The 55,195-nt window shown below is 44.7% G+C and carries 71 protein-coding genes, 1 rRNA gene, 1 pseudogene and 2 other annotated features (1 of these 75 cut by a window edge); of the genes and pseudogenes, 72 read left to right on the forward strand and 1 reads right to left on the reverse strand.

Annotated elements, in window-relative coordinates; all coding sequences use genetic code 11:
* Positions 1-21: 21 nt before the first annotated feature.
* From rrf to ACWJJ5_RS18720, 71 genes and pseudogenes are all read left to right on the forward strand, one after another.
* A 5S ribosomal RNA gene (gene rrf / locus ACWJJ5_RS18370) occupies positions 22-137 on the forward strand.
* 227 nt (positions 138-364) lie between these two features.
* Positions 365-829 carry a transcriptional regulator CtsR gene (gene ctsR / locus ACWJJ5_RS18375; protein WP_003156396.1) on the forward strand — a complete coding sequence of 155 codons (465 nt, stop codon included), beginning with the start codon at positions 365-367 and terminating at the stop codon, positions 827-829.
* A gap of 13 nt (positions 830-842) precedes the next feature.
* Positions 843-1,400, forward strand: coding sequence for a UvrB/UvrC motif-containing protein (locus tag ACWJJ5_RS18380; protein WP_003156397.1), 558 nt, complete (start codon positions 843-845; stop codon positions 1,398-1,400).
* Positions 1,400-2,491 (forward strand): protein arginine kinase, encoded by a 1,092-nt coding sequence (locus ACWJJ5_RS18385; RefSeq protein WP_003156398.1) that lies wholly within the window; start codon positions 1,400-1,402, stop codon positions 2,489-2,491. Before ACWJJ5_RS18380 ends, ACWJJ5_RS18385 begins: the two co-directional genes overlap by 1 nt.
* On the forward strand, positions 2,488-4,920 hold the full coding sequence (gene clpC, locus ACWJJ5_RS18390; RefSeq protein WP_007410388.1) for an ATP-dependent protease ATP-binding subunit ClpC: 2,433 nt from the start codon (positions 2,488-2,490) through the stop codon (positions 4,918-4,920). Before ACWJJ5_RS18385 ends, clpC begins: the two co-directional genes overlap by 4 nt.
* A 93-nt stretch (positions 4,921-5,013) precedes the next feature.
* On the forward strand, positions 5,014-6,393 hold the full coding sequence (radA, locus tag ACWJJ5_RS18395; protein ID WP_014416742.1) for a DNA repair protein RadA: 1,380 nt from the start codon (positions 5,014-5,016) through the stop codon (positions 6,391-6,393).
* A 3-nt stretch (positions 6,394-6,396) separates the two neighbouring features.
* Positions 6,397-7,479, forward strand: a complete 1,083-nt coding sequence (gene disA, locus ACWJJ5_RS18400) for a DNA integrity scanning diadenylate cyclase DisA (protein ID WP_003156401.1) — start codon at positions 6,397-6,399, stop codon at positions 7,477-7,479.
* Between the two features lie 113 nt (positions 7,480-7,592).
* A complete protein-coding gene (locus ACWJJ5_RS18405; protein ID WP_003156403.1) occupies positions 7,593-8,693 on the forward strand; it encodes a PIN/TRAM domain-containing protein in 1,101 nt (366 codons plus the stop codon).
* Between the two features lie 12 nt (positions 8,694-8,705).
* Positions 8,706-9,404 carry a 2-C-methyl-D-erythritol 4-phosphate cytidylyltransferase gene (gene ispD / locus ACWJJ5_RS18410; RefSeq protein ID WP_025650291.1) on the forward strand — a complete coding sequence of 233 codons (699 nt, stop codon included), beginning with the start codon at positions 8,706-8,708 and terminating at the stop codon, positions 9,402-9,404.
* Entirely contained in the window at positions 9,397-9,873 is a 477-nt protein-coding gene (ispF, locus tag ACWJJ5_RS18415) for a 2-C-methyl-D-erythritol 2,4-cyclodiphosphate synthase (RefSeq protein ID WP_003156407.1), read from the forward strand. The genes ispD and ispF overlap by 8 nt, the downstream gene beginning before the upstream one ends.
* Positions 9,874-9,964: 91 nt before the next feature.
* Positions 9,965-11,416, forward strand: coding sequence for a glutamate--tRNA ligase (gene gltX, locus ACWJJ5_RS18420; protein WP_015388783.1), 1,452 nt, complete (start codon positions 9,965-9,967; stop codon positions 11,414-11,416).
* A 2-nt stretch (positions 11,417-11,418) separates the two neighbouring features.
* Positions 11,419-11,652, forward strand: a binding site (T-box leader).
* Between the two features lie 74 nt (positions 11,653-11,726).
* Entirely contained in the window at positions 11,727-12,380 is a 654-nt protein-coding gene (gene cysE / locus ACWJJ5_RS18425) for a serine O-acetyltransferase (RefSeq protein WP_003156410.1), read from the forward strand.
* On the forward strand, positions 12,377-13,777 hold the full coding sequence (gene cysS / locus ACWJJ5_RS18430) for a cysteine--tRNA ligase (protein ID WP_454022608.1): 1,401 nt from the start codon (positions 12,377-12,379) through the stop codon (positions 13,775-13,777). Before cysE ends, cysS begins: the two co-directional genes overlap by 4 nt.
* Positions 13,778-13,781: 4 nt before the next feature.
* Positions 13,782-14,213 carry a Mini-ribonuclease 3 gene (locus ACWJJ5_RS18435; protein WP_003156412.1) on the forward strand — a complete coding sequence of 144 codons (432 nt, stop codon included), beginning with the start codon at positions 13,782-13,784 and terminating at the stop codon, positions 14,211-14,213.
* The gene (gene rlmB, locus ACWJJ5_RS18440) at positions 14,197-14,946 is read left to right on the forward strand and encodes a 23S rRNA (guanosine(2251)-2'-O)-methyltransferase RlmB (protein ID WP_003156413.1); all 750 of its coding nucleotides are present in this window, start codon (positions 14,197-14,199) and stop codon (positions 14,944-14,946) included. The genes ACWJJ5_RS18435 and rlmB overlap by 17 nt, the downstream gene beginning before the upstream one ends.
* Positions 14,947-14,952: 6 nt before the next feature.
* Positions 14,953-15,465 carry a ribosome-dependent mRNA decay endonuclease Rae1/YacP gene (gene rae1, locus ACWJJ5_RS18445; protein ID WP_003156414.1) on the forward strand — a complete coding sequence of 171 codons (513 nt, stop codon included), beginning with the start codon at positions 14,953-14,955 and terminating at the stop codon, positions 15,463-15,465.
* Between the two features lie 62 nt (positions 15,466-15,527).
* Positions 15,528-16,184: an RNA polymerase sporulation sigma factor SigH gene (gene sigH, locus ACWJJ5_RS18450; RefSeq protein WP_003156415.1), complete on the forward strand. Its 657-nt coding sequence runs from the start codon at positions 15,528-15,530 to the stop codon at positions 16,182-16,184.
* Positions 16,185-16,269: 85 nt separating this feature from the next.
* Positions 16,270-16,419: a 50S ribosomal protein L33 gene (gene rpmG, locus ACWJJ5_RS18455; RefSeq protein WP_003156421.1), complete on the forward strand. Its 150-nt coding sequence runs from the start codon at positions 16,270-16,272 to the stop codon at positions 16,417-16,419.
* Between the two features lie 32 nt (positions 16,420-16,451).
* Positions 16,452-16,631 (forward strand): preprotein translocase subunit SecE, encoded by a 180-nt coding sequence (gene secE, locus ACWJJ5_RS18460; protein WP_003156422.1) that lies wholly within the window; start codon positions 16,452-16,454, stop codon positions 16,629-16,631.
* A gap of 164 nt (positions 16,632-16,795) precedes the next feature.
* Complete coding sequence (nusG, locus tag ACWJJ5_RS18465; protein WP_003156423.1) at positions 16,796-17,329, forward strand: transcription termination/antitermination protein NusG; 534 nt, start codon at positions 16,796-16,798, stop codon at positions 17,327-17,329.
* Positions 17,330-17,496: 167 nt separating this feature from the next.
* Positions 17,497-17,922 (forward strand): 50S ribosomal protein L11, encoded by a 426-nt coding sequence (gene rplK / locus ACWJJ5_RS18470; protein WP_003156430.1) that lies wholly within the window; start codon positions 17,497-17,499, stop codon positions 17,920-17,922.
* Positions 17,923-18,016: 94 nt separating this feature from the next.
* Positions 18,017-18,715, forward strand: a complete 699-nt coding sequence (rplA, locus tag ACWJJ5_RS18475) for a 50S ribosomal protein L1 (protein WP_003156431.1) — start codon at positions 18,017-18,019, stop codon at positions 18,713-18,715.
* A gap of 48 nt (positions 18,716-18,763) precedes the next feature.
* Positions 18,764-18,906 (forward strand) — a sequence feature (ribosomal protein L10 leader region).
* A 63-nt stretch (positions 18,907-18,969) separates the two neighbouring features.
* On the forward strand, positions 18,970-19,470 hold the full coding sequence (gene rplJ, locus ACWJJ5_RS18480) for a 50S ribosomal protein L10 (protein ID WP_003156433.1): 501 nt from the start codon (positions 18,970-18,972) through the stop codon (positions 19,468-19,470).
* 41 nt (positions 19,471-19,511) lie between these two features.
* Positions 19,512-19,883 carry a 50S ribosomal protein L7/L12 gene (gene rplL / locus ACWJJ5_RS18485; protein ID WP_003156436.1) on the forward strand — a complete coding sequence of 124 codons (372 nt, stop codon included), beginning with the start codon at positions 19,512-19,514 and terminating at the stop codon, positions 19,881-19,883.
* A 91-nt stretch (positions 19,884-19,974) separates the two neighbouring features.
* The gene (locus tag ACWJJ5_RS18490; RefSeq protein WP_015388780.1) at positions 19,975-20,580 is read left to right on the forward strand and encodes a class I SAM-dependent methyltransferase; all 606 of its coding nucleotides are present in this window, start codon (positions 19,975-19,977) and stop codon (positions 20,578-20,580) included.
* Between the two features lie 244 nt (positions 20,581-20,824).
* Positions 20,825-24,406 (forward strand): DNA-directed RNA polymerase subunit beta, encoded by a 3,582-nt coding sequence (gene rpoB / locus ACWJJ5_RS18495; RefSeq protein WP_003156440.1) that lies wholly within the window; start codon positions 20,825-20,827, stop codon positions 24,404-24,406.
* 62 nt (positions 24,407-24,468) lie between these two features.
* A complete protein-coding gene (gene rpoC, locus ACWJJ5_RS18500) occupies positions 24,469-28,068 on the forward strand; it encodes a DNA-directed RNA polymerase subunit beta' (RefSeq protein WP_007410398.1) in 3,600 nt (1,199 codons plus the stop codon).
* Between the two features lie 168 nt (positions 28,069-28,236).
* The gene (locus ACWJJ5_RS18505) at positions 28,237-28,485 is read left to right on the forward strand and encodes a 50S ribosomal protein L7ae-like protein (RefSeq protein WP_003156443.1); all 249 of its coding nucleotides are present in this window, start codon (positions 28,237-28,239) and stop codon (positions 28,483-28,485) included.
* A gap of 115 nt (positions 28,486-28,600) precedes the next feature.
* Positions 28,601-29,017 (forward strand): 30S ribosomal protein S12, encoded by a 417-nt coding sequence (rpsL, locus tag ACWJJ5_RS18510; RefSeq protein ID WP_003156445.1) that lies wholly within the window; start codon positions 28,601-28,603, stop codon positions 29,015-29,017.
* Positions 29,018-29,057: 40 nt separating this feature from the next.
* Positions 29,058-29,528 carry a 30S ribosomal protein S7 gene (rpsG, locus tag ACWJJ5_RS18515; protein ID WP_003156447.1) on the forward strand — a complete coding sequence of 157 codons (471 nt, stop codon included), beginning with the start codon at positions 29,058-29,060 and terminating at the stop codon, positions 29,526-29,528.
* A gap of 52 nt (positions 29,529-29,580) precedes the next feature.
* Complete coding sequence (fusA, locus tag ACWJJ5_RS18520; RefSeq protein WP_007410399.1) at positions 29,581-31,659, forward strand: elongation factor G; 2,079 nt, start codon at positions 29,581-29,583, stop codon at positions 31,657-31,659.
* A 119-nt stretch (positions 31,660-31,778) separates the two neighbouring features.
* The gene (gene tuf, locus ACWJJ5_RS18525; RefSeq protein WP_003156451.1) at positions 31,779-32,969 is read left to right on the forward strand and encodes an elongation factor Tu; all 1,191 of its coding nucleotides are present in this window, start codon (positions 31,779-31,781) and stop codon (positions 32,967-32,969) included.
* Between the two features lie 103 nt (positions 32,970-33,072).
* Positions 33,073-34,038, forward strand: coding sequence for an alpha/beta fold hydrolase (locus ACWJJ5_RS18530; RefSeq protein WP_454022609.1), 966 nt, complete (start codon positions 33,073-33,075; stop codon positions 34,036-34,038).
* Between the two features lie 248 nt (positions 34,039-34,286).
* On the forward strand, positions 34,287-34,595 hold the full coding sequence (gene rpsJ, locus ACWJJ5_RS18535; protein WP_003156464.1) for a 30S ribosomal protein S10: 309 nt from the start codon (positions 34,287-34,289) through the stop codon (positions 34,593-34,595).
* A gap of 39 nt (positions 34,596-34,634) precedes the next feature.
* The gene (gene rplC / locus ACWJJ5_RS18540; RefSeq protein WP_003156465.1) at positions 34,635-35,264 is read left to right on the forward strand and encodes a 50S ribosomal protein L3; all 630 of its coding nucleotides are present in this window, start codon (positions 34,635-34,637) and stop codon (positions 35,262-35,264) included.
* A gap of 27 nt (positions 35,265-35,291) precedes the next feature.
* Positions 35,292-35,915, forward strand: coding sequence for a 50S ribosomal protein L4 (gene rplD / locus ACWJJ5_RS18545; protein WP_003156466.1), 624 nt, complete (start codon positions 35,292-35,294; stop codon positions 35,913-35,915).
* Complete coding sequence (gene rplW / locus ACWJJ5_RS18550; RefSeq protein WP_003156467.1) at positions 35,915-36,202, forward strand: 50S ribosomal protein L23; 288 nt, start codon at positions 35,915-35,917, stop codon at positions 36,200-36,202. The genes rplD and rplW overlap by 1 nt, the downstream gene beginning before the upstream one ends.
* Before the next feature lie 31 nt (positions 36,203-36,233).
* Complete coding sequence (rplB, locus tag ACWJJ5_RS18555; protein WP_003156470.1) at positions 36,234-37,067, forward strand: 50S ribosomal protein L2; 834 nt, start codon at positions 36,234-36,236, stop codon at positions 37,065-37,067.
* A 57-nt stretch (positions 37,068-37,124) separates the two neighbouring features.
* Complete coding sequence (gene rpsS, locus ACWJJ5_RS18560; RefSeq protein ID WP_003156472.1) at positions 37,125-37,403, forward strand: 30S ribosomal protein S19; 279 nt, start codon at positions 37,125-37,127, stop codon at positions 37,401-37,403.
* Between the two features lie 16 nt (positions 37,404-37,419).
* On the forward strand, positions 37,420-37,761 hold the full coding sequence (gene rplV, locus ACWJJ5_RS18565; RefSeq protein ID WP_003156475.1) for a 50S ribosomal protein L22: 342 nt from the start codon (positions 37,420-37,422) through the stop codon (positions 37,759-37,761).
* A 3-nt stretch (positions 37,762-37,764) separates the two neighbouring features.
* Entirely contained in the window at positions 37,765-38,421 is a 657-nt protein-coding gene (rpsC, locus tag ACWJJ5_RS18570; RefSeq protein WP_003156476.1) for a 30S ribosomal protein S3, read from the forward strand.
* Position 38,422: 1 nt separating this feature from the next.
* Complete coding sequence (gene rplP / locus ACWJJ5_RS18575; RefSeq protein WP_003156478.1) at positions 38,423-38,857, forward strand: 50S ribosomal protein L16; 435 nt, start codon at positions 38,423-38,425, stop codon at positions 38,855-38,857.
* Positions 38,847-39,047: a 50S ribosomal protein L29 gene (gene rpmC / locus ACWJJ5_RS18580; protein WP_003156482.1), complete on the forward strand. Its 201-nt coding sequence runs from the start codon at positions 38,847-38,849 to the stop codon at positions 39,045-39,047. The genes rplP and rpmC overlap by 11 nt, the downstream gene beginning before the upstream one ends.
* A gap of 22 nt (positions 39,048-39,069) precedes the next feature.
* Positions 39,070-39,333 (forward strand): 30S ribosomal protein S17, encoded by a 264-nt coding sequence (rpsQ, locus tag ACWJJ5_RS18585; protein ID WP_003156484.1) that lies wholly within the window; start codon positions 39,070-39,072, stop codon positions 39,331-39,333.
* A gap of 40 nt (positions 39,334-39,373) precedes the next feature.
* Positions 39,374-39,742 carry a 50S ribosomal protein L14 gene (rplN, locus tag ACWJJ5_RS18590; protein ID WP_007410404.1) on the forward strand — a complete coding sequence of 123 codons (369 nt, stop codon included), beginning with the start codon at positions 39,374-39,376 and terminating at the stop codon, positions 39,740-39,742.
* A gap of 36 nt (positions 39,743-39,778) precedes the next feature.
* Positions 39,779-40,090, forward strand: coding sequence for a 50S ribosomal protein L24 (rplX, locus tag ACWJJ5_RS18595; protein WP_003156486.1), 312 nt, complete (start codon positions 39,779-39,781; stop codon positions 40,088-40,090).
* A 26-nt stretch (positions 40,091-40,116) separates the two neighbouring features.
* The gene (rplE, locus tag ACWJJ5_RS18600; RefSeq protein WP_003156487.1) at positions 40,117-40,656 is read left to right on the forward strand and encodes a 50S ribosomal protein L5; all 540 of its coding nucleotides are present in this window, start codon (positions 40,117-40,119) and stop codon (positions 40,654-40,656) included.
* 22 nt (positions 40,657-40,678) lie between these two features.
* On the forward strand, positions 40,679-40,864 hold the full coding sequence (rpsN, locus tag ACWJJ5_RS18605) for a 30S ribosomal protein S14 (protein ID WP_003156488.1): 186 nt from the start codon (positions 40,679-40,681) through the stop codon (positions 40,862-40,864).
* Between the two features lie 31 nt (positions 40,865-40,895).
* A complete protein-coding gene (rpsH, locus tag ACWJJ5_RS18610) occupies positions 40,896-41,294 on the forward strand; it encodes a 30S ribosomal protein S8 (RefSeq protein WP_003156489.1) in 399 nt (132 codons plus the stop codon).
* A 30-nt stretch (positions 41,295-41,324) separates the two neighbouring features.
* On the forward strand, positions 41,325-41,864 hold the full coding sequence (gene rplF, locus ACWJJ5_RS18615; protein ID WP_003156490.1) for a 50S ribosomal protein L6: 540 nt from the start codon (positions 41,325-41,327) through the stop codon (positions 41,862-41,864).
* A 34-nt stretch (positions 41,865-41,898) separates the two neighbouring features.
* Positions 41,899-42,261, forward strand: a complete 363-nt coding sequence (rplR, locus tag ACWJJ5_RS18620; RefSeq protein ID WP_003156492.1) for a 50S ribosomal protein L18 — start codon at positions 41,899-41,901, stop codon at positions 42,259-42,261.
* 24 nt (positions 42,262-42,285) lie between these two features.
* A complete protein-coding gene (rpsE, locus tag ACWJJ5_RS18625) occupies positions 42,286-42,786 on the forward strand; it encodes a 30S ribosomal protein S5 (protein ID WP_003328273.1) in 501 nt (166 codons plus the stop codon).
* Between the two features lie 13 nt (positions 42,787-42,799).
* Positions 42,800-42,979, forward strand: a complete 180-nt coding sequence (gene rpmD / locus ACWJJ5_RS18630; protein ID WP_003156497.1) for a 50S ribosomal protein L30 — start codon at positions 42,800-42,802, stop codon at positions 42,977-42,979.
* A gap of 30 nt (positions 42,980-43,009) precedes the next feature.
* Positions 43,010-43,450 carry a 50S ribosomal protein L15 gene (rplO, locus tag ACWJJ5_RS18635; RefSeq protein ID WP_003156499.1) on the forward strand — a complete coding sequence of 147 codons (441 nt, stop codon included), beginning with the start codon at positions 43,010-43,012 and terminating at the stop codon, positions 43,448-43,450.
* A 1-nt stretch (position 43,451) separates the two neighbouring features.
* On the forward strand, positions 43,452-44,747 hold the full coding sequence (gene secY / locus ACWJJ5_RS18640; protein ID WP_003156501.1) for a preprotein translocase subunit SecY: 1,296 nt from the start codon (positions 43,452-43,454) through the stop codon (positions 44,745-44,747).
* A 51-nt stretch (positions 44,748-44,798) separates the two neighbouring features.
* Complete coding sequence (locus tag ACWJJ5_RS18645) at positions 44,799-45,452, forward strand: adenylate kinase (protein WP_007410407.1); 654 nt, start codon at positions 44,799-44,801, stop codon at positions 45,450-45,452.
* A complete protein-coding gene (gene map, locus ACWJJ5_RS18650) occupies positions 45,449-46,195 on the forward strand; it encodes a type I methionyl aminopeptidase (protein ID WP_003156505.1) in 747 nt (248 codons plus the stop codon). The genes ACWJJ5_RS18645 and map overlap by 4 nt, the downstream gene beginning before the upstream one ends.
* Before the next feature lie 64 nt (positions 46,196-46,259).
* A pseudogene (locus ACWJJ5_RS18655) lies at positions 46,260-46,542 on the forward strand (KOW domain-containing RNA-binding protein).
* Positions 46,520-46,738: a translation initiation factor IF-1 gene (gene infA, locus ACWJJ5_RS18660; protein ID WP_003156508.1), complete on the forward strand. Its 219-nt coding sequence runs from the start codon at positions 46,520-46,522 to the stop codon at positions 46,736-46,738. The pseudogene ACWJJ5_RS18655 and the gene infA overlap by 23 nt, the downstream one beginning before the upstream one ends.
* Before the next feature lie 33 nt (positions 46,739-46,771).
* Entirely contained in the window at positions 46,772-46,885 is a 114-nt protein-coding gene (rpmJ, locus tag ACWJJ5_RS18665; protein WP_003156543.1) for a 50S ribosomal protein L36, read from the forward strand.
* A gap of 22 nt (positions 46,886-46,907) precedes the next feature.
* The gene (rpsM, locus tag ACWJJ5_RS18670) at positions 46,908-47,273 is read left to right on the forward strand and encodes a 30S ribosomal protein S13 (protein ID WP_003156545.1); all 366 of its coding nucleotides are present in this window, start codon (positions 46,908-46,910) and stop codon (positions 47,271-47,273) included.
* A gap of 20 nt (positions 47,274-47,293) precedes the next feature.
* On the forward strand, positions 47,294-47,689 hold the full coding sequence (rpsK, locus tag ACWJJ5_RS18675; protein ID WP_007410409.1) for a 30S ribosomal protein S11: 396 nt from the start codon (positions 47,294-47,296) through the stop codon (positions 47,687-47,689).
* A gap of 176 nt (positions 47,690-47,865) precedes the next feature.
* A complete protein-coding gene (locus tag ACWJJ5_RS18680) occupies positions 47,866-48,810 on the forward strand; it encodes a DNA-directed RNA polymerase subunit alpha (RefSeq protein WP_003156549.1) in 945 nt (314 codons plus the stop codon).
* A gap of 77 nt (positions 48,811-48,887) precedes the next feature.
* Positions 48,888-49,250, forward strand: coding sequence for a 50S ribosomal protein L17 (gene rplQ, locus ACWJJ5_RS18685; RefSeq protein ID WP_003156550.1), 363 nt, complete (start codon positions 48,888-48,890; stop codon positions 49,248-49,250).
* Positions 49,251-49,381: 131 nt separating this feature from the next.
* A complete protein-coding gene (locus ACWJJ5_RS18690; protein ID WP_007615256.1) occupies positions 49,382-50,227 on the forward strand; it encodes an energy-coupling factor ABC transporter ATP-binding protein in 846 nt (281 codons plus the stop codon).
* Positions 50,203-51,072, forward strand: a complete 870-nt coding sequence (locus tag ACWJJ5_RS18695; RefSeq protein WP_014416754.1) for an energy-coupling factor ABC transporter ATP-binding protein — start codon at positions 50,203-50,205, stop codon at positions 51,070-51,072. Before ACWJJ5_RS18690 ends, ACWJJ5_RS18695 begins: the two co-directional genes overlap by 25 nt.
* A complete protein-coding gene (locus tag ACWJJ5_RS18700) occupies positions 51,069-51,866 on the forward strand; it encodes an energy-coupling factor transporter transmembrane component T family protein (RefSeq protein WP_014304219.1) in 798 nt (265 codons plus the stop codon). Before ACWJJ5_RS18695 ends, ACWJJ5_RS18700 begins: the two co-directional genes overlap by 4 nt.
* Before the next feature lie 12 nt (positions 51,867-51,878).
* The gene (gene truA / locus ACWJJ5_RS18705; RefSeq protein WP_454022610.1) at positions 51,879-52,622 is read left to right on the forward strand and encodes a tRNA pseudouridine(38-40) synthase TruA; all 744 of its coding nucleotides are present in this window, start codon (positions 51,879-51,881) and stop codon (positions 52,620-52,622) included.
* A 159-nt stretch (positions 52,623-52,781) separates the two neighbouring features.
* The gene (rplM, locus tag ACWJJ5_RS18710; protein ID WP_003156556.1) at positions 52,782-53,219 is read left to right on the forward strand and encodes a 50S ribosomal protein L13; all 438 of its coding nucleotides are present in this window, start codon (positions 52,782-52,784) and stop codon (positions 53,217-53,219) included.
* 20 nt (positions 53,220-53,239) lie between these two features.
* On the forward strand, positions 53,240-53,632 hold the full coding sequence (rpsI, locus tag ACWJJ5_RS18715) for a 30S ribosomal protein S9 (protein ID WP_003225846.1): 393 nt from the start codon (positions 53,240-53,242) through the stop codon (positions 53,630-53,632).
* A 137-nt stretch (positions 53,633-53,769) separates the two neighbouring features.
* A complete protein-coding gene (locus ACWJJ5_RS18720) occupies positions 53,770-54,537 on the forward strand; it encodes a class I SAM-dependent methyltransferase (protein ID WP_070081275.1) in 768 nt (255 codons plus the stop codon).
* A 13-nt stretch (positions 54,538-54,550) separates the two neighbouring features.
* Here the strand turns inward: ACWJJ5_RS18720 and ACWJJ5_RS18725 are convergent, their stop codons facing one another.
* Positions 54,551-55,024 (reverse strand): DinB family protein, encoded by a 474-nt coding sequence (locus ACWJJ5_RS18725; protein WP_014304222.1) that lies wholly within the window; start codon positions 55,022-55,024, stop codon positions 54,551-54,553.
* Between the two features lie 130 nt (positions 55,025-55,154).
* Between ACWJJ5_RS18725 and ACWJJ5_RS18730 the strand changes: the two genes are divergently transcribed.
* Positions 55,155-55,195: the start of a DUF2521 family protein gene (locus tag ACWJJ5_RS18730; RefSeq protein ID WP_165409940.1), read on the forward strand. The gene runs 403 nt beyond the window's last position; 41 of the gene's 444 nt are visible here — the first part of the coding sequence; the start codon lies at positions 55,155-55,157; its stop codon lies beyond the right edge, outside the window.

Here is a 55,195-nt window from a genome sequence, read left to right on the forward strand (position 1 = left end):
TTGAGAGAACACTCTCAATGGTTTGGTGGCGATAGCGAAGAGGTCACACCCGTTCCCATGCCGAACACGGAAGTTAAGCTCTTCAGCGCCGATGGTAGTCGGGGGTTTCCCCCTGTGAGAGTAGGACGCCGCCAAGCTATCATTTCGGTAAAGGCAGCTCATCATGAGCTGCCTTTTTTGTGTTTTTCTGCATACGTTATATAATATGAGAAACGTAACGATATGCCTTTTTGCAAAAGCAGGTTTTATGCTTGTGCAAAGTGGAAATAATAGAGATAGAGCGATACAGTTGAAAAATTTTGCGAAACACCTTATAGTAAGATTAAAGTCAAATATAGTCAAAGTCAATAAAGGAGGGGGTTGAGTGGGACATAATATTTCTGACATCATTGAACAGTACTTGAAACAAGTATTAGATCAAAATGGCAAAGAAATTTTAGAGATCAAACGCAGTGAAATCGCTGATAAATTTCAATGTGTTCCTTCCCAAATAAATTATGTCATCAACACCAGATTTACAAGTGAAAGAGGATATATTGTTGAAAGTAAACGGGGAGGCGGCGGTTATATTCGTATTATCAAAATTAAAATGAATAACGAAGTCGTCCTCATCAATAATATTATTTCGCAGATTCATACCCACTTGTCCCAGGCAGCCTCTGATGACATTATTCTCAGACTGTTAGAGGACGGAGTTATTTCGGAAAGAGAAGCTAAAATGATGGTGAGTGTAATGGATCGTTCAGTTCTATATATTGATTTGCCCGAACGGGATGAACTAAGAGCCAGAATGATGAAAGCAATGCTCACATCTTTAAAACTAAAGTAAGCGGGTGAAAAGATTGATTTGTCAAGAATGCAATGAGAGACCGGCCACTTTTCACTTTACGAAAGTTGTTAATGGAGAAAAGCAAGAAGTTCATATTTGTGAACAATGTGCAAAAGAAAATAGCGATTCATACAGTATAAGTGGAAACCAAGGGTTCTCGATTCATAATTTATTATCAGGGCTGCTGAATATGGAGTCCTCATTTCAAAACACCGGTTCTCAAATGTTCGGCTACTCAGAGCAAGGGACAGCTTGTAAGAAATGCGGTATGACGTTTCAGCAGCTGAGAAAAACAGGGCGTTTCGGCTGTGCGGAATGTTACGATACGTTCTACAGCCAAATTACGCCGATCTTGCGAAAAGTTCACAGCGGGAATACGGTGCATGCCGGGAAAATTCCAAAACGAATAGGCGGAAACCTGCATGTAAGACGGCAAATGGAAATGTTAAAAAAAGAACTTGAATCTTTAATACACCACGAGGAGTTTGAAAGAGCAGCGGAGGTCAGGGATCAGATCCGATCGTTAGAGCAGGAATTAAAAAGTACAGACAGTGAGGGGGAACAAGGGTAATGTCGCTCAAGCATTTTATTCAGGACGCACTAAGCAATTGGATGAAGCAAAAGGGACCTGAAAGTGACATTGTACTCAGCAGCCGTATACGGTTGGCCCGAAACTTTGAAAATATAAAGTTTCCCGCCCGGTATACGAATGAAGAAGCCTCATCCATCATTCAGCAATTCGAAGATCATTTTTCAGGTAAGGAACTGCCTGATATCGGTCAATTTCATTTAATCAGAATGAGTGAAGCTCAGCCTTTGGAAAAACGGGTGCTGATGGAGAAACATCTGATCAGCCCGAATTTAACGGAATCTCCTTTTGGCGGCTGTCTGCTTTCTGAAAATGAAGAAGTCAGCATTATGTTAAATGAAGAAGATCATATCAGAATTCAATGCCTCTTCCCCGGCTTCCAGCTTCTCAATGCCATAAAAGCGGCAAACCAGGTTGATGACTGGATTGAGGAGAAAGTGGATTACGCCTTTGGAGAGAAGAGAGGGTACTTAACAAGCTGTCCTACAAATGTAGGGACGGGACTAAGGGCTTCAGTCATGATGCATTTGCCGGGTCTTGTATTAACTAGGCAAATGAATCGAATTATACCGGCAATTAACCAATTAGGCTTAGTTGTTAGAGGAATTTACGGTGAAGGCAGCGAAGCATTAGGAAATATCTTTCAAATTTCAAATCAAATCACACTCGGAAAATCAGAACAGGACATTGTAGATGATTTAAACAGTGTGGCTGCCCAGCTGATTGAGCAGGAACGTTCAGCCCGAGAAGCGCTTTACCAAACTTCGAAAATTGAATTGGAGGACCGGGTATTCAGATCTTACGGCGTTTTATCCAACTGCCGTATGATTGAATCAAAGGAAACGGCGAAATGCCTTTCTGACGTTCGGCTGGGGATAGACCTGGGGATCATTAAAGGGCTATCAAGCAATATACTTAATGAACTGATGATTTTGACACAGCCGGGTTTTCTCCAGCAATATTCGGGCGGTGCATTACGGCCGAACGAAAGAGACGCGAGAAGAGCGGCTCTTATCAGGGAAAGGCTGCATTTAGAAATGAGTGCAAATAGACAGGAGGATGATTCGATATGATGTTTGGAAGGTTTACAGAGCGAGCTCAAAAGGTATTGGCACTGGCACAGGAAGAAGCACTGCGCTTAGGCCATAACAATATTGGAACTGAACATATCTTATTAGGTCTGGTTCGTGAAGGAGAAGGGATTGCGGCTAAAGCACTCCAAGCACTCGGGCTCGGTTCGGATAAAATTCAGAAAGAAGTGGAGAGCTTAATCGGACGGGGACAGGAAATGTCTCAAACGATTCATTATACGCCAAGAGCAAAAAAAGTCATTGAGCTCAGCATGGATGAAGCCAGAAAGCTAGGACATTCTTATGTGGGAACAGAACACATACTTCTCGGATTGATTCGTGAAGGAGAAGGCGTGGCGGCGAGGGTTCTGAATAATCTAGGTGTCAGCTTGAATAAAGCGAGACAGCAAGTGCTGCAGCTTCTGGGAAGCAATGAGACGGGATCTTCTGCATCCGGTACCAACAGCAATGCAAACACGCCGACGCTTGACAGTCTGGCGCGTGATTTAACTGCGATTGCGAAGGAAGACAGTCTTGATCCGGTTATCGGGCGAAGCAAAGAAATTCAGCGTGTTATTGAGGTATTAAGCCGCAGAACGAAAAATAATCCCGTTCTTATCGGAGAACCGGGTGTAGGTAAAACTGCGATTGCTGAAGGCCTTGCACAGCAGATCATCAATAATGAAGTGCCGGAAATATTACGTGATAAACGCGTAATGACATTAGACATGGGTACGGTTGTAGCCGGTACGAAATACCGCGGAGAATTTGAAGACCGCTTGAAAAAAGTAATGGATGAAATACGTCAGGCCGGCAATATTATTTTATTCATTGACGAACTGCATACACTGATCGGAGCAGGGGGAGCAGAAGGTGCGATTGACGCATCGAATATCTTAAAACCTTCACTGGCCCGCGGAGAGCTTCAATGCATCGGTGCCACAACGCTTGATGAATACCGTAAATATATCGAAAAAGACGCGGCTCTCGAGCGCCGTTTCCAGCCGATTCAGGTGGATCAGCCGTCAGCCGATGAAAGCATTCAAATTTTAAAAGGGCTCCGTGACCGGTATGAAGCCCATCACCGCGTATCCATTACCGATGAAGCGATCGAAGCGGCGGTTAAATTGTCCGACCGTTATATTTCTGACCGCTTCCTTCCGGATAAAGCGATCGATTTAATTGATGAAGCCGGTTCAAAAGTGCGTCTCCGTTCTTTCACAACGCCTCCGAACTTAAAAGAGCTTGAGCAGAAACTCGATGAAGTTCGCAAGGAAAAAGACGCTGCCGTTCAGAGCCAGGAGTTTGAAAAAGCGGCTTCTCTTCGTGATACGGAGCAGCGCCTGAGAGAACAGGTGGAAGACACGAAAAAAACGTGGAAAGAAAAACAAGGCCAGGAGAATTCCGAAGTTTCTGTAGAGGATATCGCGATGGTTGTATCCAGCTGGACCGGGGTGCCCGTATCTAAAATTGCCCAAACGGAAACAGATAAGCTTCTCAATATGGAAAGCATTCTGCATTCCCGCGTCATCGGCCAGGATGAAGCCGTTGTAGCCGTTGCAAAAGCTGTCAGACGTGCAAGAGCCGGACTGAAGGACCCGAAACGTCCGATTGGTTCATTCATCTTCTTAGGCCCTACAGGCGTTGGGAAGACAGAGCTGGCAAGAGCGCTGGCGGAATCCATTTTCGGTGATGAGGAAGCGATGATCAGAGTGGATATGTCCGAATACATGGAGAAACACTCGACTTCACGCCTTGTCGGTTCTCCTCCCGGATATGTCGGCTATGATGAAGGCGGCCAGCTGACAGAAAAAGTGAGAAGAAAACCTTACTCTGTCGTATTGCTTGATGAAATTGAAAAAGCGCACCCTGATGTGTTTAACATTCTCCTGCAAGTGCTTGAAGACGGACGCTTGACTGATTCAAAAGGACGCACTGTGGATTTCCGCAACACGATCCTGATTATGACGTCAAACGTCGGGGCGAGCGAGCTGAAGCGCAACAAATATGTGGGCTTCAATGTCCAGGATGAATCACAAAACCATAAAGATATGAAAGACAAAGTCATGGGAGAGCTGAAGCGTGCCTTCAGACCTGAGTTTATCAACCGGATTGACGAAATTATCGTCTTCCACTCCCTTGAGAAAAAACATCTTACAGACATCGTGTCGCTTATGTCTGATCAGTTAACAAAACGTCTGAAAGAACAAGATCTCTCTATCGAGCTGACGGATGCTGCAAAAGCAAAAGTAGCAGAAGAGGGCGTCGATTTGGAATACGGCGCACGTCCGTTAAGAAGAGCGATTCAAAAGCATGTGGAGGACCGGTTATCAGAAGAACTCCTCAGAGGCAATATTGATAAAGGCCAGCACATTGTTCTTGATGTTGAGGACGGCGAATTTGTCGTAAAAACAACTGCTAAAACGAACTAATATAGTGACAAACATGAGGCATACGTAAGCGAGTGTATGCCTCACTTTGTTATATAGAGAAATATTTGATAAGGAAGAGGTCTTACAACATATATGGCTAAATCAAAAACAAAATTCATCTGCCACTCATGCGGTTATGAATCCGCAAAATGGATGGGAAAGTGCCCGGGCTGCGGGGCTTGGAATACAATGGTGGAAGAAACCATAAAAAAAGCGCCGGCGAATCGGCGGGCGGCTTTCTCCCACTCCGTTCAAACCGTCCAGAAACCATCACCCATTACATCAATTGAAACATCAGAAGAACCCCGCGTTCACACAAAGCTCGAAGAATTCAACAGAGTGCTTGGCGGCGGCGTTGTGAAAGGCTCGTTAGTATTGATCGGCGGCGATCCCGGGATCGGAAAATCAACGCTCCTTCTCCAAGTATCCGCACAATTAGCAGATACGGCCGGCAGCGTGCTTTACATTTCAGGGGAGGAATCCGTGAAGCAAACGAAGCTGCGCGCCGACAGACTTGGAATCAACAGCCAAATGTTACATGTTTTATCTGAAACCGATATGGAGTATATTTCGTCTGCTATACAAGAGATGAAACCCGCATTTGTTGTCGTAGACTCCATTCAGACCGTTTACCAAAGTGATATCACCTCGGCTCCCGGCAGTGTATCACAAGTAAGAGAGTGTACGGCCGAATTGATGAAAATCGCGAAAACAAACGGCATACCTATTTTTATCGTCGGACACGTCACAAAAGAAGGATCGATCGCAGGGCCGAGATTGCTTGAGCACATGGTCGATACCGTTCTATACTTTGAAGGAGAGCGGCACCATACATTCCGTATTTTGCGGGCTGTAAAAAACCGGTTCGGCTCAACAAATGAAATGGGCATCTTTGAAATGCGGGAAGAGGGGCTTACGGAAGTGCTCAACCCTTCTGAAATTTTCTTGGAAGAGCGTTCTGCCGGGGCATCGGGTTCGAGTATCGTTGCATCAATGGAAGGAACGAGACCGATTCTGGTTGAAATCCAGGCGCTCATATCACCGACCAGTTTTGGAAACCCGCGCCGCATGGCTACAGGCATTGACCACAACAGGGTATCGTTAATTATGGCTGTGCTTGAGAAGCGGGTGGGTCTTTTGCTTCAAAATCAAGATGCATATTTAAAAGTCGCCGGCGGGGTCAAACTGGATGAACCGGCGATTGATTTGGCAGTAGCCGTCAGCATTGCCTCAAGCTTCAGAGATACACCGCCGAATCCCGCAGATTGCTTTATCGGTGAAGTGGGACTGACAGGAGAAGTCCGCAGGGTGTCAAGAATCGAACAGCGCGTAAAAGAAGCGGCGAAACTCGGCTTCAAGCGCATGATCATACCTGAGGCGAATGCAGACGGGTGGACAATACCAAAAGGGATTGAGGTTGTCGGAGTAGCAAATGTTGCTGAAGCGCTTCGTACTTCATTAGGAGGATCATAATAGATGGAAAAAGAGAAAAAAGGGGCGAAACAAGAGCTTGACCTGTCTGCAATTCTGCAGTTCGTTGCACCGGGCACCCCGCTCAGAGCCGGGATAGAGAATGTACTTCGGGCAAATACAGGCGGCCTGATTGTTGTCGGATACAATGATAAGGTAAAGCAAGTCGTGGATGGCGGTTTTCATATTAATACATCATTTGCGCCCGCTCACTTATACGAGCTGGCCAAAATGGACGGTGCCATTATTTTAAGTGATTCCGGCCAGAAAATTCTTTATGCGAATACGCAGCTTATGCCGGAGGCGACCATTTCTTCTTCAGAAACGGGAATGAGGCACCGTACGGCGGAACGGGTGGCGAAGCAGACCGGCTGTCTCGTCATCGCCATTTCTGAGCGCAGAAATGTCATTACGTTATATCAGGACAGCATGAAGTACACACTAAAGGACATAGGTTTTATTTTAACAAAGGCAAATCAGGCCATTCAAACGCTAGAGAAGTATAAAACCATTTTAGACAAAACGATTACGGCTTTAAACGCATTAGAGTTTGAGGAGCTTGTGACATTCAGTGACGTGCTGTCTGTCATGCATCGGTATGAAATGGTGCTTCGAATAAAAAATGAAATCAATATGTATATTAAAGAACTCGGAACGGAAGGACACTTAATCCGTCTGCAGGTGATTGAACTGATTACGGACATGGAAGAAGAGGCGGCACTTTTCATCAAAGACTATGTCAAAGAAAAAATCAAAGATCCGTTCGTGCTGTTAAAAGAGCTTCAGGATATGTCCAGCTATGATCTGCTTGATGATTCCATTCTGTTTAAACTGCTTGGATATCCGGCTTCTACGAATCTTGATGATTATGTGCTCCCGAGAGGATACAGGCTGCTGAACAAAATTCCGCGTCTGCCGATGCCGATTGTTGAAAATGTGGTTGAGGCGTTCGGATTTTTGCCAAGCATAACGGAAGCCACTGTAGAAGAGCTTGATGATGTCGAGGGTATCGGCGAAGTGCGCGCCCAAAAAATCAAAAAAGGCTTAAAACGCCTTCAGGAAAAACACTATATAGATAGACAGCTTTAAGTATCGCTTAAACCTGTCGGAATCCGGGTATATTATTGTTAGTTTTTGTTTATTCTGAATTTGTAGGCTCTGACAGTCTGCTGAAAAAATGCTACTTAAAAGGAGGTGGAGGTATGTTAAAACGAATAGTTCAGGCGTTCTTCATTATTGTGGGCGGCGTTGTCGGTATCTTTTTAATACCTGAATTGTTTGTGCTGTCAAATATACAGGACATACCTTTAATAACAAACGCATATACGTCTGCTGCAATTGGTGCTATTATCTTTTTTCTCATCAGTATATGGACGACAGAATATGTGATTAATTGGGTAAAATGGATTGAAGATTCTTTGCTGAGAGCTCCGGTGCCGGATCTGTTATTCGGGAGTCTCGGATTGGTTTTTGGACTTATCATCGCATATCTCATTGTAAACGTGATTCCGCTGGACAATATTCCGTACCGTATATTCAGCACCATCATTCCGGTCTTTCTGGCTTTCTTTCTCGGTTATCTGGGCTTCCAAGTCGGATTTAAGAAAAAGGATGAACTGATCAGTCTTTTCTCCATTTCTGCAAGAATGCAGAAGAAAAAGGGAAGTGCTGATGAGGAGCAGGAAGAACAGGATAAAAGGCTGAAAATCTTGGATACAAGTGTTATTATTGATGGGAGAATTGCAGATATTTGTCAGACGGGCTTTTTAGAAGGCGTCATTGTCATTCCTCAATTTGTGCTGGAGGAATTACAGCATATCGCTGATTCTTCAGATGTTTTAAAACGTAACAGAGGACGCCGCGGACTGGATATCTTGAATCGCATTCAAAAGGAACTGGATATTACGGTTGAAATTTATGAAGGCGACTTCGAAGACATTCAGGAGGTTGACAGCAAGCTTGTCAAACTTGCGAAGCTGACTTCCGGCGTCGTTGTGACGAATGATTTTAATTTAAATAAAGTATGCGAGCTTCAAAAGGTTGCAGTACTGAATATTAATGACCTTGCAAACGCGGTGAAGCCGGTTGTGCTTCCGGGCGAAGAGATGAATGTGCAGGTGATTAAGGACGGGAAAGAGCATAATCAAGGTGTGGCTTACTTGGATGACGGCACGATGATTGTTGTGGAAGAAGGCCGCAATTATATAGGGAAACATATTGATGTGCTCGTAACCAGCGTACTGCAGACAGCGGCGGGACGAATGATTTTTGCCAAGCCCAAGCTGCTTGAGAAAGCTCTTTAAGAGGGAGTTCATATGGAGTATGTTGTCGTTATTCCGGCTGCCGGACAAGGAAAAAGGATGAAGGCCGGGAAAAATAAGCTGTTCATCAGCTTAAAAGGTGCGCCTGTTATTATGCACACACTGCGGGTTTTTGAAAGCCACGCACCCTGTCAGAAAATAATCCTGGTGATAAACGAGAGTGAACGGGAAGATTTTCGCCAGCTGCTGGCCCAATGTCCGATTCAGACGGAAATTGAGCTTGTTACCGGAGGTGCGGAGCGTCAGCACAGTGTATACGAAGGACTGAAAGTGATTGATAAGGAATCGGTCGTCCTTGTTCATGACGGAGCGCGCCCGTTTGTCACACATCAGCATATCGATAAGCTCGTTGAAACAGCAGAGGAGGCGGGAGCGGCTGTCCTGGCTGTTCCTGTGAAAGACACGATAAAACGGGCGGAAGGCTCCCGGGCTGCGGAGACCTTTGACCGTTCAAGCTTGTGGGCCGTTCAAACGCCGCAAGCTTTTCGTCTTTCTTTATTGAAGACGGCGCATATGGAAGCGGAAAACAAAGGCTTCTTAGGTACGGATGACGCCAGCCTCGTCGAGCGTCTTGATGGATATCAGGTGAGTATCGTTGAAGGCAGCTATACCAATATTAAGCTGACAACGCCGGATGACCTGATATTTGCGGAAGCAATCATGAAAGCGGAAAGTGGGAATCATAATGTTTAGAATCGGACAAGGATTTGATGTGCATCAATTAACGGAAGGCCGTCCGCTCATCATCGGCGGAATTGAAATTCCTTATGAAAAGGGGCTGCTCGGACATTCAGATGCTGATGTATTGCTGCATACAGTCGCAGACGCGTGTCTCGGAGCGGCAGGTGAAGGAGATATCGGCAAACATTTCCCGGATACTGATCCGGAATTCAAAGATGCGGATTCTTTTAAGCTGCTTCAGCATGTCTGGAACATTGTAAAAGAAAAAGGGTACGTACTCGGAAATATAGACTGCACGATTATTGCGCAAAAGCCGAAAATGGCGCCGCATATTGATGCTATGAGAAAACGGATAGCTGAAGGCCTTGAGGCGGACGTCTCTCAAGTAAACGTAAAAGCGACGACGACCGAAAAGCTCGGGTTTACCGGAAGAGCCGAAGGAATTGCCGCTCAGGCAACCGTTCTGATCCAAAAAGCCTGATCATTGTTTTGATGCCGGGTCTATTTGGTGGTAGAATAGATACATATATTCGGCTAGAGGCTACAGACGAGATGAAAGGAAGTATTTGAACATGGGAAATGAAGTACGCGTTCGTTATGCACCGAGTCCGACCGGACATTTGCATATCGGTAACGCCAGAACGGCGCTTTTTAACTATTTATTTGCCCGCAGCCAAGGCGGAAAGTTTATTATCCGGATTGAGGATACGGACAAAAAGCGAAATATTGAAGGCGGAGAGCAAAGCCAGCTCAACTATTTGAAATGGCTCGGCATGGACTGGGATGAAAGTGTGGATGTCGGCGGAGAATACGGCCCGTACCGCCAGTCTGAGCGTAACGACATTTACAAAGAGTACTATGAAGAGCTTCTTGAAAAAGGGCTTGCTTATAAATGTTTCTGTACGGAAGAAGAACTTGAGAAAGAACGTGAAGAGCAAATCGCCCGCGGGGAAATGCCGCGCTATTCCGGCAAACACAGAAACCTGACTCAGGAAGAGCAGGAGCAGTTTTTAGCCGAAGGCAGACAGCCGAGCATCCGTTTCCGCGTGCCGGAAGGGAAAATCATCGCATTTAACGATATCGTAAAAGGCGAGATTTCTTTTGAATCAGACGGCATCGGCGACTTTGTCATCGTCAAAAAAGACGGAACACCGACGTATAACTTTGCTGTCGCGATTGACGATTACTTAATGAAAATGACGCACGTGCTCCGCGGTGAGGATCACATTTCAAATACACCGAAACAGATCATGATTTTCCAGGCATTCGGCTGGGATATTCCTGTCTTCGGACATATGACGCTTATCGTAAACGAAAGCCGCAAAAAATTAAGTAAACGTGATGAATCAATTATCCAGTTTATTGAGCAGTATGATGAGCTGGGTTACCTGCCTGAAGCGCTGTTTAACTTTATCGGACTTCTCGGCTGGTCTCCCGTCGGTGAAGAAGAGCTTTTCACAAGAGAACAATTCATTGAAATTTTTGATGTAAATCGTTTGTCTAAGTCACCGGCTCTGTTTGATATGCATAAACTGAAATGGGTCAACAACCAATACGTCAAAGCGCTGGATCTTGATCAAGTGGTTGAGCTGACTCTGCCGCACCTGCAAAAAGCAGGAAAAGTCGGCACTGAGCTTTCTGCCGAGGAGCAGGAATGGGTTCGTAAATTAATCTCTCTTTACCATGAGCAATTGAGCTACGGCGCTGAAATTGTCGAGCTGACTGATTTGTTCTTTAAAGATGAGATCGAGTATAATCAAGAGGCAAAAGCCGTTCTGGAAGAAGAACAGGTGCCTGAAGTGCTCAGCGTATTTGCTGCGAAGCTTGAAGAGCTTGAAGAATTTACGCCTGAGCTGATCAAAGCCTCAATCAAAGCTGTTCAGAAAGAAACAGGCCATAAAGGCAAAAAGCTGTTCATGCCGATTCGTGTAGCGGTTACCGGTCAGACACACGGTCCGGAGCTTCCGCAGGCCATTGAGCTGATCGGCAGAGAAACAGCCGTCAGACGCCTGAAAAGCATTTAAATATACGATTGTTGACAGGGAAGAGTATAAAACAATGACCATTACAGAAAGAATCTTCGTCGGCTGAGAGAGATTCATGCGTCATGTTTTAGAAGTGCGCCCTTAAGACCTTTGAAGAACATTTCTGCGGAAATCAGTATTTAAAGGCGGCCGCCGCCGTTACCGGCTTTTAAGTTGGGAAAACAGTGACTTGTTTTTCAAACAGAGTGGAACCGCGCGGTAAAAGCGTCTCTGTCATGTTTACATGCAGAGGCGCTTTTTTTATAGGCGGAAAAACAGACTGGAGCGGGGAGAGAATGGGGGGAAGCATGTGTTTTTTAAAATGCTAAAAGAAGACATAGATACAGTGTTCGATCAAGATCCGGCAGCAAGAAGCTATTTCGAAGTTGTTTTAACTTATTCTGGTTTACATGCTATATGGGCGCATCGGATTGCACATGCTTTATATAAACGGAGATTTTTCTTCCTGGCGCGCCTGATATCACAGATTGCCCGTTTCTTTACCGGAATTGAAATCCATCCCGGCGCGACCATCGGGAGAAGGTTTTTCATTGATCACGGTATGGGGGTCGTCATAGGGGAAACATGTGAAATCGGCAATAACGTGACGGTATTCCAAGGTGTCACTCTTGGTGGGACGGGAAAAGAAAAGGGAAAGCGGCATCCGACCATAAAAGATGATGCTTTAATTGCAACCGGAGCGAAGGTGCTCGGCTCTATTACGGTCGGGCAGGGTTCTAAAGTAGGGGCCGGCTCCGTTGTGCTTCGTGATGTTCCCGACTTTTCGACCGTTGTCGGCATACCGGGGAAAGTCGTCATTCAGAACGGAAGAAAAATCAAACGCGATCTCAATCACCAAGACTTGCCCGATCCGGTTGCTGACCGGTTTAGAGCATTGGAGCAGCAGATTTTTGAACTGCAGGCTGAACTGGAAGATAAAAAAGAAAGGATCAACCAAAAATGACCATTACACTTTATAATACATTGACACGGAAAAAGGAAACATTCGTTCCTCTTGAGGAAGGCAAAGTAAAAATGTACGTGTGCGGACCGACTGTATACAACTATATTCATATCGGAAACGCCCGTCCGGCGATTGTGTATGATACCGTACGCAACTATTTGGAGTATAAAGGATACGATGTTCAATACGTATCGAATTTCACCGATGTTGACGACAAACTGATTAAGGCGGCCAACGAGCTCGGCGAGGACGTCCCGACCGTTTCTGAACGGTTCATTAAAGCGTATTTTGAAGACGTGGGCGCCCTCGGATGCCGGAAAGCGGATCTTCACCCCCGGGTCATGGAAAACATGGACGCCATTATTGAATTTGTCAGCGAGCTGATTAAAAAAGGCTACGCTTATGAATCAGAAGGCGACGTCTATTTCAAAACAAGGGCCTTCGAAGGCTACGGCAAGCTATCTCAGCAATCAATTGATGAACTCAGATCAGGCGCGCGTATCCGTGTCGGCGAGAAGAAAGAGGATGCGCTGGACTTTGCGCTTTGGAAAGCTGCTAAAGACGGAGAAATTTCTTGGGATAGCCCTTGGGGAAAAGGCCGCCCGGGCTGGCATATTGAATGCTCCGCAATGGTGAAAAAGTATTTGGGTGACGAAATCGATATTCATGCCGGCGGTCAGGACCTGACATTCCCGCACCATGAAAACGAAATCGCGCAATCTGAAGCATTAACAGGCAAGACATTCGCAAAATACTGGCTTCATAACGGATATATCAATATCGATAATGAGAAAATGTCAAAATCGCTCGGCAACTTTGTTTTGGTGCACGATATCATTAAGCAATATGACCCGCAGCTTTTGAGATTTTTCATGCTGTCCGTTCATTACCGCCACCCGATCAACTATTCGGAAGAGCTGCTTGAGAAAACAAAAAACGCGTTTAACCGCCTGAAGACGGCATACAGTAATTTAAACCATCGTTTGATTAGCAGCACGAATCTGACTGACAATGATGAGGAATGGCTCGCTAAAATCGAAGAGCACCGCACTGCGTTTGAAAAAGCAATGGATGATGATTTTAATACGGCGAATGCGATTTCCGTTTGGTTTGATCTGGCGAAGCTCGCCAATTACTACATGCAGGAAGACAATACGGCGGATCACGTGATTAAAGCCTTTATCAGCATGTTTGACAGAATCGGATCTGTTCTCGGACTTACGCTCGGCGAAGAAGAGCTTGTCGACGAAGAGATTGAAGAGTTGATTGAGAAGAGAAATGAAGCCCGCCGCAATCGCGATTTTGCTTTGTCAGACCAGATTCGCGATCAGCTGAAAAGCATGAATATCATTCTTGAAGATACGGCCCAGGGAACTCGCTGGAAGCGGGGAGAATAAGCGGATGCTTCAATTTGAACAAATCAAAGATTCAAAGCAGTTAAACGGTCTTGCGCTCGCTTATATGGGTGATGCCATTTTTGAAATATACGTCCGGCATCACCTGCTTAAGCAGGGCTTTACGAAACCGAATGACCTTCATAAGAAGGCGAGCCGGATTGTATCGGCAAAATCACAGGCAGACATATTGTTCCGCCTTCAGGACGAATCCTTTTTCACGGAGGAAGAGGAAGCCGTGCTGAGAAGAGGCAGAAACGCGAAATCAGGGACGACGCCTAAAAACACAGATGTACAGACGTACCGCCATAGTACAGCTTTTGAGGCTTTACTCGGATACCTTTTTCTTGAGAAAAGAGAAGAAAGACTGAATCAGCTGATTGCTGAGGCTATACAAGTCGGGACGTCAGGGAGGAAAACAAATGAGTCAGCAACATGATTACGTCATAGGAAAAAACGCTGTGATTGAGACGTTAAAGTCAGATCGCAAGCTGTATAAGTTATGGATGGCGGAAAACACAGTAAAAGGACAGGCGCAGCAAGTTATGGAGCTTGCTAAAAAGCGCGGCGTCACCATTCAATTTGTACCGAGGAAAAAACTTGATCAGATGGTGGAGGGGCAGCATCAGGGTGTTGTCGCCCAGGTGGCGGCATATGAATATGCACAATTAGACGAATTATATAAAAGAGCGGAAGAGAGAAACGAACAGCCTTTCTTTCTCATATTGGACGAGCTGGAAGACCCTCATAATCTCGGTTCCATCATGAGAACGGCTGACGCTGTCGGTGCACACGGCATTGTGATTCCGAAACGCAGAGCGGTCGGACTGACGTCGACGGTCGCAAAAGCTTCGACCGGTGCGATTGAACACATCCCCGTCGTGAAGGTGACCAACCTTGCCCGGACACTTGATGAAATGAAGGAGCGGGGGATTTGGGTCGTCGGAACGGATGCATCCGCCCGGGAAGACTACCGCTCTATGGACGGCAAGATGCCTTTGGCGCTCGTTATCGGAAGCGAAGGCAGAGGAATGGGCCGGCTTGTGAAAGAGAAATGTGATTTTCTCATTAAACTTCCGATGGCCGGAAAAGTCACGTCTCTGAATGCGTCGGTAGCGGCCGGCCTTCTCATGTATGAAGTCTACCGGAAGCGCAATCCTTTAGGGGAATGAAGACAGATGGACATCCTGTTAGTAGACGGATACAACATGATTGGAGCTTGGCCGCAGCTAAAGGATTTAAAAGCGAACAGTTTTGAAGAAGCGAGAGATGTACTGATCCAGAAGATGGCGGAGTATCAGTCCTACACGGGAATCAGAGTCATTGTGGTGTTTGACGCACATCTGGTAAAAGGCATAGAGAAAAAACAAACGAATCACAGAGTCGAAGTGATTTTTACACGGGAGAATGAGACGGCGGATGAGCGGATCGAGAAGCTTGCCCAGGCACTGAATAATATTGCGACACAGATTCATGTCGCAACCTCCGATTATACGGAGCAGTGGGCGATTTTCGGACAAGGGGCTCTCCGCAAATCCGCCCGGGAGCTTCTGAGGGAAGTGGATACGATAGAACGGCGGATTCAAAGGCGGGTTTCAAAGATCACTTCTGAAAAACCACCGGGGAAAATCGAGCTGTCCGAAGAGGTTTTGAAAACGTTTGAAAAGTGGCGCCGAGGCGGTCTGGATTAGGTTGACGCTTTTTCGCCCATTAATGTATAATATTTCTATCTACGTGCGCCGGGGGGATCGCAGTGAATCTACAGAACAGCAAGGGAAAGTTCAACAAAGTGCAATTTTGCCAGTTGGAGGACGAGCAGGTCATTGAAAAGGTTCATGTTGGGGACAGTGATGCGTTAGATTACTTGATTACGAAGTACCGTAATTTTGTACGGGCGAAAGCAAGGTCTTATTTTTTAATAGGGGCCGACAGAGAAGATATTGTACAGGAAGGGATGATAGGCTTATATAAGTCTATCCGAGACTTTAGAGAGGACAAGCTTACTTCATTTAAAGCTTTTGCAGAATTATGCATTACCCGCCAGATTATTACCGCAATAAAGACAGCTACCCGTCAGAAACACATTCCTTTAAATTCCTATGTTTCTTTAGACAAACCTATTTTTGATGAAGAATCTGACAGAACACTGCTTGATGTCATTTCAGGCGCTAAAACGTTAAATCCTGAAGAGATGATTATTAATCAGGAAGAATTTGATGACATCGAAATGAAAATGGGAGAACTGCTGAGCGATCTGGAGAGAAAGGTGCTTGTTCTGTACTTGGACGGAAGAAGTTACCAGGAAATTTCAGATGACTTAAACCGACACGTAAAATCAATCGATAATGCCCTGCAGCGCGTGAAGCGCAAGCTTGAAAAGTATTTGGAAATAAGAGAAATCAGTCTGTAGCAGGTTTCTGTGTCATATTGACAGAATTTTTCTGACTGTGCTATTTTATTAAGATAAATGATTGTTTAGGAAAAGGTGTAACGACATGAGAAAAAAGATTACGCTGGCATGCAAAACATGCGGAAATCGTAATTATACGACAATGAAAAGCTCTGCATCAGCGGCTGAGCGGTTAGAAGTTAAGAAGTACTGCAGCACTTGCAATTCACATACAGCTCATTTAGAAACAAAATAGTGTTCGCTTTTTAAATTGTGGAGGTCTTTTACATGCGCATGATGAGTTTCTTTAAAGATGTTGGGAAAGAAATGAAAAAGGTTAGCTGGCCTAAAGGCAAAGAGTTAACGCGCTATACGATCACGGTGATTTCAACGGTTATCTTTTTTGTTATCTTTTTTGCCCTCCTTGATACAGGAATTTCTCAATTAATTCGTTTAATAGTTGAATAATGATCAGCAATACGTGCTATAATAGATCATAATATCGTTTGCCAAAACCCGTTCAGCGGGTTTTTTATTGTGTTGAAAAAAGGATTCATAGGCTCTGAGCCTATTTTTTGTTTTACACTTCATTTTTAAATGCGGGGAGGGAAGGACTGCAGAGTCCTGATAGAATGGAAAAGAATTGGTATGTTGTTCATACGTATTCCGGTTATGAAAACAAAGTAAAAGCGAACCTTGAAAAACGTGTGGAATCAATGGGAATGCAGGATAAAATTTTCCGCGTTGTCGTCCCTGAAGAGGAAGAGACTGATATTAAGAACGGCAAGAAAAAAGTAGTCAAAAAGAAAGTGTTCCCGGGTTATGTGCTTGTTGAAATCGTCATGACTGATGATTCCTGGTATGTGGTCCGCAACACGCCGGGCGTTACCGGATTCGTCGGATCAGCCGGTTCAGGCTCAAAGCCGACTCCGCTTCTTCCTGGCGAAGCGGAAACCATCTTAAAACGCATGGGCATGGATGAGCGGAAAACCGACATTGATTTTGAATTGAATGAGACAGTCAAAGTCATAGACGGACCTTTCGCCAACTTTACAGGATCAATTGAAGAGATTGATTATGATAAGAGCAAAGTGAAAGTATTCGTTAACATGTTCGGCCGTGAAACGCCGGTTGAGCTGGAATTTACCCAGATCGACAAATTGTAATGTGAAAAAACTTGAAATTGCTATATATTAATGATAATATAGCAAAGGTACGTCTTGGACTAATCCAAGGCAGCTAGCTTGATATTTCGTCATTCATATAAAGAATGAAACCTTGAGTGGGAGGGTTTACCCTATTACCACATCACGGACTTAAGGAGGTGTGTCTCGTGGCTAAAAAAGTAGTAAAAGTTGTAAAATTGCAAATTCCTGCTGGAAAAGCTAACCCAGCGCCGCCAGTTGGACCTGCACTAGGTCAAGCCGGTGTAAATATCATGGGATTCTGTAAGGAGTTTAACGCTCGTACAGCTGACCAAGCTGGTTTAATCATTCCTGTTGAAATTTCGGTTTACGAAGACCGTTCATTTACATTTATTACAAAAACTCCGCCTGCTGCAGTATTACTTAAAAAAGCAGCTGGAATTGAGTCTGGTTCTGGTGAACCAAACCGTAATAAAGTGGCAACCGTTAAGCGCGATAAGGTTCGCGAAATCGCTGAAACGAAAATGCCTGACTTAAACGCAGCAGACGTTGAAGCGGCAATGCGCATGGTTGAAGGTACTGCCCGCAGTATGGGTATCGTTATCGAGGATTAATTTGTTTCTTGTCGGGTTGCGAGTTTTCACAAGTTCGCAACCCTTATTCGTGGGAGGTTATTCCGCTATAACCACATAAGGAGGAAATTTTAAAATGGCTAAAAAAGGTAAAAAGTACGTTGAAGCTGCGAAGCTTGTAGACCGTGCGAAAGCTTACGACGTCGCTGAAGCAGTGGCGCTTACTAAAAAAACAAACACAGCTAAATTCGACGCTACAGTTGAAGTTGCTTTTCGTTTAGGGGTTGACCCTCGTAAAAACGATCAGCAAATCCGCGGTGCAGTTGTACTTCCTAACGGAACTGGTAAAACTCAGCGCGTGCTTGTATTCGCTAAAGGCGAAAAAGCAAAAGAAGCTGAAGCTGCCGGTGCAGACTACGTCGGCGATTCTGATTACATCGCGAAAATCCAGCAAGGCTGGTTCGAATTCGATGTAATCGTTGCGACTCCTGACATGATGGGTGAAGTCGGTAAAATCGGCCGTGTGCTTGGACCAAAAGGTCTTATGCCAAACCCTAAAACAGGAACTGTTACATTCGAAGTAGAAAAAGCAATCGGCGAAATCAAAGCTGGTAAAGTAGAATACCGCGTTGACAAAGCTGGTAACATCCATGTTCCGATCGGAAAAGTTTCTTTCGAGGATGAAAAACTTGTTGAGAACTTCACAACAATGTATGATACAATCCTGAAAGCAAAACCGGCTGCGGCTAAAGGTGTTTACGTGAAAAACGTTGCCGTTACTTCTACTATGGGCCCTGGTGTCAAAGTAGACGCTTCTACTTTCAACGTAAAATAATATTTGACTTTAGATCAGCATTCTGATATGATTCAAAATGTTGTAAAATATAATATGTCATTTATACCGTAGACAGCAGGGGCCGTTGAGGCTTAATATCCTGCCGAGGTGTATATATATCACAGCTATTACGTTACGTATGCTTGTATATACAGCCTCCATGTCCACATGGAGGCTTTTTATATGAAATCGTCGTCACAGTCGTGATCACCTAGCGGTATAAGTGTTACACAAAATCTACAGGAGGTGTAACCATGAGCAGCGCAATTGATACAAAAAAAGTTGTTGTTGAAGAGATTGCTTCTAAACTGAAAGAAAGCAAATCAACGATCATCGTTGACTACCGCGGACTTAACGTTTCTGAAGTAACTGAACTCCGTAAACAGCTTCGCGAAGCTAACGTAGAGTTCAAAGTGTACAAAAACACAATGACTCGCCGTGCGGTTGAACAAGCTGAACTTGATGGTTTGAATGATGTCTTAACTGGACCGAATGCGATCGCATTCAGTACTGAAGATGTTGTCGCTCCGGCAAAAGTTCTTAACGAGTTCGCGAAAAATCACGAAGCTCTGGAAATCAAAGCGGGCGTTATCGAAGGAAAAGTATCTTCTGTTGAAGAAGTGAAAGCTCTTGCTGAACTTCCTTCACGCGATGGCTTACTTTCTATGTTGCTTAGCGTACTTCAAGCTCCAGTTCGCAACCTTGCACTTGCGGCTAAAGCAGTTGCAGACCAAAAGGAAGAACAAGGCGCTTAATCTGATTTTACCCTAAAATAATACAAATGGAGGAATTTCAAATGGCTTTAAATATCGAAGAAATCATTGCTTCCGTTAAAGAAGCAACTGTACTTGAATTGAACGACCTAGTAAAAGCAATCGAAGAAGAATTTGGCGTAACTGCTGCTGCTCCTGTAGCTGTAGCTGGCGGAGCTGCTGCTGGCGGCGCTGCTGAAGAGCAGAGCGAATTCGACCTTATCCTTGCTGGTGCAGGTTCTCAGAAAATCAAAGTTATCAAAGTTGTTCGTGAAATCACTGGTCTTGGCTTGAAAGAAGCTAAAGAACTTGTTGACAACACTCCAAAACCACTTAAAGAAGGTATTGCGAAAGAAGAAGCTGAAGAGCTTAAAGCTAAACTTGAAGAAGTTGGCGCTTCTGTAGAAGTTAAGTAATCTTCACTTGCCTGTAGGGGAAGCTCGCTTTTATGAGGCGGGCTTTTTCTTTGCTTTTCTTTAAGTGCAATTAAAAAAGGAGGTTCTAATAATGAGTGAACACTATTATTCAGAAAAACCTTCAGTTAAAAGCGATAAACAGACATGGTCATTTACACTGCGGAACAGATCTTATACATTCACAAGTGACAGCGGCGTTTTCTCGAAAAAGGAAGTTGATTTCGGTTCGCGTGTCTTAATTGAAGCGTTTGAAGAGCCGGAGATCGATGGTGACTTCCTGGATGCAGGCTGCGGTTACGGCCCGATCGGTCTGTCGCTCGCCGGTGCATTTACAGACCGGACCGTGCACATGATTGACGTGAATGAAAGAGCCGTAGAGCTGTCAAATGAAAATGCAGAAAAAAACGGAATAAAAAACGTTCGGATTTATCAGAGTGATTTATTTTCAAATATTGATTCTGCTCAAACATTTGCTTCTATTATTACAAACCCCCCAATCCGCGCCGGAAAAAAAGTTGTCCATGCCATTTTTGAAAAAAGCGCTGAGCATTTAAGGGCTTCAGGTGAATTGTGGATCGTTATACAGAAAAAACAGGGCGGGCCTTCTGCCATTGAAAAACTGAAGGAGCTTTTTGACGAAGTTTCTGTAGTTCAAAAAAAGAAAGGCTATTATATCATAAAAGCAAAAAAAGTTTGACTTGAATTTTCAGCTATGTTAATATTGTAAAATGCCAATGTATATATTTTGCATGATATGCTCAAATAATCATAGTTCATGTATAAATTATACAAACATGGAAATGCTAATAAAATCGGTATTTGTTTTTGGATGTGGTTTTCTTAATTAGAAACCCTTTTTTCTTTTGTCTTGTAAAAGTATTTCTTTATCGTAAGAGATGCTTATTACACATATAATACGCATGATTTGAGGGGTGAATCAGTTGACAGGTCAACTAGTTCAGTATGGACGACACCGCCAGCGCAGAAGCTATGCTCGCATTAGCGAAGTGTTAGAATTACCAAATCTCATTGAAATTCAAACCTCTTCTTATCAGTGGTTTCTTGATGAGGGTCTTAGAGAGATGTTTCAAGACATATCACCAATTGAGGATTTCACTGGTAACCTCTCTCTAGAGTTCATTGACTACAGTTTAGGAGATCCTAAGTATCCCGTTGAAGAGTCAAAAGAACGTGATGTGACTTACTCAGCTCCGCTAAGAGTGAAGGTTCGTTTAATTAACAAAGAAACTGGAGAGGTAAAAGACCAGGATGTCTTCATGGGTGATTTCCCTATTATGACAGATACCGGTACTTTTATCATCAACGGTGCAGAACGTGTTATCGTATCTCAGCTTGTTCGGTCTCCAAGTGTATATTTCAGTGGTAAAGTAGACAAAAACGGTAAAAAAGGTTTTACCGCGACTGTCATTCCAAACCGTGGCGCATGGTTAGAATACGAAACTGATGCGAAAGATGTTGTGTATGTCCGCATTGATCGCACACGTAAGTTGCCGGTTACGGTTCTTTTGCGTGCTCTCGGCTTCGGTTCCGACCAAGAGATTCTCGATCTCATTGGTGAGAACGAATATCTCCGCAATACACTGGATAAGGACAACACCGAAAACAGTGACAAAGCGCTTCTTGAAATCTATGAGCGCCTTCGTCCCGGAGAGCCGCCTACAGTAGAAAACGCAAAAAGCTTGCTGGATTCCCGTTTCTTCGATCCGAAGCGATACGACCTTGCGAATGTAGGACGCTATAAAATTAATAAAAAGCTTCATATCAAGAACCGCCTGTTTAACCAGCGCCTTGCAGAAACACTGGTGGATCCGGAAACCGGTGAAATTCTCGCTGAAAAAGGGCAGATTCTTGACAGAAGAACACTTGATAAAGTACTGCCGTACTTAGAAAATGGAATCGGCTTCAGAAAGCTTTATCCTAACGGCGGCGTTGTCGAGGATGAAGTGATGCTTCAATCCATTAAAATCTATGCTCCTACTGATGCAGAAGGAGAGCAGACGATCAATGTGATCGGCAATGCTTACATCGAAGAGGCGATTAAAAACATTACGCCTGCTGATATTATTTCTTCTATCAGCTACTTCTTCAACCTCCTGCACGGAGTGGGCGACACTGATGATATCGACCATCTCGGAAACCGCCGTCTGCGTTCTGTAGGTGAGCTCCTGCAAAACCAATTCCGTATCGGTTTAAGCCGGATGGAACGTGTCGTACGTGAAAGAATGTCTATTCAAGACACGAATACAATTACGCCGCAGCAGCTGATTAACATCAGACCTGTTATTGCGTCTATTAAAGAGTTCTTCGGAAGCTCACAGCTTTCTCAATTCATGGATCAGACGAACCCGCTTGCTGAATTGACGCACAAACGCCGTCTGTCAGCTCTCGGACCGGGCGGTTTGACACGTGAGCGCGCAGGTATGGAAGTACGTGACGTTCACTACTCTCACTACGGCCGTATGTGTCCGATTGAAACGCCTGAGGGCCCTAACATCGGTTTGATCAACTCATTGTCATCATTTGCGAAAGTAAACCGCTTTGGTTTCATTGAGACGCCATACCGCCGCGTTGATCCTGAAACAGGAAAAGTAACGCCTAGAATCGACTACCTGACTGCTGATGAAGAGGATAACTATGTCGTAGCCCAAGCGAATGCTAAGCTGAGCGATGACGGTTCTTTCTTGGATGACAGCATCGTAGCGCGTTTCAGAGGGGAAAACACCGTTGTAGCCCGCAACCGCGTGGATTACATGGACGTATCTCCTAAACAGGTTGTATCTGCTGCGACAGCATGTATTCCGTTCTTGGAAAACGATGACTCGAACCGCGCCCTCATGGGAGCGAACATGCAGCGTCAGGCTGTGCCTTTGATGCAGCCGGAAGCTCCGATCGTCGGAACGGGTATGGAATACGTATCCGGTAAAGACTCCGGTGCAGCCGTTATTTGTAAACACCCTGGTATCGTAGAACGGGTGGAAGCGAAAAACGTATGGGTGCGCCGCTATGAAGAAATTGACGGTCAAAAAGTAAAAGGCAACCTGGATAAGTACAGCTTGCTGAAATTCGTCCGCTCCAACCAAGGTACGTGCTACAACCAGCGTCCGATCGTCAGTGTCGGCGATGAAGTAGTCAAAGGAGAAATCCTTGCTGACGGACCTTCAATGGAGCTTGGTGAACTTGCTCTCGGCCGCAACGTAATGGTCGGCTTCATGACATGGGACGGTTACAACTATGAGGATGCCATCATCATGAGTGAACGCCTTGTGAAAGATGATGTATACACATCTATTCACATTGAAGAATATGAATCAGAAGCACGTGATACAAAGCTTGGACCGGAAGAGATCACCCGCGATATTCCAAACGTAGGGGAAGACGCGCTTCGCAACCTTGATGACCGCGGAATTATCCGTATCGGCGCGGAAGTCAACGACGGAGACCTTCTCGTAGGTAAAGTAACGCCTAAAGGTGTAACTGAGCTTACGGCTGAAGAACGCCTTCTTCATGCGATCTTTGGAGAAAAAGCGCGTGAAGTCCGTGATACTTCTCTCCGTGTGCCTCACGGCGGCGGCGGAATTATCCACGACGTAAAAGTCTTCAACCGTGAAGACGGCGACGAACTTCCTCCGGGAGTGAACCAGCTTGTACGCGTATATATCGTTCAGAAACGTAAGATTTCTGAAGGTGATAAAATGGCCGGACGTCACGGAAACAAAGGGGTTATCTCGAAGATTCTTCCTGAAGAAGATATGCCTTACCTTCCTGACGGCACGCCGATCGATATCATGCTTAACCCGCTGGGTGTACCATCACGTATGAATATCGGTCAGGTATTAGAACTTCACATGGGTATGGCTGCCCGCTACCTCGGCATTCACATCGCGTCACCTGTATTTGACGGCGCGCGTGAAGAAGATGTGTGGGAAACACTTGAAGAAGCAGGCATGTCAAGAGACGCTAAAACAGTTCTTTATGACGGCCGTACGGGAGAACCGTTCGACAACCGTGTATCAGTCGGAATCATGTACATGATCAAACTGGCGCACATGGTTGATGATAAACTTCATGCCCGTTCTACAGGTCCTTACTCACTTGTTACGCAGCAGCCTCTCGGCGGTAAAGCCCAATTCGGCGGACAGCGTTTCGGTGAGATGGAGGTTTGGGCGCTTGAAGCTTACGGCGCAGCTTACACGCTTCAAGAAATCCTGACTGTGAAGTCCGATGACGTGGTCGGACGTGTGAAAACATATGAAGCCATCGTCAAAGGCGACAATGTTCCAGAGCCTGGTGTTCCGGAATCATTCAAAGTATTGATCAAAGAGCTTCAAAGCTTAGGTATGGACGTAAAAATCCTCTCAGGCGATGAAGAAGAAATAGAAATGAGAGATCTAGAAGACGAGGAAGATGCGAAACAGGCTGACGGCCTTGCATTATCAGGTGATGAAGCGCCGGAAGAAACAGCATCTCCAGACGTTGAACGTGACGCAGTAACGAAAGAATAGTCTCTGATTGATAAAGGCAAGTGACATCGGTTAATCCGAAGATAAAAAGGGAGGTAGGCCCCTTGCTAGATGTGAACAATTTTGAGTATATGAACATCGGTCTTGCTTCACCGGATAAAATCCGTTCATGGTCTTTTGGTGAAGTGAAAAAGCCTGAAACGATAAACTATCGTACGTTGAAACCTGAAAAGGACGGCCTGTTTTGCGAACGCATTTTCGGACCGACTAAGGACTGGGAATGTCATTGCGGCAAGTACAAGCGGGTTCGTTATAAAGGCGTAGTTTGTGACCGTTGCGGAGTTGAAGTAACGCGGGCTAAAGTCCGTCGTGAGAGAATGGGGCATATTGAACTGGCTGCCCCGGTTTCTCACATTTGGTATTTCAAAGGTATTCCGAGCCGTATGGGTCTTGTATTGGATATGTCACCGCGTGCGCTGGAAGAAGTTATTTACTTTGCTTCTTACGTCGTAACTGACCCGGCCAATACACCGCTCGAAAAGAAACAGCTTTTATCTGAAAAGGAATACCGTGCGTATCTGGATAAGTACGGAAACAAATTCCAAGCCTCTATGGGTGCGGAAGCCATTAATAAACTTCTGCAGGACATCGACCTTGTCAAAGAAGTTGATATGTTAAAAGAAGAGCTGAAGACTTCTCAAGGACAGCGCCGTACACGTGCGATCAAACGCCTTGAAGTGCTTGAAGCCTTCCGTAATTCAGGAAACAAGCCGTCTTGGATGATCCTTGACGTGCTTCCGGTTATTCCGCCTGAATTAAGACCGATGGTTCAGCTTGACGGCGGACGTTTCGCAACGTCTGACCTGAACGACCTTTACCGTCGTGTCATCAACCGTAATAACCGTTTAAAACGTCTGTTAGACCTCGGCGCGCCAAGCATCATCGTTCAGAACGAAAAACGTATGCTTCAGGAAGCAGTCGACGCTCTGATTGACAACGGACGCCGCGGCCGTCCGGTTACCGGACCGGGTAACCGTCCGCTTAAATCTCTTTCTCATATGCTGAAAGGGAAACAAGGGCGTTTCCGTCAGAACCTTCTCGGTAAACGTGTAGACTACTCAGGCCGTTCCGTTATCGTCGTAGGTCCGCATCTGAAAATGTATCAGTGCGGTTTGCCGAAGGAAATGGCGCTTGAGCTCTTCAAGCCTTTCGTCATGAAAGAGCTTGTTGAAAAAGGCCTTGCTCACAATATCAAGAGCGCAAAACGCAAAATCGAACGCGTGCAGCCTGAAGTATGGGATGTACTTGAATCTGTCATTAAGGAGCATCCGGTCTTACTGAACCGTGCCCCTACTCTTCACAGATTAGGTATCCAGGCTTTCGAACCGACGCTTGTTGAAGGACGCGCCATCCGTCTTCACCCGTTAGTATGTACAGCTTATAACGCTGACTTTGACGGTGACCAAATGGCGGTTCACGTACCTTTATCAGCTGAGGCTCAAGCTGAGGCGCGCATTCTGATGCTTGCGGCCCAAAACATCTTGAACCCTAAAGATGGTAAACCGGTTGTTACGCCGTCTCAGGATATGGTATTAGGAAACTACTACCTGACGCTTGAGCGCGCCGGAGCAGTCGGCGAGGGTATGGTTTTCAAAAATACGGACGAAGCGCTTCTTGCTTATCAAAACGGTTATGTTCACCTTCATACGAGAGTAGCTGTTGCAGCGAACTCCCTTAAGAATGTGACATTTACTGAAGAACAGCGTTCAAAATTGTTAATTACAACTGTCGGTAAGCTCGTCTTCAATGAAATTCTTCCGGAATCATTCCCTTACATGAATGAACCAACGAAGAGCAACATTGAAGAGAAGACACCTGACCGTTTCTTCTTAGATAAAGGTGCTGACGTAAAAGCTGTGATTGCTGAGCAGCCGATCAACGCACCGTTTAAAAAAGGTATTTTGGGTAAAATCATCGCGGAAATCTTTAAACGATTCCATATCACGGAAACGTCTAAAATGCTTGACCGCATGAAAAACCTCGGTTTCAGATATTCAACGAAAGCCGGCATCACAGTAGGGGTTTCTGATATCGTCGTTCTCGATGATAAACAGGAAATCCTTGAAGAAGCACAAAGCAAAGTGGATAATGTTCTGAAACAGTTCAGACGCGGTTTAATCACCGAAGAAGAACGTTATGAAAGAGTCATTTCAATTTGGAGTTCAGCGAAAGATGTTATCCAAGGCAAACTGATGAAATCATTAGACGAAGTCAACCCGATCTACATGATGAGTGATTCAGGAGCCCGTGGTAACGCATCTAACTTTACACAGCTTGCGGGTATGCGCGGTCTGATGGCCAACCCGGCTGGACGAATCATTGAATTGCCGATTAAATCAAGTTTCCGTGAAGGTCTGACAGTATTGGAGTACTTTATCTCCACTCACGGTGCGCGTAAAGGTCTTGCCGATACCGCCCTGAAAACTGCTGACTCAGGTTACCTTACACGCCGTCTTGTTGATGTTGCGCAGGATGTTATCATTCGTGAAACAGATTGCGGAACAGACCGCGGTATTCTTGCAAAACCGCTCAAAGAAGGCACGGAAATCATCGAGCGTCTGGAAGAGCGTCTGATCGGACGTTTCGCCAGAAAACAGATCAAACATCCTGAAACGGGTGCTGTGCTCATTAACGAAAATGAATTGATCGATGAAGATAAAGCGCTGGAAATCGTTGAAGCCGGAATCGAAGAAGTGTGGATCCGTTCCGCGTTCACATGTAACACTCCTCATGGTGTATGTAAACGATGCTACGGACGAAACCTTGCAACCGGAACTGATGTTGAAGTCGGCGAAGCAGTAGGTATTATCGCCGCTCAATCTATCGGTGAGCCTGGAACACAGTTAACGATGCGTACGTTCCACACAGGCGGGGTTGCCGGAGACGATATCACACAAGGTCTTCCGCGTATCCAAGAGCTTTTCGAAGCGCGTAATCCTAAAGGTCAAGCGACGATTTCTGAGATTGACGGTACAATTGCCGAAATCAATGAAGTCCGCGACAAACAGCAGGAGATTGTTGTTCAGGGCGCTGTTGAGACCCGTTCATATACGGCACCTTACAACTCACGCCTGAAAGTGGCTGAGGGTGATCAGATTACCCGCGGTCAAGTGCTGACAGAAGGTTCAATCGATCCGAAAGAACTTCTTAAAGTCACTGACCTGACGACGGTTCAGGAATATCTTCTGCATGAGGTTCAGAAGGTTTACCGTATGCAGGGGGTTGAAATCGGCGATAAACACGTAGAAGTAATGGTTCGCCAGATGCTTCGCAAAGTCCGTGTAATCGATGCCGGAGATACTGATGTTCTCCCTGGCACATTGCTTGATATTCACCAATTTACAGAAGCGAACAAAAAAGTGCTGCTTGAAGGCAATCGACCTGCTACAGGCCGTCCTGTCCTTCTCGGTATCACGAAAGCTTCACTCGAGACGGATTCATTCTTGTCTGCCGCATCATTCCAGGAAACAACACGCGTTCTTACAGATGCTGCGATTAAAGGCAAGCGCGATGAACTTCTCGGCCTGAAAGAGAATGTCATCATCGGTAAACTGGTTCCGGCCGGTACCGGTATGATGAATTACAGAAAAGTAAAACCTGTTTCAAACGTTCAGCCTTCAGAAGATATGGTTCCGGCTGAATAACAGAAACTGCTGCAGGAAAGGCTGTTTCGACAGCTTTTCCTCAGTATTACAATTATTCTGGCGGGGGACTGCACTAAAAAATGTCATACGTTGTTGACATCCGTCCCGCAGAGTGATAATATAACCAAGGTGCTCGAAATAAAACCTGTTACTTTGGAGGATATGTTTATGTCTTATGATAAAGTATCACAGGCCAAATCAATTATTATTGGTACGAAGCAAACAGTGAAAGCTCTAAAACGAGGTTCAGTGAAGGAAGTCGTCGTGGCAAAAGACGCGGATTCAGTTCTTACGGCTGGCGTTATCCAGCTTGCAAAGAACCAAAATACCGCTGTCTGTATGGTGGATTCCATGAAAAAGCTCGGCAAAGCCTGCGGAATTGAAGTGGGAGCAGCAGCTGTTGCCATTATGTTATAGCGTACTTTTTGTTTTTATATAAGATATCAATCTTGTGTAAAGACATTGTTTTTTGCCTAATGATGAACCACCTGGGTATGTGGGTTATAAAACGTAATGAAGGGAGGAACACAACATGCCTACAATTAATCAGCTAATTCGCAAGGGACGCGTGAGCAAAGTTGAAAACTCTAAGTCACCTGCACTAAACAAAGGATACAACAGCTTTAAAAAAGAGCACACTAACGTATCTTCTCCACAAAAACGCGGGGTATGTACTCGTGTGGGTACAATGACACCGAAAAAACCGAACTCAGCACTTCGTAAATATGCTCGTGTTCGTTTGACTAACGGAATCGAGGTTACTGCCTACATTCCTGGTATCGGTCACAACCTGCAAGAGCACAGCGTTGTACTGATCCGCGGCGGACGTGTAAAAGACTTACCGGGGGTACGCTACCACATCGTTCGTGGCGCGCTTGATACTGCCGGAGTTGAAAACCGTGCGCAAGGCCGTTCTAAATACGGTACGAAACGTCCTAAAGCAAAGTAATAATAATAAATCATTAAAACAATGAAGGGAGGATATTCAGATGCCACGTAAAGGTCCTGTAGCAAAAAGAGATGTTTTACCTGATCCGCTTTACAACTCTAAGCTGGTATCCCGCCTGATCAACAAAATGATGATCGACGGTAAAAAAGGTAAATCTCAAACAATCCTATACAAGTCATTCGATATCATTAAAGAACGCACTGGCAATGATGCAATGGAGGTTTTCGAACAAGCATTGAAAAACATCATGCCTGTACTTGAAGTAAAAGCACGCCGTGTAGGTGGAGCTAACTACCAAGTGCCTGTAGAAGTTCGTCCTGAACGCCGTACAACTCTTGGTCTTCGCTGGTTGGTTAACTATGCGCGTCTTCGCGGAGAAAAAACAATGGAAGAGCGCCTGGCTAACGAAATTCTTGATGCAGCTAACAACACTGGTGCTGCCGTTAAGAAACGTGAAGACACTCACAAGATGGCAGAAGCGAACAAAGCATTTGCTCACTACCGCTGGTAGGATTCATATAATCAAAATAATAATTCCCTAATAAGGAAGGAGAAATTACCCAATGGCAAGAGAGTTCTCCTTAGAAAAAACTCGTAATATCGGGATCATGGCTCACATTGATGCCGGTAAAACGACTACTACAGAACGGATCTTGTTCTACACAGGCCGTATCCACAAAATTGGCGAAACTCACGAAGGTGCTTCGCAAATGGACTGGATGGAGCAGGAACAAGAACGCGGTATCACAATCACTTCTGCAGCAACGACTGCACAGTGGAAAGGTTACCGTGTAAACATCATCGATACACCGGGACACGTAGACTTCACAGTTGAAGTTGAACGTTCACTCCGTGTACTTGATGGTGCGGTTGCCGTACTTGATGCTCAATCAGGTGTTGAGCCTCAGACAGAAACAGTATGGCGCCAAGCAACAACTTACGGAGTACCGCGTGTTGTATTTGTCAACAAAATGGACAAAATCGGCGCAGACTTCCTTTACTCTGTAGGCACTTTAAGAGACCGTCTTCAAGCTAACGCTCACGCAATTCAATTGCCGATCGGCGCTGAAGACAACTTCGAAGGTATCATCGACTTAGTAGAAAACGTTGCGTATTTCTACGAAGATGACCTTGGAACTCGTTCAGATGCGAAAGAAATCCCTGAAGAGTACAAAGAGCAAGCTGAAGAGCTTCGCAGCAGCCTGATTGAAGCTGTAGCTGAGCTTGATGAAGAGCTTATGGAAAAGTACCTTGAAGGTGAAGAAATCACTATCCCTGAACTGAAAGCTGCTATCCGTAAAGGTACACTGAATGTTGAATTCTACCCTGTACTTGTTGGATCTGCTTTCAAAAACAAAGGTGTTCAGCTTGTACTTGATGCTGTTCTTGACTACCTTCCTGCGCCAACTGATGTTGCTGCAATCAAAGGTGTACGTCCTGACACAGATGAAGAGATCGTTCGTCATTCTTCTGATGAAGAGCCGTTCTCTGCACTTGCATTTAAAGTTATGACTGACCCTTATGTCGGTAAGCTGACATTCTTCCGCGTATATTCCGGTACACTTGATTCCGGTTCATATGTAAAGAACTCTACAAAAGGCAAGCGTGAGCGCGTAGGACGTATCCTTCAAATGCACGCTAACAGCCGTGAAGAGATCTCTACTGTTTACGCTGGAGACATCGCAGCTGCTGTAGGTCTAAAAGATACTTCTACTGGAGATACTCTATGTGATGAAAAGGATCTTGTAATCCTTGAATCAATGGAATTCCCAGAGCCTGTTATCGACGTAGCGATTGAGCCTAAATCAAAAGCTGACCAAGATAAAATGGGTATCGCTTTAGCGAAACTTGCTGAAGAAGATCCTACATTCCGTACACAAACAAACCCTGAAACGGGTCAAACAATCATCTCTGGTATGGGTGAGCTTCACCTTGATATCATTGTTGATCGTATGAAGCGTGAGTTCAAAGTTGAAGCTAACGTTGGTGCTCCTCAAGTTGCGTACCGTGAGACATTCCGTACCGGTGCAAAAGTTGAAGGTAAATTCGTACGTCAATCAGGCGGACGCGGTCAGTTCGGTCACGTTTGGATCGAATTTGAACCGAACGAAGAAGGCGCTGGCTTTGAATTCGAAAACGCAATCGTCGGTGGTGTTGTTCCTCGTGAATACATCCCAGCCGTACAAGCAGGTCTTGAAGACTCTCTTGAAAATGGTGTCCTAGCCGGATTCCCGCTAATCGACATCAAGGCGAAACTTTTTGATGGATCTTACCATGATGTTGACTCAAACGAAATGGCGTTTAAAGTCGCTGCTTCTATGGCATTGAAAAATGCAGTCAGCAAATGTAACCCAGTTCTTCTTGAACCAATCATGAAAGTTGAAGTTGTTATTCCTGAAGAATACATGGGAGACATCATGGGTGATGTTACTTCTCGTCGCGGACGCGTAGAAGGTATGGAAGCTCGCGGTAACGCTCAAGTTGTGCGTGCGATGGTACCTCTTGCTGAAATGTTCGGTTACGCTACTGCCCTTCGTTCTAACACGCAAGGACGCGGTACGTTCACAATGTTCATGGATCACTACGAAGAAGTGCCGAAGAGCATCGCTGAAGAAATTATCAAAAAAAATAAAGGCGAATAATTGATTTTGCCACTTAACTCAAGTATAACTACTATTGTAAGATGAGGAAGTGAGAGCTTGCTTTCACTTTCTATCACTCTATACATTACTAATTAAAAGCTCTTAAGGAGGATTTTAGAATGGCTAAAGAAAAATTCGACCGTTCCAAATCACATGCCAATATCGGTACAATTGGACACGTTGACCATGGTAAAACAACATTAACTGCTGCTATCTCAACAGTACTTCATAAGAAATCTGGTAAAGGTACAGCTATGGCGTACGATCAAATTGATGGTGCTCCAGAAGAACGTGAGCGCGGTATCACAATCTCTACTGCACACGTTGAGTACGAAACTGACACTCGTCACTATGCACACGTTGACTGCCCAGGACACGCTGACTATGTTAAAAACATGATCACTGGTGCTGCGCAAATGGACGGAGCTATCCTTGTAGTATCTGCTGCTGATGGCCCAATGCCGCAAACTCGTGAGCACATCCTTCTTTCTAAAAACGTTGGTGTACCATACATCGTAGTATTCCTTAACAAATGCGACATGGTAGACGACGAAGAGCTTCTTGAGCTTGTTGAAATGGAAGTTCGCGATCTTCTTAGCGAATACGACTTCCCTGGTGATGATGTACCAGTTGTTAAAGGTTCTGCTCTTAAAGCTCTTGAAGGCGATGCTGAGTACGAAGAAAAAATTCTTGAACTTATGGCTGCAGTTGATGAGTACATCCCAACTCCAGAACGCGACACTGAAAAACCATTCATGATGCCAGTTGAGGACGTATTCTCAATCACTGGTCGTGGTACAGTTGCTACTGGCCGTGTAGAACGCGGACAAGTTAAAGTCGGTGACGAAGTTGAAATCATCGGTCTTCAAGAAGAAAACAGCAAAACAACTGTTACAGGTGTTGAAATGTTCCGTAAGCTTCTTGACTACGCTGAAGCTGGAGACAACATCGGTGCACTTCTTCGCGGTGTAGCTCGTGAAGACATCCAACGTGGACAAGTACTTGCTAAACCAGGTACAATCACTCCACACAGCAAATTCAAAGCTGAAGTTTACGTTCTTTCTAAAGAAGAGGGTGGACGTCATACTCCATTCTTCTCTAACTACCGTCCTCAGTTCTACTTCCGTACAACTGACGTAACTGGTATCATCAATCTTCCAGAAGGCGTAGAAATGGTTATGCCTGGAGATAACACTGAAATGATCGTTGAACTTATCTCTACAATCGCTATCGAAGAAGGAACTCGTTTCTCTATTCGTGAAGGCGGACGTACAGTTGGTTCAGGCGTTGTTTCTACAATCACTGAGTAATCGACTCGTTCATTAATGCGGGGTCCCTTATGGGGCCTCGTTTTTTTGTTTCCCCGCTGATTCCATGTATAATAGAACGTATACAAATTTTAGGAGAAGACCGATGGACGATAACTTCAAGAAAACCAATCGTATTTCAATGCTTCAGCAATTGCTGATTAATGGCAGTGAACAAACCATTATGATTAATGGTGATGACAGGAGTAATCCGCTGCTTTTGTTTTTGCACGGCGGTCCCGGCACGCCTCAAATCGGCTATGCGAGAAAATACCAGAATAAGCTGGAAAAGCATTTCACCGTTGTGAACTGGGATCAGAGAGGGGCGGGTCTCTCTTATTCAAAGGAGATTCCGGGTTCATCTATGACTTTGGATCAGCTGACAGCTGACACCATTCAGCTGACCGAACGCTTATGCGAGCAATTCAGCAGGCAAAAAATATATATCGCCGGCTATTCGTGGGGCTCAGTTCTGGCGCTTCATGTTCTTCAAGAGAAACCTGATTTGTATTATGCGTATATCGGTATCAGTCAGGTGGTTAATATTCAAAAGGAAGAAACGGAAGCTTACCGGCTGATGATGGAATGGAGCAGGCAACACAAACATATCCTGCTGGAAAAGACGCTGAGCTTTATCGGAGCACCTCCATGGGAGAAAATGCTGCAGCGAACGTTGTTTCTGCTTTGTATCGAGATGAGGGGAGGGGGCTTTACCCATCATCCGATCGGCGCTCTTAAAGCAGGGGGGCGAATGCTGTTTGGTGAACCGTACGGTGTGAGAGGGAGCTTCTTAGCCGCGCGGGGACAAATGTTCAGCCTGAAACACCTGTGGGAGGATCTCATTTCCTTTGATGCAGGGGAATCAGTTTCTTCTATTGTAATACCGTGCTGTTTTATGTCAGGGAGATACGATTTGACGGTTCCGGGGACGACGTCTTATGAATATTATCAGAAGGTTGATACGCCGTATAAAGAATGGCATTGGTTTGAGAACTCAGCCCATTCGCCTCACTTGGAGGAACCGGATCGCTTTGCCGAAGTTGTCAGCCGGTTCGCATCGTTCCATCTCTGAAAGAAAACAGTCATATCCTTGATTAATCATGGTATCACCTGTATAATAATCAAAGTGTGAAAACCACAAGGTTCTTTAAATAAACCTTGCAACATGCGTCTATTTTCTGTATAATAGTGTATGTTGGTCTTTGACTGCGATGAAGTGAGAGGTTGCTGACACACCCGGCCGCTTTGCCATGGCAAGGTGATCAGGTTTTTCTCACGGAGAACTGTCTAACGTGATGTAGGCGAAAAGGAGGGAAAATAATGGCAAAACAAAAAATTCGTATTCGTTTAAAAGCATATGATCATAGAATCCTTGATCAATCTGCAGAGAAGATTGTTGAAACGGCAAAACGTTCTGGTGCCAGCGTATCTGGTCCGATTCCGTTGCCAACTGAAAAATCAGTTTACACAATCCTTCGTGCGGTGCACAAATACAAAGATTCTCGTGAGCAATTTGAAATGCGTACACATAAACGTTTAATCGACATTGTGAACCCAACACCACAAACTGTTGATGCTCTCATGCGATTAGACTTACCATCTGGTGTCGATATCGAAATCAAACTTTAATTCTAAAATATAGAATGATCTTAATAGGAGGTGTGACGAATGACCAAAGGAATCTTAGGAAGAAAAATTGGTATGACGCAAGTATTCGCAGAGAACGGTGATCTTATCCCGGTAACTGTTATTGAAGCAGCTCCAAACGTTGTTCTTCAAAAGAAAACAGCTGAAAATGATGGCTATGAAGCGATCCAGCTTGGTTTTGACGATAAGCGCGAAAAGCTTTCAAACAAACCGGAAAAAGGACACGTTGCAAAAGCGGAAACTGCTCCTAAGCGCTTCGTTAAAGAATTACGCGGCGTGGATATGGATGCGTATGAAATTGGTCAGGAAGTCAAGGTTGAAATTTTCTCTGCAGGAGAAATCGTAGATGTAACAGGAGTATCTAAAGGTAAAGGTTTCCAAGGTGCAATCAAGCGCCACGGACAATCTCGCGGACCTATGTCTCACGGTTCACGCTACCACCGTCGTCCTGGTTCAATGGGACCTGTAGATCCTAACCGTGTATTCAAAGGTAAACTATTACCTGGACGCATGGGCGGAGATCAAATCACTGTCCAAAACCTTGAAGTCGTAAAAGTAGATGCTGAGCGCAATCTTCTTTTGATTAAAGGTAACGTACCTGGTGCGAGAAAAGCTTTAATCACTGTTAAAAGTGCTGTTAAATCTAAATAAGTCTCTTAGGAAAGGAGGAAATTGATCATGCCAAAAGTAGCATTATACAACCAAAACGGTTCTACTGCTGGTGATATCGAATTAAACGCTTCTGTATTTGGAATTGAGCCAAATGAGAGCGTAGTATTCGACGCTATTCTTATGCAAAGAGCTTCCTTACGTCAAGGATCTCACAAAGTAAAAAATCGTTCTGAAGTACGCGGCGGAGGTCGCAAACCATGGCGTCAAAAAGGTACAGGTCGTGCCCGTCAAGGTTCAATCCGTTCACCGCAATGGCGCGGAGGTGGTGTCGTATTCGGCCCAACACCACGCAGCTATTCTTACAAATTACCTAAAAAAGTTCGCCGCTTGGCAATCAAATCAGTATTGTCTTCTAAAGTGAACGACAACAACATTATTGTTCTTGAAGATCTTACTCTTGATACGGTTAAAACAAAAGAAATGGCAGCTGTCCTTAAAGGATTATCTGTTGAGAAAAAAGCTTTAATCGTAACTGCGGATGCAAACGAAGCAGTATCTCTTTCTGCACGCAACATCCCTGGAGTTACAGTTGTTCAAGCTAACGGAATCAACGTGTTAGACGTTGTCAACCACGAGAAGCTTCTGATTACAAAAGCTGCGGTTGAAAAAGTAGAGGAGGTGCTTGCATAATGAAAGATCCTCGTGATGTTCTTAAGCGCCCCGTCATTACTGAACGTTCTGCTGATTTAATGACTGAAAAAAAATATACTTTTGAAGTTGATGTAAGAGCTAATAAAACAGAAGTGAAAGATGCAGTTGAAAGTATCTTTGGAGTGAAAGTTGACAAAGTCAACATCATGAACTACAAAGGGAAATCAAAACGTGTCGGCCGCTACACTGGTATGACTAGCCGTCGCAGAAAAGCGATCGTAAAACTTACTGCAGACAGCAAAGAAATCGAAATTTTTGAAGCTTAATTATCTGTAAAAAGAAGGAGGGAAATTCAAAATGGCGATTAAAAAGTATAAACCGACCTCTAACGGACGTCGTGGCATGACAACTTCAGATTTTGCTGAAATCACGACTGACCAGCCGGAAAAATCCTTGCTTGCGCCCCTTCACAAAAAAGGCGGACGTAACAACCAAGGTAAATTGACTGTACGTCACCAAGGTGGCGGACACAAACGCCAATACCGTGTTATCGACTTCAAACGCGATAAAGATGGTATACCTGGACGCGTTGCTACAGTTGAGTACGATCCAAACCGTTCAGCTAACATTGCACTAATCAACTATGTAGACGGAGAAAAACGTTACATTCTTGCACCAAAAGGAATTCAAGTAGGTACTGAAATCATGTCCGGCCCTGAAGCTGACATCAAAGTAGGTAACGCACTTCCGCTTATCAACATCCCTGTTGGTACAGTTGTGCATAACATTGAATTAAAACCTGGTAAAGGCGGACAGCTTGTACGTTCAGCTGGTACATCTGCTCAGGTTCTTGGTAAAGAAGGCAAATACGTTCTTGTACGTCTTAACTCTGGTGAAGTTCGCATGATCCTTTCTGCTTGCCGCGCTTCTATCGGTCAAGTAGGTAACGAGCAGCACGAACTTATCAACGTTGGTAAAGCAGGACGCTCTCGCTGGAAAGGCATCCGCCCTACAGTCCGCGGTTCTGTAATGAACCCTAACGATCACCCGCACGGTGGTGGTGAAGGTCGCGCGCCAATCGGACGTAAATCACCAATGTCTCCTTGGGGCAAACCGACTCTTGGATTCAAGACACGTAAGAAAAAGAACAAATCTGATAAATTTATCGTACGTCGTCGTAAAAATAAATAACGGGGTTGTCTACGGTTCATTTCGGACCGTAGTGCAATCACGAAGGGAGGTTCCAAAATGGCTCGCAGCTTGAAAAAAGGACCATTTGTCGATGGACACTTGATGACAAAAATCGAGAAATTAAATGAAACGGACAAGAAACAAGTTGTAAAAACTTGGTCTCGCCGTTCAACTATTTTCCCACAATTTATCGGTCACACTATCGCAGTATATGACGGACGTAAACACGTGCCTGTATTCATTTCTGAAGACATGGTAGGCCACAAGTTGGGCGAATTCGCACCGACTCGTACTTACAAAGGCCACGCCAGTGACGATAAAAAAACAAGACGCTAAGAGAGGAGGCTTTTAAATGCAAGCTAAAGCTGTTGCAAGAACAGTCCGTATTGCTCCTCGTAAAGCACGTCTAGTAATGGACCTGATTCGAGGTAAGCAAGTAGGCGAAGCAGTATCTATCTTGAACCTAACTCCGAGAGCTGCTTCTCCGATCATCGAAAAAGTTTTAAAATCTGCTATCGCAAATGCTGAGCACAACTACGAGATGGACGCTAACAATCTGGTTATTTCTCAGGCATTTGTTGACGAAGGCCCAACGTTAAAAAGATTCCGCCCGCGTGCTATGGGACGTGCGAGCCAAATCAACAAACGTACGAGCCACATTACAATCGTTGTATCAGAAAAGAAGGAGGGATAAGTAGTGGGTCAAAAGGTAAATCCAGTCGGTCTTCGTATCGGAGTCATTCGTGATTGGGAATCTAAGTGGTACGCTGGTAAAGATTACGCTGACTTCCTGCACGAAGATTTAAAAATTCGTGAATTCATTAGCAAACGCCTTTCTGACGCTTCTGTTTCTAAAGTAGAAATCGAGCGTGCAGCAAACCGCGTTAACATTACGATCCACACTGCTAAGCCTGGTATGGTAATCGGTAAAGGCGGATCTGAAGTTGAAGCACTTCGTAAAGCCCTTAACAGCCTTACTGGCAAGCGTGTACACATTAACATTCTTGAAATCAAAAGAGCAGATCTTGATGCTCAGCTTGTAGCTGACAACATCGCTCGTCAACTAGAAAACCGTATTTCTTTCCGCCGTGCGCAGAAACAACAAATCCAACGCACTATGCGTGCTGGAGCACAAGGTGTGAAAACAATGGTTTCCGGCCGTCTTGGCGGAGCTGATATCGCTCGTTCTGAATACTACAGTGAAGGAACTGTTCCATTGCACACTTTACGTGCTGACATCGACTATGCAACATCTGAAGCTGACACAACTTACGGTAAGCTTGGTGTAAAAGTCTGGATCTATCGTGGAGAGGTTCTTCCTACTAAGAAGAAAACTGAGGAAGGAGGAAAATAATATGTTATTACCAAAACGCGTTAAATATCGCAGAGAGCATCGCGGAAAAATGCGCGGTCGCGCTAAAGGCGGTACTGAAGTACATTTTGGTGAGTACGGTATCCAGGCTCTTGAAGCTTCTTGGATCACGAACCGCCAAATCGAAGCTGCACGTATTGCGATGACTCGTTACATGAAACGTGGCGGTAAAGTTTGGATTAAAATTTTCCCTTCAAAACCTTACACTGCTAAACCGCTTGAGGTACGGATGGGTTCCGGTAAAGGGGCTCCTGAAGGCTGGGTAGCTGTTGTAAAACCGGGCAAAGTTTTATTTGAAATTTCTGGTGTGTCTGAAGAGGTAGCTCGTGAAGCTCTTCGTCTTGCATCTCACAAATTGCCAATTAAAACGAAGTTCGTAAAACGTGAAGAAATTGGTGGTGAATCAAATGAAAGCTAATGAAATTCGTGACCTTACCACTGCTGAAATTGAACAAAAAGTAAAGTCTCTTAAAGAAGAACTTTTCAATCTTCGCTTTCAATTAGCGACAGGACAACTTGAAAATACTGCTCGCATTCGTGAAGTGCGCAAAGCTATCGCGCGCATGAAAACTGTGATTCGTGAAAGAGAAATTGCTGCCAACAAATAATCACTGAGGGGAGGTCGTGAGCATGAGCGAACGTAACCAACGCAAAGTTTACCAAGGCCGTGTTGTTTCTGACAAAATGGATAAAACCATCACTGTTGTTGTTGAAACATACAAAAAGGATCCTATTTACGGTAAACGCGTAAAATACTCAAAGAAATTCAAAGCACATGATGAAAATAACCAAGCTAAAATCGGAGACATCGTAAAGATCATGGAAACTCGTCCATTATCTGCAACTAAGCGTTTTCGTCTAGTAGAAGTTGTCGAAGAAGCTGTTATTATCTAATAAAGTTCGGAATTCTTTTTCCGAAGGGAGGTAACAAATAATGATTCAACAAGAGACTCGTTTAAAAGTTGCTGACAACTCCGGTGCGCGTGAGGTACTTACTATTAAAGTTCTTGGCGGTTCTGGACGTAAAACGGCTAACATTGGTGATGTAATTGTTTGCACGGTTAAACAAGCAACACCAGGAGGCGTTGTCAAAAAAGGTGAAGTCGTAAGAGCTGTTATCGTTCGCACAAAAAGCGGAGCACGCAGAACTGACGGATCATACATCAGCTTCGATGAGAATGCATGTGTTATCATCCGTGACGACAAGAGCCCGCGTGGAACTCGTATCTTCGGACCGGTTGCCCGTGAATTACGTGAAAACAACTTCATGAAAATTGTTTCTCTGGCTCCAGAAGTTATCTAATGAAATAAATGCCTTACTCAAGGAGGTGCGATCAGGATGCATGTGAAAAAAGGCGATAAAGTAATGGTTATCTCTGGTAAAGATAAAGGCAAACAAGGTACGATCCTTGCTGCTTTCCCTAAAAAGGACCGCGTTCTAGTTGAGGGCGTAAACATGGTGAAGAAGCACTCTAAACCAACTCAAGCAAACCCTCAAGGCGGTATTTCTAATCAAGAGGCGCCAATTCATGTATCAAACGTTATGCCGCTCGATCCTAAAACAGGTGAAGTGACTCGCGTAGGATACAAAGTGGAAGATGGCAAAAAAGTTCGTGTTGCAAAAAAATCTGGGCAAGTCTTAGATAAATAGTATTTAAAGGAAGGGAGGTCTATCTCATGAACCGCCTTAAAGAAAAGTACAATAAAGAAATTTCACCTGCTTTAATGACGAAGTTCAACTACGACTCTGTTATGCAGGTGCCAAAAATCGAAAAAATCGTAATCAACATGGGTGTCGGTGATGCTGTTCAAAACGCAAAAGCAATCGACAGTGCTGTTGAAGAATTAACGTTTATCGCAGGTCAAAAACCTGTCGTTACTCGTGCGAAGAAATCAATTGCTGGATTCCGTCTTCGTGAGGGAATGCCTATCGGTGCGAAAGTAACTCTTCGCGGAGAGCGCATGTATGATTTCCTTGATAAACTTATTTCTGTATCTTTACCGCGTGTACGTGACTTCCGCGGGATTTCTAAGAAATCTTTCGACGGTCGCGGAAACTACACTCTTGGTATCAAAGAACAGTTAATCTTCCCTGAAATTGACTACGATAAAGTAACAAAGGTTCGCGGAATGGACATCGTTATCGTAACGACTGCTAACTCTGACGAAGAGGCTCGTGAGCTATTAACTCAAGTAGGTATGCCGTTCCAGAAATAATCAATGAAAGGGAGGCGAAATCGTGGCTAAAAAGTCAATGATTGCGAAACAACAACGTACACCAAAGTTTAAAGTGCAAGAGTACACTCGCTGTGAACGCTGCGGACGTCCGCACTCAGTCATTCGTAAATTTAAACTTTGCCGTATTTGTTTCCGTGAGCTTGCATATAAAGGACAAATTCCTGGCGTGAAAAAAGCCAGCTGGTAATCCCCAAGAATGGGAAGGAGGTAATTATATAATGGTTATGACAGATCCAATTGCAGATATGCTGACTCGTATTCGCAATGCAAACATGGTACGTCATGAGAAGCTTGAAATTCCTGCTTCTAAATTGAAAAGAGAAATTGCTGACATTTTAAAGCGTGAAGGTTTCATTCGTGACGTTGAGTTCGTAGAAGACAGCAAACAAGGTATCATCCGCGTTTTCTTGAAATACGGACAAAACAACGAGCGCGTTATCACTGGTCTTAAAAGAATCAGCAAACCAGGTTTGCGTGTATACGCTAAATCAAATGAAGTACCTCGCGTACTTAACGGTCTTGGAATCGCGATTATTTCTACATCACAAGGTGTTTTAACGGACAAAGAAGCTCGTGCAAAACAAGCTGGTGGAGAAGTTCTAGCATACGTTTGGTAAGAAGTTTAACAAGAATGGAGGTGTTTTAGTATGTCTCGTGTAGGTAAAAAACTGCTTGAGATCCCTTCTGGAGTTACAGTAACGCTGAACGAAGGCAACACTGTAGCTGTAAAAGGACCAAAAGGAGAATTAACTCGTACTTTCCATCCTGATATGGAAATCAAAATTGAGGACAACGTGCTTACAGTTACTCGTCCTTCTGATCACAAAGAGCACCGTGCGCTGCATGGTACGACTCGCAGTCTGCTTGGAAACATGGTTGAAGGCGTATCTAAAGGATTTGAAAGAGGTTTGGAATTAGTCGGTGTCGGTTATCGTGCGGCTAAATCCGGAAACAAACTTGTTTTAAACGTTGGATACTCTCACCCTGTTGAGATCGTTCCTGAAGAGGGCATCGAAATCGAAGTTCCTTCTCAAACTAAAGTAGTTGTAAAAGGTACAGACAAAGAGCGTGTAGGAGCTATCGCTGCTAACATCCGCGCTGTACGTTCTCCAGAGCCTTACAAAGGTAAAGGAATCCGCTACGAAGGTGAAGTTGTTCGCCGTAAAGAAGGTAAATCTGCTAAGTAAGACCGCTTAAAGTGAAGAAAGGAGTGACCTAAGGATGATTACGAAAACTAGCAAAAATGCTGCTCGTCAAAAAAGACATGCCCGTGTTCGTGCTAAACTTTCAGGCACAGCTGAAAGACCTCGTCTGAATGTGTTCCGTTCAAACAAACACATTTATGCTCAAATCATCGATGATGTAAATGGTGTTACACTTGCTAGTGCCTCTACTCTCGATAAAGATTTGAACGTGGAAAGCACTGGTGACAGCGCTGCTGCTGCTAAAGTCGGTGAACTCGTTGCGAAACGCGCTTCTGAGAAAGGTGTTTCTGACGTAGTATTTGACCGCGGCGGATACTTATACCATGGACGTGTAAAAGCTCTGGCCGATGCAGCTCGTGAAGCCGGACTGAAATTTTAATAAAAAAAGGAGGGACACATGATTATGCGTCGTATTGACCCAAGCAAATTAGAGTTAGAAGAACGCTTAGTTACGGTTAACCGCGTAGCGAAAGTTGTTAAAGGTGGTCGTCGTTTCCGTTTCGCAGCTCTAGTCGTTGTCGGTGACAAAAACGGTCACGTAGGTTTCGGTACTGGTAAAGCACAAGAAGTACCTGAAGCAATCCGCAAAGCTGTTGAAGATGCGAAAAAGAATTTGATTGAAGTACCAATGGTTGGAACTACGATTCCACACGAAATCATCGGACGTTTCGGTGCAGGCAATATCTTGTTGAAACCTGCTTCTGAAGGTACTGGAGTTATCGCTGGAGGCCCTGTACGTGCGGTACTTGAGCTTGCTGGCGTTGCTGATATCCTTTCTAAGTCTTTAGGTTCTAACACACCGATCAACATGATCCGTGCAACACTTCAAGGTTTAAGTGAGCTTAAACGTGCCGAAGACGTTGCGAAGCTTCGTGGAAAATCTGTAGAAGAACTGTTAGGATAAGGAGGGAACATTAATGGCTAAATTAGAAATTACCCTCAAACGCAGTGTAATCGGTCGCCCGGAAGATCAGCGCGTTACTGTAAGAACACTTGGTTTAAAGAAAACAAACCAAACTGTCGTTCATGAAGATAACGCTGCGATCCGCGGTATGATTAATAAAGTATCTCATCTAGTTTCTGTTAAAGAACAATAAAAATAAATTATAGGCTAAGGAGGTGTCCTAATGAAACTTCATGAATTAAAGCCTTCAGAAGGTTCACGTAAAGTACGCAATCGCGTAGGTCGTGGTATTGGTTCTGGTAACGGTAAAACAGCTGGTAAAGGTCACAAAGGTCAAAACGCTCGTTCTGGCGGCGGTGTACGCCCTGGATTCGAGGGGGGACAAATGCCTTTATTCCAACGTCTTCCTAAGCGCGGTTTTACAAACATCAACCGTAAGGAATACGCTATTGTGAACGTAGACAAATTGAACGGTTTTGCGGAAGGAACGGAAGTCACTCCTGAACTTCTTCTTGAGACTGGTGTTATTAGCAAACTTAATGCAGGAGTAAAGATTCTTGGCAACGGTAAATTAGAGAAAAAATTAACTGTAAAAGCCAATAAATTCTCTGCTTCTGCGAAAGAAGCTGTTGAAGCTGCTGGCGGTACAGCTGAGGTGATCTAACTTGTTTAAGACAATCTCCAACTTTATGCGTGTGAGTGATATTCGGAATAAAATCATTTTTACATTACTCATGCTTATCGTCTTTCGCATAGGTGCGTTTATCCCTGTGCCATATGTAAATGCTCAGGCGTTGCAGACACAAAGTTCGATGGGGGTTTTTGATCTCCTTAACACATTTGGCGGCGGTGCGCTTTATCAGTTCTCCATTTTTGCGATGGGAATTACACCTTACATCACTGCTTCGATCATCATTCAGCTGCTTCAGATGGATGTTGTGCCGAAGTTTACCGAGTGGTCTAAGCAAGGTGAAGTCGGCCGCCGTAAATTAGCTCAGTTCACGAGATATTTTACGATTGTGCTTGGTTTTATCCAGGCATTAGGTATGTCTTACGGGTTTAACAACCTGGCAAACGGTATGCTGATTGAAAAATCCGGCATATCGACATATCTGATTATTGCTTTAGTACTCACTGGAGGAACTGCTTTTTTAATGTGGCTGGGAGAACAAATTACTTCCAATGGAGTAGGTAACGGAATTTCGATCATCATCTTCGCGGGGATTGTGGCTAGTATTCCGAAAACTGTTGGGCAGATTTATGAGACTCAATTTGTCGGCAGCAGCGATCAGCTGTTTATTCATATTGTAAAAATCGCTTTACTGGTGATTGCGATTTTGGCCGTTATTGTTGGTGTTATTTTCATTCAGCAGGCCGTACGCAAAATCGCGATTCAATATGCAAAAGGGCAAGGTCGTTCACCTGTTGGCGGAGGCCAGTCAACTCACCTTCCGCTTAAAGTGAATCCGGCAGGGGTTATTCCGGTAATCTTTGCGGTTGCGTTCCTTATTACGCCGCGTACTATCGCGTCATTTTTCGGAGAAAACGATGTGACAAAGTGGATTCAAGCCAACTTTGACAATACACATCCGGTGGGCATGACGGTTTATGTCGCATTAATTATCGCCTTTACGTACTTCTATGCTTTTGTGCAGGTAAACCCTGAACAAATGGCTGATAACCTTAAAAAACAGGGTGGCTATATCCCGGGGGTTCGTCCAGGGAAAATGACTCAAGATAGAATTACGAGCATTTTGTATCGACTTACGTTTGTGGGTTCTATATTCTTAGCCGTGATTTCCATTCTTCCTATCTTTTTCATTCAATTCGCTGGATTGCCTCAAAGTGCACAGATTGGCGGAACATCATTGTTAATTGTCGTCGGGGTAGCCTTGGAGACAATGAAGCAGCTGGAGAGCCAGTTAGTGAAACGTAATTACCGAGGATTTATGAAAAATTAGAGGACTGGTTTTAACCATTCCTCTTAATAAGAGAGGACGGGGGAAATCCGAATGAACTTAGTCTTAATGGGACTTCCTGGAGCCGGTAAAGGCACACAGGGAGAACGAATTGTTGAGGATTATGGGATACCTCATATCTCAACGGGAGATATGTTCCGTGCTGCTATGAAAGAAGAAACACCACTCGGACTCGAAGCAAAGTCTTATATTGATAAAGGCGAGCTCGTACCGGACGAAGTCACAATCGGCATTGTCAAAGAAAGACTCGGCAAAGATGATTGTGAAAGAGGTTTTCTTCTGGACGGATTTCCGCGAACAGTCGCTCAGGCTGAAGCTCTTGAAAACATTCTTGAGGAATACGGCAAGCCGATTGATTATGTCATTAACATTAAAGTAGACAAAGACTCTTTAATGGAACGTTTGACTGGACGCAGAATTTGCAGTGTTTGCGGCACAACCTATCATTTGGTTTTCAATCCGCCGAAAACGCCGGGTGTTTGTGATAAAGACGGAGGAGACCTTTATCAACGGGCAGATGATAATGAGGAAACCGTCTCAAAACGGCTTGAGGTCAACATGAAGCAGACTCAGCCTTTACTCGATTTTTATTCTGAGAAAGGGTATCTTGTCAACGTCAATGGCCAGCAGGACATTAACGACGTGTACAAAGATGTGAAAGAGCTTCTTGGAGGATTGAGCAAATGATTATCTGTAAGACCCCTCGTGAGCTTAGCATCATGCGGGAAGCAGGGCGAATCGTGGCTTTGACTCATGAAGAGATGAAAAAGCACATTAAACCAGGAATCTCGACAAAAGAATTGGATCAAATTGCCGAACGTTTTATTGAGAAGCAGGGTGCAATCCCATCTTTTAAGGGGTATAATGGGTTTCGCGGGAGCATCTGTGTATCAGTTAATGAAGAACTCGTTCACGGAATTCCTGGTAAAAGGGTTTTGCGTGACGGTGACATTATCAGCATTGATATCGGTGCTAAATTAAATGGTTATCATGGTGACTCTGCTTGGACATATCCGGTAGGAAACATCAGTGATGATGATAAACGACTGCTGGAAGTGACAGAGGAGTCTTTATATAAAGGCTTGAAGGAAGCAAAACCAGGTGAACGTTTGTCGAATATTTCCCACGCAATACAAACGTATGTCGAAAATGAGCAGTTTTCAGTTGTTAGGGAGTATGTCGGACATGGTGTTGGTCAAGACTTGCATGAGGATCCGCAAATTCCTCATTACGGTCCGCCAAACAAAGGACCTAGGCTGAAGCCTGGTATGGTTCTCGCTATAGAACCGATGGTTAACGCTGGCAGCCGGTATGTGAAAACATTGGCTGATAACTGGACGGTTGTAACGGTAGATGGGAAAAAGTGTGCTCATTTTGAACATACGATTGCGATTACGGAAACGGGTTTTGATATACTGACAAAAGTCTAGATGATGAAATGAATTCCATGACACATGTTTTTCATTCCGCACCTGGGCAGATTGTAGGTTTACAATTGGTCGGAAGAAAAACCGGCTAGCTGCTGTCATCGGAATGAAGATTCATCATCGTGTACTAAAGCAGACGGAGAAAAGCGTACATTTCATTCTCCTTAGAAAAAGAATATCAATCATTCACCCTTTATGATTGCGTATCTCCGGAAGTTCAGAACAGTATAAACGAAACAGGGCGTGTGACAAACGGATAACTGAGATTTTCTCTTTTGAAATTTGTCAGAGAGCAAGTTACTGATTTGAAGAAGGGAGAACACTTGAATGGCGAAAGACGATGTAATTGAAGTGGAAGGTACGATAGTCGAAACTCTGCCAAACGCGATGTTCAAAGTTGAACTCGAAAATGGCCATACGGTTTTGGCTCACGTATCTGGTAAAATCCGCATGCACTTCATTCGCATTTTACCTGGAGACAAAGTTACGGTAGAATTATCTCCATATGACTTAACTCGTGGCAGGATTACGTACCGTTACAAATAAAGCACTCCGGAAACTGAAGGAGGTTGGAAACACATGAAAGTGAGACCATCAGTTAAACCAATCTGCGAGAAATGTAAAGTTATTCGCAGAAAAGGAAAAGTAATGGTGATCTGTGAAAATCCAAAGCATAAACAAAAACAAGGATAATTAATAAGGAGGTGCCCAGAGAATGGCTCGTATTGCTGGTGTAGATATCCCACGTGACAAACGTGTTGTTATTTCTTTAACATATGTCTTCGGAATTGGCCGCACAACGGCTCAGCAAGTCTTGAAAGAGGCTGGTGTTTCTGAAGATACTCGTGTGCGTGATCTTACTGAAGAAGAACTTGGTAAAATCCGTGATGTTATTGACAAACTGAAAGTAGAAGGTGACCTTCGCCGTGAAGTTTCTCTTAACATCAAGCGTCTGATCGAAATCGGAAGCTACCGCGGAATCCGCCATCGCAGAGGTTTGCCTGTTCGCGGACAAAACTCTAAAAACAATGCGCGTACTCGTAAAGGTCCGCGTCGTACTGTAGCTAACAAGAAAAAATAAGTAAGGGAGGTACCTAAACAATGGCTGCTGCTCGTAAACAAAACACGCGTAAACGTCGCGTGAAAAAGAATATTGAGTCAGGAATCGCTCATATTCGTTCAACTTTCAACAACACGATCGTTACGATCACTGATACTCATGGTAATGCTCTTTCTTGGTCAAGTGCCGGAGCTCTAGGATTCAGAGGTTCTCGTAAATCGACTCCTTTTGCTGCGCAAATGGCTGCTGAAACAGCTGCTAAAGGTTCAATCGAACACGGACTTAAAACTCTTGAAGTAACTGTTAAAGGACCAGGTTCTGGCCGTGAAGCTGCAATCCGTGCTTTACAAGCTGCCGGACTTGAAGTTACAGCTATCAGAGACGTAACTCCTGTTCCTCATAATGGATGCCGTCCACCAAAACGTCGCCGCGTGTAATTTGTTTGTATAGATTTTGTGTCCCTGTCAATAATGGGTTATGATACAGTTATTTATGAAACGAATGCACCGACTCGTTGCCTGAGCACATACGGGACTAAACAATGGGGAATTTCGGATGGAATCTCATATGATTCTATTCGAGGTTTCGACGTTTTGAAGGAGGGTTTTAAGTAATGATCGAGATTGAAAAACCAAAAATCGAAACGGTTGAAATCAGCGACGATGCCAAATTTGGTAAGTTTGTCGTAGAGCCGCTTGAGCGTGGATATGGTACAACTCTGGGTAACTCCTTACGTCGTATCCTCTTATCCTCACTCCCTGGTGCCGCTGTAACATCGATCCAGATAGATGGTGTACTGCACGAATTCTCGACAATCGAAGGCGTTGTGGAAGATGTTACAACGATAATCTTGCACATTAAAAAGCTTGCATTGAAAATCTACTCTGATGAAGAGAAGACGCTTGAAATTGATGTACAGGGCGAAGGAACTGTCACAGCAGCTGATATTACACACGACAGCGATGTTGAAATCCTTAATCCGGATCTTCATATCGCGACTCTTGGTGAGAATGCGAGTTTCCGAGTTCGCCTTACTGCACAAAGAGGACGTGGGTATACACCTGCTGATTCGAACAAAAGAGACGATCAGCCAATCGGCGTGATTCCGATCGATTCAATCTTTACGCCAGTTTCTCGTTTATCTTATCAGGTAGAAAACACTCGTGTAGGCCAGGTTGCAAACTATGACAAACTTACACTTGATGTTTGGACTGACGGAAGCACTGGACCGAAGGAAGCAATTGCTCTCGGTTCAAAGATTTTAACTGAACACCTTAATATATTCGTCGGTTTAACTGACGAAGCTCAGCATGCTGAAATCATGGTTGAAAAAGAAGAGGACCAAAAAGAAAAAGTTCTTGAAATGACGATTGAGGAACTTGATCTTTCTGTCCGTTCTTACAACTGCTTGAAGCGTGCGGGCATTAACACGGTTCAAGAACTTGCGAACAAGACGGAAGAAGATATGATGAAAGTTCGCAACCTGGGGCGCAAATCACTTGAAGAAGTGAAAGCGAAACTTGAAGAACTTGGACTCGGCCTTCGCAAAGACGATTGATCTAGTTTCCATGTGAACTAGGATTTTCGTGTGTTTTTTAATTAGAAACAGCATTCCATTAAAGGAGGGGACATCACATGTCATACAGAAAACTAGGACGTACGAGTTCACAGCGTAAAGCTATGCTTCGTGATCTTACAACAGATTTGATCATCAACGAAAGAATTGAAACAACTGAAACACGTGCGAAAGAACTTCGCTCTGTTGTTGAAAAGATGATCACTCTTGGTAAGCGCGGTGACTTGCATGCTCGTCGTCAAGCTGCTGCATACATTCGCAACGAGGTTGCTAATGAAGAAAATAACCAAGATGCACTTCAAAAATTATTCTCTGACATTGCAACTCGTTACGAGGAGCGCCAAGGCGGATACACACGTATTATGAAGCTTGGTCCTCGCCGTGGTGACGGTGCACCAATGGCAATCATCGAATTGGTTTAATCACATATTTTTGTGTATCTAAAGAAGGGCGGGACAGTTTCTAACTGGATCTATGCCCTTTTTTTAGATATCAGAACTTTTTATCATGAGACAGAAAAGCAGAGCTATAGCTGAGAGGAGGTCAGGCGCCCGTGGATCAAAAACAGCTTATATCCGTAAAAGACATTCTATTCCGCTACCGCAAAGATGCAGAAAGACCGGCGCTGGACGGTGTGAGTCTGGAGGTATATGAAGGAGAATGGCTTGCTATCGTAGGTCACAACGGTTCAGGGAAGTCGACTTTGGCCAGAGCGCTGAACGGGCTGATTTTGCCTGAGGCCGGAGAAATTGAAGTCGGCGGCATCAAGCTGACTGAGGATACCGTGTGGGATGTGCGGAAAAAAATAGGGATGGTCTTTCAGAATCCCGATAACCAATTTGTCGGAACGACTGTTCGCGATGATGTGGCTTTTGGTTTAGAAAACAATGGTGTTCCGCGCGAAGAAATGATTGAGAGAGTAGATTGGGCTGTCACACAAGTCAATATGCAGGATTTTCTTGATCAAGAGCCGCACCATCTCTCCGGAGGTCAAAAACAAAGAGTGGCGATCGCGGGAATTATTGCCGCGCGTCCTGATATTATGATTTTGGATGAAGCGACATCCATGCTTGACCCGATTGGGAGAGAAGAAGTCCTTGATACTGTCAGACGCTTAAAAGATCAGGGCATGGCCACCGTCATTTCGATAACACATGACCTGGAAGAAGCCGCAAGGGCGGACAGGATCATTGTGATGAACGGCGGCAGGAAATATGCAGAGGGCACGCCTGAAGAGATTTTTAAATTAAATGAAGACTTGGTTCGCATCGGTCTTGATTTGCCTTTCTCATTCCAGCTCAGCCTGCTTTTGAAAGAAAGCGGACTGGCGTTAACGAAAAACCATCTGACTCAGGAAGGGCTGGTGAATGAGCTGTGGACATTAAAATCAAAGATGTAGAACACCGCTATCAAATGAAGACACCGTTTGAACGGCTTGCTCTGTATGATATCAATGCCGTGATAAAAGAGGGCAGCTACGTTGCCGTCATCGGGCATACAGGGTCGGGCAAATCGACGCTCCTGCAGCATTTAAACGGTTTGCTGAAACCGACTAAAGGACAGCTTGAGCTCGGGAGCACGATTCTGGCAGCCGGTAAAAAAAATAAAGACCTTAAGACTTTGCGAAAAAAAGTCGGAATCGTTTTCCAATTTCCCGAACATCAGCTGTTTGAAGAGACTGTGCTGAAGGACATCGCATTCGGACCGATGAATTTCGGTGTAAAAAAAGAAGACGCTGAACGGAAAGCAAAAGAAATGCTGGGGCTTGTGGGCCTTCCGGAAGACATTTTGGATCGTTCACCGTTCGAGCTCAGCGGCGGCCAGATGCGCAGAGTGGCGATTGCCGGCGTTCTCGCGATGGAGCCGGAAGTGCTGGTTTTGGATGAACCGACGGCCGGTCTTGATCCGAGAGGGCGCCAGGACATTATGGACATGTTCTATGCGCTTCATCAGCGGGGAAACCTGACTACCGTTCTCGTCACCCACAGCATGGAGGACGCCGCCCGCTATGCTGACGAAATGATCGTCATGCACAAAGGAACCATTAAAGCGACGGGAAGTCCGCGTGACTTGTTTGTAAAAGGTGAAGAGATGGCCGAAATGGGACTGGATCTTCCTGAGTCGGTGAAGTTTCAGAGACGGCTTGAGAAGGCTCTCGGAGTCAAGTATGAGAAACCCATGCTGACCCTGCAGGATGCCGCCAGTGAAATTAAGGCTTTCTTTCAGGAGGAAAAGGATCAATGATGGACAGCATGATTATCGGAAAGTATGTTCCCGGATCATCGCTTATTCACCGATTGGACCCGAGAACAAAACTTGTCAGCATCTTTCTTTTTGTATGTATCGTTTTTTTGGCAAACAACGTACAGACGTACGCTTTGCTCGGTTTGTTTACATTCGGGGTGATCGCCTTAACACGAGTGCCGTTCAGCTTTTTGCTGAAGGGGCTTAAGCCGATTATCTGGATTGTGGCGTTTACCTTTTTATTACACATTTTCATGACGCATGAAGGATCTGTCATTTTTCAGCTTGGCTGGTTTAAAGTGTATGAGGGCGGACTTATACAGGGGATTTTTATCTCCCTCCGTTTCGTTTACCTTATCTTTATGACGACGCTGCTGACGCTGACAACAACGCCGATTGAAATAACGGATGGAATGGAGCAGCTCCTGAATCCTTTTAAAAAGGTGAAGCTGCCTGTACACGAACTCGCATTGATGATGTCGATATCATTGCGATTTATCCCGACATTAATGGAAGAGACAGATAAAATCATGAAGGCGCAAATGGCGAGGGGTGCGGACTTTACAAGCGGCCCGGTGAAAGACAGAATCAAAGCGGTTGTTCCGCTGCTTGTCCCGCTGTTTGTCAGCGCCTTTAAACGCGCGGAAGAGCTTGCGGTCGCCATGGAGGCGAGAGGCTACCAGGGCGGTGAGGGGAGAACGAAATACAGAAAGCTCGTCTGGACCGGAAAGGATACCGGAGCTATTCTGCTCATCATCGTATTAGCCGTGTTATTGTTTTTCTTAAGAAGTTAGAGGTGCTGCTGAATGAGAGTGAAATGTACCATTGCTTATGACGGGCATTTATTTAACGGATATCAGGTTCAGCCTGGAAAGCGGACCGTTCAAAGTGAATTGGAAAAAGCGCTGGCCGTCATCCACAAAACGGATGGCAGGGTGCCTGTCATCTCATCGGGCCGCACGGACAGCGATGTTCATGCTGCCGGGCAGGTCATTCATTTTGATACGCCGCTGTCCATCCCGGCTGAGAAATGGCCGTTTGCGCTCAATGCCCTGCTGCCTGATGATATTGCCGTCAAAACAGCAGAGATTGCGGATGATGGGTTCCATGCACGATTTAGCGCGGTCCAAAAGGAATATCGCTACTTTGTATATACGGAGAAACACCCGGACGTATTTAAACGACATTACGCTTACCATTTTGCATATCAGCTTAATGTGCAGAAAATGAGGGAAGCTTCAAGGCACCTCATCGGGACACATGATTTCACAAGCTTTTGCGCGGCTGATACCGCGGTTCAGGATAAGGTCAGAACGATTTACGAGCTGGATTGGACTGAGACCGAAGACGGCCTGCAGATGCGGATCACCGGAAATGGTTTTCTCTATAATATGGTCAGAATCATTGCCGGAACGTTATTGGATACAGGAGCTGGAAAATTTTCTCCCGATGATGTAAAAGCAATGCTCAAAGCGAAGGATCGCGAAGCCGCGGGGCGCACCGCACCGGGGCACGGACTGTATTTATGGAGCGTCTGCTATGACAACTAAACCAGGTGTAACATTTTCTTGACAGAGTCTGCATAAAGTTATAAGATATCATATGGTATGTATTTCAACCCCACGATAAGCCCCGGAACTTATTGTGTTGTGAAATAGAACGTAACAGAAGTTTATGAAAAAATGACAGATCATTTAGGAGGGAATTAAATGCGTACAACACCTATGGCTAACGCAAGTACTATTGAACGCAAGTGGTTAGTTGTTGATGCAGCAGGCAAGACTTTAGGACGTCTTTCTACAGAAGTTGCATCTATCCTTCGCGGGAAACACAAACCGACTTACACACCGCACGTTGATACTGGAGATCATGTGATCATCATCAACGCTGAAAAAATCGAGTTAACTGGTAAAAAGTTAACTGATAAAATCTACTACCGTCACACAATGCACCCAGGCGGTCTGAAATCAAGAACAGCTCTTGAAATGCGTACAAACTACCCTGAGAAAATGCTTGAGCTTGCTATCAAAGGCATGCTTCCAAAAGGTTCTCTAGGTCGTCAAATGTTCAAGAAATTGAACGTATACCGTGGTTCTGAGCATCCACATGAAGCACAAAAACCTGAAGTTTACGAACTTCGCGGTTAATTAAAAAGGAGGTTACCAATTTGGCACAGGTTCAATATTACGGTACTGGCCGTCGTAAAAGTTCTGTAGCGCGTGTGCGCTTAGTTCCAGGAGAAGGTCGTATCGTCGTTAATAATCGTGAAATCAGCGAGCACATTCCATCTCCGGCTCTAATCGAAGATATCAAACAACCATTAACTTTAACTGAAACAGCTGGTACTTATGATGTTTTAGTAAACGTACATGGAGGCGGCTTATCTGGTCAAGCTGGAGCAATCCGTCACGGTATCGCTCGTGCTTTGCTTGAAGCAGATCCAGAATACCGTGCAACACTTAAACGTGCTGGTCTTCTGACTCGTGACGCTCGTATGAAAGAACGTAAAAAATACGGTCTTAAAGGCGCTCGTCGTGCACCTCAGTTCTCAAAACGTTAATCGTTTTGGATGGCAAAAACCACAACTTCTTGGTTGTGGTTTTTTTGTATTTTTTTCTCATATCGAAGAGGTTATCCGATGTTTTTCTAGAATTGTTTGTTATACTCTATTCATTACCAATAAGGAGCGCAGTTATAATGAATAAGTTAGTCATACATAACAGCAAGGCATGGGATAAAAAAGTCGAAACAGGCAATGAATGGACGGTTGCGGTTGATTCTCATACGATTGGTGAAGCGAAAAAAGGCAATTGGAGCATCAGAATGACCCCCGGAAAAGATGTGCCGGCGGATTGGTTTCCGCCCATAGACGGTCTGAAGGTTCTTTGTCTTGCTTCAGGAGGAGGACAGCAAGGGCCGGTCCTTGCTGCTGCAGGAGCGGACGTCACCATCTTTGACAATTCGGAAAAACAGCTTGCGCAAGACAGAATGGTTGCCGAGCGGGACGATCTTACGCTTCGGACTGTCAAAGGCAGCATGAATGATCTGAGCTGTTTTGATGATGAGACATTTGATTTTATCGTGCACCCGGTATCGAATTGCTTTGTTGATACGGTTCTTCCGGTATGGAAAGAAGCTCATCGCGTATTGAAAAAAGGCGGGTCTTTAGTCTCCGGTTTTGTAAATCCCGTCGTGTTCTTATTTGATATGGATTTAGAGCAGGAAGGCGTACTAAAAGTAAAGTATTCCATTCCGTTTTCGGATGAAAAAGATCTGAGTAAGAAAAAGGTAAAGGAACTTATTGATAATCATGAAGCGCTTGAATTCGGCCATACGCTGGAGGATCAAATTAAAGGCCAGATTGACGCAGGCTTTATGGTTGCCGGTTTTTACGAGGACAAAGGCGGCCTCGTGCTGGATGAATACATTAATACATACTCCGTAACAAGAAGCATTAAAATATAAAAACGGCATCCCGTCAGAGGTGCTGTTTTTTTGCGGCTTTTTCCTGCGGACGGCTGATCACATTAGCCGAAACCGGTTCTATTCCAATTTCTCTGGCCCAAACCGACAGTTGTCCCATATGGTGAATCTCATGCGCAAGGATGTGGCGGAGAATATCTTCTTTAGGAAAGGTTTGGTCCATCCAGTCCGGCTTAACAAGATCCGGCCCTTTGCGGGAGACCGCATGAATAACATCCTCCCGATACTGTTCAGACAGCTTTCTGAGATCCTGAATGCTCGTATAGTCAGACTCAGCGGGTAAAACATCATCTTTACCTAAAATGGCACGAGCCCAGCTGATCTCGACATCAATGATATGAAATAAAGTCCGCAAGATGCTCTCCATTCCGCCTGTCCGGGTTTTCGTCAGTTCCTCCCGGCTCAGCTTTTCACATATCATAAACCACTCGTCACGCACCGTCCAATTGTATTGAAACAGCTTTTTCATCACGTCACCTCAGCTCTTTATTCTTCCAGTTAACATAAAACTCCTTCATTTGGGAGGATTTCCACTATCAACAAAGCATGCTTTTTCCCTTTTCCTTTCAAAATAACAGTAAAAAGGAGCGTGGCTGGCAATGGCAGAAGTATTATCTTTTTCAGACGTGAAACGGCAGAA

The organism is Bacillus sp. JK74 (genome assembly GCF_053663395.1).

Excerpts from the sequence above, each read along its gene's own strand:
- disA (WP_003156401.1), top strand. The coding sequence starts at position 6,397 with ATGGAAAAAGAGAAAAAAGGGGCGAAACAAGAGCTTGACCTGTCTGCA.
- ACWJJ5_RS18720 (WP_070081275.1), top strand. The coding sequence starts at position 53,770 with ATGAATAAGTTAGTCATACATAACAGCAAGGCATGGGATAAAAAAGTC.
- rplJ (WP_003156433.1), top strand. The coding sequence starts at position 18,970 with ATGAGCAGCGCAATTGATACAAAAAAAGTTGTTGTTGAAGAGATTGCT.
- ACWJJ5_RS18700 (WP_014304219.1), top strand. The coding sequence starts at position 51,069 with ATGATGGACAGCATGATTATCGGAAAGTATGTTCCCGGATCATCGCTT.
- clpC (WP_007410388.1), top strand. The coding sequence starts at position 2,488 with ATGATGTTTGGAAGGTTTACAGAGCGAGCTCAAAAGGTATTGGCACTG.
- rplP (WP_003156478.1), top strand. The coding sequence starts at position 38,423 with ATGTTATTACCAAAACGCGTTAAATATCGCAGAGAGCATCGCGGAAAA.
- rpmJ (WP_003156543.1), top strand. The coding sequence starts at position 46,772 with ATGAAAGTGAGACCATCAGTTAAACCAATCTGCGAGAAATGTAAAGTT.
- rpsM (WP_003156545.1), top strand. The coding sequence starts at position 46,908 with ATGGCTCGTATTGCTGGTGTAGATATCCCACGTGACAAACGTGTTGTT.
- rpsE (WP_003328273.1), top strand. The coding sequence starts at position 42,286 with ATGCGTCGTATTGACCCAAGCAAATTAGAGTTAGAAGAACGCTTAGTT.
- nusG (WP_003156423.1), top strand. The coding sequence starts at position 16,796 with ATGGAAAAGAATTGGTATGTTGTTCATACGTATTCCGGTTATGAAAAC.
- rpsK (WP_007410409.1), top strand. The coding sequence starts at position 47,294 with ATGGCTGCTGCTCGTAAACAAAACACGCGTAAACGTCGCGTGAAAAAG.
- rplF (WP_003156490.1), top strand. The coding sequence starts at position 41,325 with ATGTCTCGTGTAGGTAAAAAACTGCTTGAGATCCCTTCTGGAGTTACA.
- rplM (WP_003156556.1), top strand. The coding sequence starts at position 52,782 with ATGCGTACAACACCTATGGCTAACGCAAGTACTATTGAACGCAAGTGG.
- rplQ (WP_003156550.1), top strand. The coding sequence starts at position 48,888 with ATGTCATACAGAAAACTAGGACGTACGAGTTCACAGCGTAAAGCTATG.
- rpmD (WP_003156497.1), top strand. The coding sequence starts at position 42,800 with ATGGCTAAATTAGAAATTACCCTCAAACGCAGTGTAATCGGTCGCCCG.
- rplO (WP_003156499.1), top strand. The coding sequence starts at position 43,010 with ATGAAACTTCATGAATTAAAGCCTTCAGAAGGTTCACGTAAAGTACGC.
- rplV (WP_003156475.1), top strand. The coding sequence starts at position 37,420 with ATGCAAGCTAAAGCTGTTGCAAGAACAGTCCGTATTGCTCCTCGTAAA.
- ACWJJ5_RS18530 (WP_454022609.1), top strand. The coding sequence starts at position 33,073 with ATGGACGATAACTTCAAGAAAACCAATCGTATTTCAATGCTTCAGCAA.
- ispD (WP_025650291.1), top strand. The coding sequence starts at position 8,706 with ATGGAGTATGTTGTCGTTATTCCGGCTGCCGGACAAGGAAAAAGGATG.
- rplN (WP_007410404.1), top strand. The coding sequence starts at position 39,374 with ATGATTCAACAAGAGACTCGTTTAAAAGTTGCTGACAACTCCGGTGCG.
- rplL (WP_003156436.1), top strand. The coding sequence starts at position 19,512 with ATGGCTTTAAATATCGAAGAAATCATTGCTTCCGTTAAAGAAGCAACT.
- secE (WP_003156422.1), top strand. The coding sequence starts at position 16,452 with ATGCGCATGATGAGTTTCTTTAAAGATGTTGGGAAAGAAATGAAAAAG.
- ispF (WP_003156407.1), top strand. The coding sequence starts at position 9,397 with ATGTTTAGAATCGGACAAGGATTTGATGTGCATCAATTAACGGAAGGC.
- ACWJJ5_RS18385 (WP_003156398.1), top strand. The coding sequence starts at position 1,400 with ATGTCGCTCAAGCATTTTATTCAGGACGCACTAAGCAATTGGATGAAG.
- rpmC (WP_003156482.1), top strand. The coding sequence starts at position 38,847 with ATGAAAGCTAATGAAATTCGTGACCTTACCACTGCTGAAATTGAACAA.
- ACWJJ5_RS18435 (WP_003156412.1), top strand. The coding sequence starts at position 13,782 with ATGCTTCAATTTGAACAAATCAAAGATTCAAAGCAGTTAAACGGTCTT.
- rplD (WP_003156466.1), top strand. The coding sequence starts at position 35,292 with ATGCCAAAAGTAGCATTATACAACCAAAACGGTTCTACTGCTGGTGAT.
- rpsG (WP_003156447.1), top strand. The coding sequence starts at position 29,058 with ATGCCACGTAAAGGTCCTGTAGCAAAAAGAGATGTTTTACCTGATCCG.
- rplA (WP_003156431.1), top strand. The coding sequence starts at position 18,017 with ATGGCTAAAAAAGGTAAAAAGTACGTTGAAGCTGCGAAGCTTGTAGAC.
- rpsL (WP_003156445.1), top strand. The coding sequence starts at position 28,601 with ATGCCTACAATTAATCAGCTAATTCGCAAGGGACGCGTGAGCAAAGTT.
- rae1 (WP_003156414.1), top strand. The coding sequence starts at position 14,953 with ATGGACATCCTGTTAGTAGACGGATACAACATGATTGGAGCTTGGCCG.
- rplR (WP_003156492.1), top strand. The coding sequence starts at position 41,899 with ATGATTACGAAAACTAGCAAAAATGCTGCTCGTCAAAAAAGACATGCC.
- ACWJJ5_RS18405 (WP_003156403.1), top strand. The coding sequence starts at position 7,593 with ATGTTAAAACGAATAGTTCAGGCGTTCTTCATTATTGTGGGCGGCGTT.
- cysS (WP_454022608.1), top strand. The coding sequence starts at position 12,377 with ATGACCATTACACTTTATAATACATTGACACGGAAAAAGGAAACATTC.
- truA (WP_454022610.1), top strand. The coding sequence starts at position 51,879 with ATGAGAGTGAAATGTACCATTGCTTATGACGGGCATTTATTTAACGGA.
- rpsH (WP_003156489.1), top strand. The coding sequence starts at position 40,896 with ATGGTTATGACAGATCCAATTGCAGATATGCTGACTCGTATTCGCAAT.
- gltX (WP_015388783.1), top strand. The coding sequence starts at position 9,965 with ATGGGAAATGAAGTACGCGTTCGTTATGCACCGAGTCCGACCGGACAT.
- rpsS (WP_003156472.1), top strand. The coding sequence starts at position 37,125 with ATGGCTCGCAGCTTGAAAAAAGGACCATTTGTCGATGGACACTTGATG.
- rplC (WP_003156465.1), top strand. The coding sequence starts at position 34,635 with ATGACCAAAGGAATCTTAGGAAGAAAAATTGGTATGACGCAAGTATTC.
- infA (WP_003156508.1), top strand. The coding sequence starts at position 46,520 with ATGGCGAAAGACGATGTAATTGAAGTGGAAGGTACGATAGTCGAAACT.
- rplX (WP_003156486.1), top strand. The coding sequence starts at position 39,779 with ATGCATGTGAAAAAAGGCGATAAAGTAATGGTTATCTCTGGTAAAGAT.
- map (WP_003156505.1), top strand. The coding sequence starts at position 45,449 with ATGATTATCTGTAAGACCCCTCGTGAGCTTAGCATCATGCGGGAAGCA.
- radA (WP_014416742.1), top strand. The coding sequence starts at position 5,014 with ATGGCTAAATCAAAAACAAAATTCATCTGCCACTCATGCGGTTATGAA.
- tuf (WP_003156451.1), top strand. The coding sequence starts at position 31,779 with ATGGCTAAAGAAAAATTCGACCGTTCCAAATCACATGCCAATATCGGT.
- rpsQ (WP_003156484.1), top strand. The coding sequence starts at position 39,070 with ATGAGCGAACGTAACCAACGCAAAGTTTACCAAGGCCGTGTTGTTTCT.
- rlmB (WP_003156413.1), top strand. The coding sequence starts at position 14,197 with ATGAGTCAGCAACATGATTACGTCATAGGAAAAAACGCTGTGATTGAG.
- fusA (WP_007410399.1), top strand. The coding sequence starts at position 29,581 with ATGGCAAGAGAGTTCTCCTTAGAAAAAACTCGTAATATCGGGATCATG.
- ACWJJ5_RS18680 (WP_003156549.1), top strand. The coding sequence starts at position 47,866 with ATGATCGAGATTGAAAAACCAAAAATCGAAACGGTTGAAATCAGCGAC.
- ACWJJ5_RS18490 (WP_015388780.1), top strand. The coding sequence starts at position 19,975 with ATGAGTGAACACTATTATTCAGAAAAACCTTCAGTTAAAAGCGATAAA.
- rpmG (WP_003156421.1), top strand. The coding sequence starts at position 16,270 with ATGAGAAAAAAGATTACGCTGGCATGCAAAACATGCGGAAATCGTAAT.
- rplE (WP_003156487.1), top strand. The coding sequence starts at position 40,117 with ATGAACCGCCTTAAAGAAAAGTACAATAAAGAAATTTCACCTGCTTTA.
- ACWJJ5_RS18505 (WP_003156443.1), top strand. The coding sequence starts at position 28,237 with ATGTCTTATGATAAAGTATCACAGGCCAAATCAATTATTATTGGTACG.
- ACWJJ5_RS18725 (WP_014304222.1), bottom strand. The coding sequence starts at position 55,024 with ATGAAAAAGCTGTTTCAATACAATTGGACGGTGCGTGACGAGTGGTTT.
- ACWJJ5_RS18645 (WP_007410407.1), top strand. The coding sequence starts at position 44,799 with ATGAACTTAGTCTTAATGGGACTTCCTGGAGCCGGTAAAGGCACACAG.
- rplW (WP_003156467.1), top strand. The coding sequence starts at position 35,915 with ATGAAAGATCCTCGTGATGTTCTTAAGCGCCCCGTCATTACTGAACGT.
- rpsJ (WP_003156464.1), top strand. The coding sequence starts at position 34,287 with ATGGCAAAACAAAAAATTCGTATTCGTTTAAAAGCATATGATCATAGA.
- rplB (WP_003156470.1), top strand. The coding sequence starts at position 36,234 with ATGGCGATTAAAAAGTATAAACCGACCTCTAACGGACGTCGTGGCATG.